The 57,671-nt window shown below is 44.5% G+C and carries 61 protein-coding genes and 1 pseudogene (2 of these 62 only partly in view); 17 read left to right on the forward strand and 45 right to left on the reverse strand.

The window, feature by feature from the left end:
• A protein-coding gene (locus MH117_RS17310) for a glycosyl hydrolase family 18 protein (protein WP_239330533.1) crosses the window boundary here: on the reverse strand, window positions 1–1,283 show its 5' portion. It extends 1,171 nt beyond the left edge of the window; 1,283 of the gene's 2,454 nt are visible here — the first part of the coding sequence; it begins with the start codon at window positions 1,281–1,283; its stop codon lies off the left edge, out of view.
• Window positions 1,284–1,702: 419 nt separating this feature from the next.
• Here MH117_RS17310 and MH117_RS17315 point away from each other — a divergent pair, with 419 nt between their 5' ends.
• Window positions 1,703–3,901 carry an acyltransferase family protein gene (locus MH117_RS17315; RefSeq protein WP_239330536.1) on the forward strand — a complete coding sequence of 733 codons (2,199 nt, stop codon included), beginning with the start codon at window positions 1,703–1,705 and terminating at the stop codon, window positions 3,899–3,901.
• On the opposite strand, the gene MH117_RS17320 is transcribed toward MH117_RS17315, so the two are convergent.
• Window positions 3,902–4,039, reverse strand: coding sequence for a hypothetical protein (locus MH117_RS17320; protein WP_239330539.1), 138 nt, complete (start codon window positions 4,037–4,039; stop codon window positions 3,902–3,904).
• Window positions 4,040–4,130: 91 nt separating this feature from the next.
• Here MH117_RS17320 and bluB point away from each other — a divergent pair, with 91 nt between their 5' ends.
• The gene (bluB, locus tag MH117_RS17325) at window positions 4,131–4,793 is read left to right on the forward strand and encodes a 5,6-dimethylbenzimidazole synthase (RefSeq protein ID WP_239330719.1); all 663 of its coding nucleotides are present in this window, start codon (window positions 4,131–4,133) and stop codon (window positions 4,791–4,793) included.
• A gap of 156 nt (window positions 4,794–4,949) precedes the next feature.
• On the opposite strand, the gene MH117_RS17330 is transcribed toward bluB, so the two are convergent.
• The 3 genes from MH117_RS17330 to MH117_RS17340 form a co-directional block, all read right to left on the reverse strand.
• Complete coding sequence (locus tag MH117_RS17330; RefSeq protein ID WP_239330541.1) at window positions 4,950–5,954, reverse strand: ABC transporter substrate-binding protein; 1,005 nt, start codon at window positions 5,952–5,954, stop codon at window positions 4,950–4,952.
• 187 nt (window positions 5,955–6,141) lie between these two features.
• Window positions 6,142–7,119 (reverse strand): helix-turn-helix transcriptional regulator, encoded by a 978-nt coding sequence (locus MH117_RS17335; RefSeq protein WP_239330543.1) that lies wholly within the window; start codon window positions 7,117–7,119, stop codon window positions 6,142–6,144.
• Between the two features lie 125 nt (window positions 7,120–7,244).
• A complete protein-coding gene (locus MH117_RS17340) occupies window positions 7,245–8,243 on the reverse strand; it encodes a Gfo/Idh/MocA family protein (protein WP_239330545.1) in 999 nt (332 codons plus the stop codon).
• A 457-nt stretch (window positions 8,244–8,700) separates the two neighbouring features.
• Between MH117_RS17340 and MH117_RS17345 the strand changes: the two genes are divergently transcribed.
• From MH117_RS17345 to abc-f, 3 genes are all read left to right on the forward strand, one after another.
• Window positions 8,701–9,051, forward strand: a complete 351-nt coding sequence (locus tag MH117_RS17345; RefSeq protein WP_239330547.1) for a hypothetical protein — start codon at window positions 8,701–8,703, stop codon at window positions 9,049–9,051.
• A gap of 236 nt (window positions 9,052–9,287) precedes the next feature.
• Entirely contained in the window at window positions 9,288–9,446 is a 159-nt protein-coding gene (locus tag MH117_RS17350) for a hypothetical protein (RefSeq protein WP_239330549.1), read from the forward strand.
• A 107-nt stretch (window positions 9,447–9,553) separates the two neighbouring features.
• Window positions 9,554–11,590, forward strand: a complete 2,037-nt coding sequence (gene abc-f / locus MH117_RS17355) for a ribosomal protection-like ABC-F family protein (protein WP_239330551.1) — start codon at window positions 9,554–9,556, stop codon at window positions 11,588–11,590.
• A gap of 64 nt (window positions 11,591–11,654) precedes the next feature.
• Here the strand turns inward: abc-f and MH117_RS17360 are convergent, their stop codons facing one another.
• From MH117_RS17360 to MH117_RS17390, 5 genes and pseudogenes are all read right to left on the reverse strand, one after another.
• Window positions 11,655–12,587, reverse strand: coding sequence for a macrolide 2'-phosphotransferase (locus MH117_RS17360; RefSeq protein WP_239330553.1), 933 nt, complete (start codon window positions 12,585–12,587; stop codon window positions 11,655–11,657).
• Between the two features lie 684 nt (window positions 12,588–13,271).
• Entirely contained in the window at window positions 13,272–13,682 is a 411-nt protein-coding gene (locus MH117_RS17365; RefSeq protein WP_239330555.1) for a hypothetical protein, read from the reverse strand.
• 158 nt (window positions 13,683–13,840) lie between these two features.
• Window positions 13,841–14,455: a CmcI family methyltransferase gene (locus tag MH117_RS17370; protein ID WP_239330556.1), complete on the reverse strand. Its 615-nt coding sequence runs from the start codon at window positions 14,453–14,455 to the stop codon at window positions 13,841–13,843.
• A gap of 136 nt (window positions 14,456–14,591) precedes the next feature.
• A pseudogene (locus tag MH117_RS26855) lies at window positions 14,592–15,178 on the reverse strand (LuxR C-terminal-related transcriptional regulator); the annotation flags it as partial.
• Between the two features lie 378 nt (window positions 15,179–15,556).
• Window positions 15,557–16,147, reverse strand: a complete 591-nt coding sequence (locus MH117_RS17390; RefSeq protein ID WP_239330560.1) for a TetR/AcrR family transcriptional regulator — start codon at window positions 16,145–16,147, stop codon at window positions 15,557–15,559.
• 82 nt (window positions 16,148–16,229) lie between these two features.
• On the opposite strand from MH117_RS17390, the gene MH117_RS17395 reads away from it, so the two are divergent.
• The 5 genes from MH117_RS17395 (at window position 16,230) to MH117_RS17415 (ending at window position 19,641) form a co-directional block, all read left to right on the forward strand.
• Window positions 16,230–16,775, forward strand: a complete 546-nt coding sequence (locus tag MH117_RS17395; RefSeq protein WP_239330562.1) for a hypothetical protein — start codon at window positions 16,230–16,232, stop codon at window positions 16,773–16,775.
• Between the two features lie 596 nt (window positions 16,776–17,371).
• Window positions 17,372–17,617: an alpha-helical endospore appendage domain-containing protein gene (locus MH117_RS17400; RefSeq protein WP_239330564.1), complete on the forward strand. Its 246-nt coding sequence runs from the start codon at window positions 17,372–17,374 to the stop codon at window positions 17,615–17,617.
• The gene (locus MH117_RS17405; protein WP_239330566.1) at window positions 17,614–18,009 is read left to right on the forward strand and encodes a hypothetical protein; all 396 of its coding nucleotides are present in this window, start codon (window positions 17,614–17,616) and stop codon (window positions 18,007–18,009) included. The genes MH117_RS17400 and MH117_RS17405 overlap by 4 nt, the downstream gene beginning before the upstream one ends.
• Before the next feature lie 295 nt (window positions 18,010–18,304).
• Window positions 18,305–18,895: a sigma-70 family RNA polymerase sigma factor gene (locus MH117_RS17410; protein ID WP_239330568.1), complete on the forward strand. Its 591-nt coding sequence runs from the start codon at window positions 18,305–18,307 to the stop codon at window positions 18,893–18,895.
• Between the two features lie 146 nt (window positions 18,896–19,041).
• Window positions 19,042–19,641, forward strand: coding sequence for a DUF4179 domain-containing protein (locus tag MH117_RS17415; protein WP_481857277.1), 600 nt, complete (start codon window positions 19,042–19,044; stop codon window positions 19,639–19,641).
• A gap of 280 nt (window positions 19,642–19,921) precedes the next feature.
• Here the strand turns inward: MH117_RS17415 and MH117_RS17420 are convergent, their stop codons facing one another.
• The 7 genes from MH117_RS17420 to MH117_RS17450 form a co-directional block, all read right to left on the reverse strand.
• Window positions 19,922–20,890 carry a ring-cleaving dioxygenase gene (locus MH117_RS17420; protein WP_239330574.1) on the reverse strand — a complete coding sequence of 323 codons (969 nt, stop codon included), beginning with the start codon at window positions 20,888–20,890 and terminating at the stop codon, window positions 19,922–19,924.
• A 486-nt stretch (window positions 20,891–21,376) separates the two neighbouring features.
• The gene (locus MH117_RS17425) at window positions 21,377–22,027 is read right to left on the reverse strand and encodes a hypothetical protein (protein ID WP_239330577.1); all 651 of its coding nucleotides are present in this window, start codon (window positions 22,025–22,027) and stop codon (window positions 21,377–21,379) included.
• Window positions 22,028–22,145: 118 nt separating this feature from the next.
• On the reverse strand, window positions 22,146–22,463 hold the full coding sequence (locus tag MH117_RS17430; protein ID WP_239330579.1) for a hypothetical protein: 318 nt from the start codon (window positions 22,461–22,463) through the stop codon (window positions 22,146–22,148).
• A 198-nt stretch (window positions 22,464–22,661) separates the two neighbouring features.
• Window positions 22,662–22,913: a hypothetical protein gene (locus MH117_RS17435; protein WP_239330582.1), complete on the reverse strand. Its 252-nt coding sequence runs from the start codon at window positions 22,911–22,913 to the stop codon at window positions 22,662–22,664.
• A gap of 232 nt (window positions 22,914–23,145) precedes the next feature.
• Entirely contained in the window at window positions 23,146–23,643 is a 498-nt protein-coding gene (locus MH117_RS17440; RefSeq protein WP_239330585.1) for a hypothetical protein, read from the reverse strand.
• A 385-nt stretch (window positions 23,644–24,028) separates the two neighbouring features.
• Window positions 24,029–24,769, reverse strand: coding sequence for an SDR family NAD(P)-dependent oxidoreductase (locus MH117_RS17445; protein WP_239330588.1), 741 nt, complete (start codon window positions 24,767–24,769; stop codon window positions 24,029–24,031).
• 179 nt (window positions 24,770–24,948) lie between these two features.
• Entirely contained in the window at window positions 24,949–25,338 is a 390-nt protein-coding gene (locus tag MH117_RS17450) for a tautomerase family protein (RefSeq protein ID WP_239330591.1), read from the reverse strand.
• A gap of 205 nt (window positions 25,339–25,543) precedes the next feature.
• Here MH117_RS17450 and MH117_RS17455 point away from each other — a divergent pair, with 205 nt between their 5' ends.
• Complete coding sequence (locus tag MH117_RS17455) at window positions 25,544–26,443, forward strand: LysR family transcriptional regulator (protein ID WP_239330594.1); 900 nt, start codon at window positions 25,544–25,546, stop codon at window positions 26,441–26,443.
• Between the two features lie 204 nt (window positions 26,444–26,647).
• Here MH117_RS17455 and MH117_RS26575 read toward each other — a convergent pair whose 3' ends face one another.
• The 5 genes from MH117_RS26575 to MH117_RS17475 form a co-directional block, all read right to left on the reverse strand.
• Window positions 26,648–26,782: a hypothetical protein gene (locus MH117_RS26575; RefSeq protein ID WP_275444695.1), complete on the reverse strand. Its 135-nt coding sequence runs from the start codon at window positions 26,780–26,782 to the stop codon at window positions 26,648–26,650.
• 105 nt (window positions 26,783–26,887) lie between these two features.
• A complete protein-coding gene (locus MH117_RS17460) occupies window positions 26,888–29,140 on the reverse strand; it encodes a penicillin-binding transpeptidase domain-containing protein (RefSeq protein WP_239330597.1) in 2,253 nt (750 codons plus the stop codon).
• A gap of 224 nt (window positions 29,141–29,364) precedes the next feature.
• Window positions 29,365–30,441, reverse strand: coding sequence for a M42 family metallopeptidase (locus tag MH117_RS17465; protein ID WP_239330600.1), 1,077 nt, complete (start codon window positions 30,439–30,441; stop codon window positions 29,365–29,367).
• 221 nt (window positions 30,442–30,662) lie between these two features.
• Complete coding sequence (locus MH117_RS17470) at window positions 30,663–31,433, reverse strand: aminoglycoside adenylyltransferase domain-containing protein (protein WP_239330603.1); 771 nt, start codon at window positions 31,431–31,433, stop codon at window positions 30,663–30,665.
• Window positions 31,434–31,598: 165 nt separating this feature from the next.
• Entirely contained in the window at window positions 31,599–32,132 is a 534-nt protein-coding gene (locus MH117_RS17475) for a dihydrofolate reductase family protein (protein ID WP_239330606.1), read from the reverse strand.
• 74 nt (window positions 32,133–32,206) lie between these two features.
• Between MH117_RS17475 and MH117_RS17480 the strand changes: the two genes are divergently transcribed.
• A complete protein-coding gene (locus MH117_RS17480; RefSeq protein WP_239330608.1) occupies window positions 32,207–33,118 on the forward strand; it encodes a helix-turn-helix transcriptional regulator in 912 nt (303 codons plus the stop codon).
• 161 nt (window positions 33,119–33,279) lie between these two features.
• Here MH117_RS17480 and MH117_RS17485 read toward each other — a convergent pair whose 3' ends face one another.
• From MH117_RS17485 to MH117_RS17495, 3 genes are all read right to left on the reverse strand, one after another.
• The gene (locus MH117_RS17485; protein WP_239330610.1) at window positions 33,280–34,143 is read right to left on the reverse strand and encodes a PA5033 family protein; all 864 of its coding nucleotides are present in this window, start codon (window positions 34,141–34,143) and stop codon (window positions 33,280–33,282) included.
• 304 nt (window positions 34,144–34,447) lie between these two features.
• On the reverse strand, window positions 34,448–35,191 hold the full coding sequence (locus MH117_RS17490) for a spermidine synthase (RefSeq protein WP_239330612.1): 744 nt from the start codon (window positions 35,189–35,191) through the stop codon (window positions 34,448–34,450).
• A 147-nt stretch (window positions 35,192–35,338) separates the two neighbouring features.
• Window positions 35,339–36,913, reverse strand: a complete 1,575-nt coding sequence (locus MH117_RS17495; RefSeq protein ID WP_239330615.1) for a sigma-70 family RNA polymerase sigma factor — start codon at window positions 36,911–36,913, stop codon at window positions 35,339–35,341.
• A gap of 328 nt (window positions 36,914–37,241) precedes the next feature.
• Here MH117_RS17495 and MH117_RS17500 point away from each other — a divergent pair, with 328 nt between their 5' ends.
• A complete protein-coding gene (locus tag MH117_RS17500) occupies window positions 37,242–37,646 on the forward strand; it encodes a GNAT family N-acetyltransferase (protein WP_239330618.1) in 405 nt (134 codons plus the stop codon).
• A 114-nt stretch (window positions 37,647–37,760) separates the two neighbouring features.
• Here the strand turns inward: MH117_RS17500 and MH117_RS17505 are convergent, their stop codons facing one another.
• Window positions 37,761–38,984: an MFS transporter gene (locus MH117_RS17505; protein WP_239330621.1), complete on the reverse strand. Its 1,224-nt coding sequence runs from the start codon at window positions 38,982–38,984 to the stop codon at window positions 37,761–37,763.
• 84 nt (window positions 38,985–39,068) lie between these two features.
• A complete protein-coding gene (locus MH117_RS17510; RefSeq protein ID WP_285106588.1) occupies window positions 39,069–40,214 on the reverse strand; it encodes a serine hydrolase domain-containing protein in 1,146 nt (381 codons plus the stop codon).
• A 193-nt stretch (window positions 40,215–40,407) separates the two neighbouring features.
• Here MH117_RS17510 and MH117_RS17515 point away from each other — a divergent pair, with 193 nt between their 5' ends.
• A complete protein-coding gene (locus MH117_RS17515) occupies window positions 40,408–40,866 on the forward strand; it encodes an Lrp/AsnC family transcriptional regulator (RefSeq protein ID WP_239330627.1) in 459 nt (152 codons plus the stop codon).
• A 169-nt stretch (window positions 40,867–41,035) separates the two neighbouring features.
• On the opposite strand, the gene MH117_RS17520 is transcribed toward MH117_RS17515, so the two are convergent.
• Window positions 41,036–41,374 (reverse strand): winged helix-turn-helix transcriptional regulator, encoded by a 339-nt coding sequence (locus MH117_RS17520; protein ID WP_239330630.1) that lies wholly within the window; start codon window positions 41,372–41,374, stop codon window positions 41,036–41,038.
• Between the two features lie 151 nt (window positions 41,375–41,525).
• Here MH117_RS17520 and MH117_RS17525 point away from each other — a divergent pair, with 151 nt between their 5' ends.
• Together MH117_RS17525 and MH117_RS17530 are read left to right on the forward strand one after the other, a co-directional pair.
• A complete protein-coding gene (locus tag MH117_RS17525; protein ID WP_239330633.1) occupies window positions 41,526–42,074 on the forward strand; it encodes an NAD(P)H-dependent oxidoreductase in 549 nt (182 codons plus the stop codon).
• Window positions 42,075–42,115: 41 nt separating this feature from the next.
• Entirely contained in the window at window positions 42,116–42,829 is a 714-nt protein-coding gene (locus MH117_RS17530) for an SDR family oxidoreductase (RefSeq protein WP_239330636.1), read from the forward strand.
• Here the strand turns inward: MH117_RS17530 and MH117_RS17535 are convergent.
• From MH117_RS17535 to MH117_RS26860, 7 genes are all read right to left on the reverse strand, one after another.
• Window positions 42,826–42,975, reverse strand: a complete 150-nt coding sequence (locus MH117_RS17535) for a hypothetical protein (protein ID WP_239330638.1) — start codon at window positions 42,973–42,975, stop codon at window positions 42,826–42,828. The genes MH117_RS17530 and MH117_RS17535 overlap by 4 nt on opposite strands.
• 155 nt (window positions 42,976–43,130) lie before the next feature.
• Window positions 43,131–43,295, reverse strand: a complete 165-nt coding sequence (locus MH117_RS17540; protein ID WP_239330640.1) for a hypothetical protein — start codon at window positions 43,293–43,295, stop codon at window positions 43,131–43,133.
• A 189-nt stretch (window positions 43,296–43,484) separates the two neighbouring features.
• Window positions 43,485–44,594, reverse strand: coding sequence for a DUF4855 domain-containing protein (locus MH117_RS17545; RefSeq protein ID WP_239330642.1), 1,110 nt, complete (start codon window positions 44,592–44,594; stop codon window positions 43,485–43,487).
• A 163-nt stretch (window positions 44,595–44,757) separates the two neighbouring features.
• Window positions 44,758–46,341 (reverse strand): response regulator transcription factor, encoded by a 1,584-nt coding sequence (locus tag MH117_RS17550; RefSeq protein ID WP_239330644.1) that lies wholly within the window; start codon window positions 46,339–46,341, stop codon window positions 44,758–44,760.
• Window positions 46,338–48,059: a sensor histidine kinase gene (locus MH117_RS17555; protein WP_239330646.1), complete on the reverse strand. Its 1,722-nt coding sequence runs from the start codon at window positions 48,057–48,059 to the stop codon at window positions 46,338–46,340. Before MH117_RS17555 ends, MH117_RS17550 begins: the two co-directional genes overlap by 4 nt.
• A 104-nt stretch (window positions 48,060–48,163) precedes the next feature.
• Window positions 48,164–49,708, reverse strand: a complete 1,545-nt coding sequence (locus tag MH117_RS17560; RefSeq protein WP_239330648.1) for an extracellular solute-binding protein — start codon at window positions 49,706–49,708, stop codon at window positions 48,164–48,166.
• Between the two features lie 338 nt (window positions 49,709–50,046).
• On the reverse strand, window positions 50,047–50,160 hold the full coding sequence (locus MH117_RS26860; RefSeq protein WP_481857278.1) for a winged helix-turn-helix transcriptional regulator: 114 nt from the start codon (window positions 50,158–50,160) through the stop codon (window positions 50,047–50,049).
• A gap of 133 nt (window positions 50,161–50,293) precedes the next feature.
• Between MH117_RS26860 and MH117_RS17565 the strand changes: the two genes are divergently transcribed.
• On the forward strand, window positions 50,294–50,860 hold the full coding sequence (locus tag MH117_RS17565) for a DUF4303 domain-containing protein (RefSeq protein ID WP_239330650.1): 567 nt from the start codon (window positions 50,294–50,296) through the stop codon (window positions 50,858–50,860).
• Between the two features lie 148 nt (window positions 50,861–51,008).
• Here the strand turns inward: MH117_RS17565 and MH117_RS17570 are convergent, their stop codons facing one another.
• From MH117_RS17570 to MH117_RS17615, 10 genes are all read right to left on the reverse strand, one after another.
• Window positions 51,009–51,488, reverse strand: coding sequence for a DMT family transporter (locus tag MH117_RS17570; protein ID WP_239330652.1), 480 nt, complete (start codon window positions 51,486–51,488; stop codon window positions 51,009–51,011).
• Between the two features lie 82 nt (window positions 51,489–51,570).
• Window positions 51,571–52,269 (reverse strand): Crp/Fnr family transcriptional regulator, encoded by a 699-nt coding sequence (locus tag MH117_RS17575; RefSeq protein ID WP_239330655.1) that lies wholly within the window; start codon window positions 52,267–52,269, stop codon window positions 51,571–51,573.
• A 47-nt stretch (window positions 52,270–52,316) separates the two neighbouring features.
• Window positions 52,317–52,742: a DMT family transporter gene (locus MH117_RS17580; protein ID WP_239330658.1), complete on the reverse strand. Its 426-nt coding sequence runs from the start codon at window positions 52,740–52,742 to the stop codon at window positions 52,317–52,319.
• Between the two features lie 302 nt (window positions 52,743–53,044).
• Window positions 53,045–53,923: an NmrA family NAD(P)-binding protein gene (locus MH117_RS17585; protein WP_239330661.1), complete on the reverse strand. Its 879-nt coding sequence runs from the start codon at window positions 53,921–53,923 to the stop codon at window positions 53,045–53,047.
• Entirely contained in the window at window positions 53,920–54,411 is a 492-nt protein-coding gene (locus MH117_RS17590) for a hypothetical protein (protein ID WP_239330663.1), read from the reverse strand. The genes MH117_RS17585 and MH117_RS17590 overlap by 4 nt, the downstream gene beginning before the upstream one ends.
• A gap of 136 nt (window positions 54,412–54,547) precedes the next feature.
• Window positions 54,548–55,075 carry a MarR family winged helix-turn-helix transcriptional regulator gene (locus MH117_RS17595; protein ID WP_239330664.1) on the reverse strand — a complete coding sequence of 176 codons (528 nt, stop codon included), beginning with the start codon at window positions 55,073–55,075 and terminating at the stop codon, window positions 54,548–54,550.
• 155 nt (window positions 55,076–55,230) lie between these two features.
• Window positions 55,231–55,578 carry a DUF1801 domain-containing protein gene (locus tag MH117_RS17600; protein WP_239330665.1) on the reverse strand — a complete coding sequence of 116 codons (348 nt, stop codon included), beginning with the start codon at window positions 55,576–55,578 and terminating at the stop codon, window positions 55,231–55,233.
• A gap of 157 nt (window positions 55,579–55,735) precedes the next feature.
• Window positions 55,736–56,203 carry a hypothetical protein gene (locus MH117_RS17605; protein WP_239330666.1) on the reverse strand — a complete coding sequence of 156 codons (468 nt, stop codon included), beginning with the start codon at window positions 56,201–56,203 and terminating at the stop codon, window positions 55,736–55,738.
• A gap of 31 nt (window positions 56,204–56,234) precedes the next feature.
• Window positions 56,235–56,981 (reverse strand): hypothetical protein, encoded by a 747-nt coding sequence (locus tag MH117_RS17610; protein ID WP_239330668.1) that lies wholly within the window; start codon window positions 56,979–56,981, stop codon window positions 56,235–56,237.
• 15 nt (window positions 56,982–56,996) lie between these two features.
• Window positions 56,997–57,671, reverse strand: the 3' portion of a protein-coding gene (locus MH117_RS17615; RefSeq protein WP_239330669.1) for an SPFH domain-containing protein. It continues 624 nt past the right edge of the window; the window shows 675 of its 1,299 coding nt (coding positions 625–1,299); the start codon falls outside the window, past its right edge; its stop codon occupies window positions 56,997–56,999.

The following is a 57,671-nucleotide window of genomic DNA, read 5'->3' on the forward strand; positions in this document are numbered from 1 at the left end:
CTGATATAGGTGCCCGTGCTGGCTTGGTACAGGTACGGAACCTTCGCGGCATCATTCCAATAACGAGCATATCCATTCTTGTTCATGTAATTCACCTTTAAATCCCCATAATCAAACATTCCCGTTGCTCCCGTCTCAAACGTATCCCAAGTTCCCCTTGGAATATAGTTACCGTTAAAGTCGGGCGTACAGCTCTGGTAAAGACCGTCCTGCCCAGGTCCTGGAGCGCAATTTTTCCAGCCACGCCCATATAACGCTAGCCCGAGTACAATCTTGCCGCTAGGCACACCAGCTTGCTTATACGCATGAATAGCGTAATCTACGTTAAAACCGCTGTTGTTGTCCGGATCACGAGGATCACTGTATAGGGGGGCATTGTTGTTCGTCCGCTTTTCCCAATCCCCATGGAAGTCGTAGGTCATGATATTCATCCAATCTACAAGATTGGCTACTTGAGTAATTTCGGTTGTATTCAAATAAGAAGAATTAGCACGGGTTGCAATGGTCAGGAGATACGCACGTCCGTCGGCAGTCCCTGCCGCATTAAGCTTGTTGCGTGTTTCTTGGAGGAGTGAAGTGAAATTCTGCTTGTCGGCAGGCCTGCTGTTATTGCCGCTTAAGCCCCCTTCAACCGGGTATTCCCAGTCAATATCAATGCCGTCAAATCCATAAGTTCGAATAATAGTTACTGCTGAATTAGCAAAATTCTGGCGTGCCGAGGGGTCAGCCGCTGTATCGGAGAAGCGATTGGACCACGACCATCCGCCAACGGACAACAAGATTTTTAAATGTGGATGAGCTGCTTTCAACTGCTTCAGCTTATAAAAGTTGCCGCACTGCCCTTTCTCGCACAGCTCCCATTCAAGGGGGACACCATCGCTATTATTGACGTCTGCCCAAGGGTCACCGAGTACAATCGCTCCATTCGGAACCGTTCCTTTCTGTGTAGGAACTCCACTGTTTTTACAAGGCCACGTCTGCTTGTTCGGATTATCCGGTGCATTTGACGGGTTACCGTGGATGCCATTCCAACAGATGTCGGCAAATGCATAATTCAGATGCGTCAGCTTACTGGCATCGATGTGCTCAACCTGATAATTTTGATCATAGGTGGCCCAGTCTGTATAATACCCGACAGACTTGTAGCTGGTATCTGCCGCTGCTCCTGCAGCTGATTCTCCTGCCCAAGGCCAAAATAAAGACAACAAGAGGCACAGCGTTAATATTAATGACCACCCCCTTTTCCAACTTATATTGAAGTTGATCCAACCATTTCTGTTCACTATTTCATCCTCCCTTATCCTTAATTGTTAAACCCCTTTCATTTATATTAGTGCTTTTTGATTTTAGAAAAACTTTAGCAAAATTATTTTAGAACCAAAGCAATCAAGCTTTTCGCACCAGCTGTACGCTATCATTTCCATATCTCCCCACAACAACTTCTCCATTCTTGCGCGCGTAAATGATACATAAGGCATTACGTTTTACATAACTAGAAACTATGAATATAACGAAATTGAGTCTTAATTGACACAGCTTTGTAACGATACATATATAAGCTGTTCGATATAGTTATAGAGGTTTACCACAACATGGAGAGGACATCATGAAATGAATTGGGTATGCAACAAGCCTCACACGAGTAAAGATGTATCAGTGTCATTAATTAACCTTGTCAAAACACATATAGGGGGCATTCACTATGCCTGAGCCTCGACAAGGCAGCAGCCGCTATATGCCTGCCCTGGACGGTCTTCGAGCGCTCGCAGTCATTGCCGTTATCGCCTATCACCTGAATCTGGATTGGGCTCAAGGCGGATTTTTAGGTGTTGGTGTATTTTTTGTTTTATCCGGCTACTTGGTTACGGACCTGCTCCTGGCTGGTAAACAGCAACGCGGCAGCCTTGATCTGCATACATTCTGGATACGCAGATTTCGCAGACTTCTTCCTGCGCTCGTTGTCATGTTGGTCCTTTGCGTTGCTTGGCTAACTGTATTTGAGCCTTCGCGACTAGCACCGCTGCGTGGGGATATCTGGTCAACTTTCGTATACGGCAACAACTGGTGGCTTATTTTCCATCATGTATCGTACTTCGAGAGCTTTGGACCGCCTTCGCCTTTCCTTCACTTATGGTCACTGGCCGTAGAGGGACAATTTTATTTGGTATGGCCAATCCTGTTGGTTGTGGGGTTAAAGTTCGCCCCAAAGCGTGGACAGATGGTAACGTGGATTACAATAGCAGCGTCCGCCTCAGCCATCGCGATGGCTTGGCTGTATGAGCCGGGAGCCGATCCAAGCCGTGTCTATTACGGCACAGACACGCGAGTATTCGCGCTGCTGATTGGTGCTGCCCTTGCCATCATCTGGCCCAGTCGCCGACTTAAGGACAATATAACATTTAAGGCGAGATGGATGCTGGATATCGCAGGTGCTGTAGGGCTAACAACGATACTCTATATGATGTGGAGTATTAGTGAATACGACGATTTCCTGTATCGTGGCGGGTTTGTGTTGTTATCGGCAGCCAGCGCACTTGCAATTGCAGCACTTGCTCATCCAGCAAGCCGCTTGAGCAAGCTGTTAGGCTGGAAGCCGCTAAAGTGGATCGGTCTACGATCTTACGGTATTTACCTATGGCATTATCCAGTCATTATGCTGACTAGTCCTGTCGTAAATACGAATGGCTTCGATGCCGTCCGCGCCATTGTGCAGGTGTCTGCAAGCGTGCTGCTCGCCGCCTTGTCATGGCGATATATAGAACGACCAATTCAGAATGGCATCATTTCCACGTTGTGGCAGCAATTCCGGGTGAGCAAATGGTCTTGGCGCCTGCTCTCATGGAAGCAGTGGATGGCTTCTGTCTGCTGTGTCCTGCTGCTTGCGCTCTTCTTTGTCGGGATGAGTGATCTGTCTCAGGTCAAAGCTGCCATTGCTGAGCAGGACAAAAAGGAATCGGCCGATCACGCTGCAATAGTGCAGCCTAAACGTCAGGTGCCAGATGCAATGTCTGGCAAGCACGCACAGGAAGCGCAGATAGAGCATAAGGGCAAGTCAGCTAATACATCCGCGCAGCTCGACAAAACCTCAGCTCTAGGTCATAACTCTGACCCTGCAGGCTCGAATAAAACCAAATCGCCTACTGCAGAGGGTACCAATAGAAATAAACCTGTTAGCGAGCATCCAATTCGATCCGTCCCAAATGGGACTATCGATGAAAAACAACGCTGGTCGGTGAGTGCAATTGGGGATTCGGTGATGCTGGATGTAGCTGCCGATCTGACTAAGCTGCTCCCTGGAACCCTTGTAAATGCTAAGATTGGCAGACAGATGTCTGCTGCTGATGATGTGCTCAGCTCGCTAAAGCACGAAGGGAAGCTCGGTGATTGTGTCATTATCGCCCTAGGCACTAATGGTGTATTTAGTAAGAAACAGCTTGATACGCTGATCGCCTCTCTTGAAGGCGTTGATCAGATCATACTCGTAAATATACGTGTGCCGCGTAAGTGGGAAAGTCAAGTTAACGATTACTTGGCCAATTCTGCGGCGACTCATCCGAACATTACTTTAGTCGATTGGTACAGCGCGAGCGCCAATAAAGACGCCTATTTTGAACCTGACGCGACACATTTACGTCCCAAAGGGGCTAAAGCATACGCCTCGTTACTGGCTCAAGCAGTTAAGTCGGTGTCAAAGCCTGAGGCAGATTACTATTCGTTACAAGAAAATGTCGTATCTGCAGAGGATAATAAGGCACCGAAGGCGACGCTCTCCACTCAAATGGAGTCAGCTACTACCGAAGCAGCGCTAGAAAAACAACAGGCAGTGAAGAATAGCAAATTACTTGTTGAGCAATCCATCATAGGGGCTGTCCATACCATATATGGCAGGCCCTATTTCTAATTATAGAACACCAAGCAGCAGATGCTTCAGGCCAGTACTGTCCAGTAATTGCAGCATTTGCTTTGGCCTAGTCTTCGGCTGCGCTCTATCTAGGTGCTCTTCCCAAGATTTGTGATTGTGCCGTGACGTTCGCAGCACAAGTAACTTGTGCGGTATAATGGATGTATGTTAATTGGATCTGTGTATAAGCTCTACCACATTCACAAGAAGAGGAGTATGACGCATGACGATGAATAGACTGTCTGACCAAGAAAAAGAAGGCGTTTACAAAGCCATATACAACCGCAGAGATATCCGTACTTTCTTAAAGCAGCCCGTGTCTGATGATCTATTGGTGAAACTGCTGGAAGCCGCCCATCACGGACCTTCCGTAGGCTTTATGCAACCTTGGAATTTTATTGTGATTAAGGATGACGAAACAAAAGCAAAGCTGGCCGAAGTTGTGGACCGTGAGCGCCGCGCCTTGGCGATCCACTATGAGGGTACCGATCGCGACACCAAATTTATGGAGATCAAAATCCAGGGTATATTGGAGGCTCCGGTAACCGTATGCATCACCTGCGATCCTTCGCGCGGAGGCGATCACGTGCTTGGTCGCAACTCGATTCCTGAAACTGATATTATGTCCGTCAGTTGCGCCATCCAAAACATGTGGCTGGCCGCTTATGCTGAGGGCTTGGCTATGGGATGGGTCAGCTTCTACAAGAAGCCCGACATTCGCCGCATTTTAAACATCCCGCTTCATATTGATCCAACAGCGCTCATTTCGATCGGTTATACGGAAGATTATCCAGAACGTCCGCTGCTTGAGGCATATAATTGGGAGAAAAGAAGAGAGTTAAATAAATTAATTTACGATACCAAATGGGGACAGCCAACCAGCTTGGAATAAACGCATGTCATTCCATATTGATCAAATGAGTGACCCGTTTAAGACCAAGTGACCCTAATTACGAACCTACAGGGACTGTCTCACCGCGATCCATTCACGTCTCAGCACAGTCCCTGTACAAGGTTCATTACAACTCCACTATTCGAGCTCAGCTAGCTAGGGCTGCGCTCGATGTAATATCTGTCCAGCCACCTGCTCCAATACCGCCTGCTTGCCAAGCGCCGTAAAGGCCTCATTATAATTTTGCCGTGTCGTCAGTCGATACACATATCCACTTTTGACCGCCTTAAGTCCCGTCCAAAGCTTGCTGTCTTCTAATACGTTATGCTCATTATCGGACATTAGGACAATATGATCCGGATTAAGCGTGGACAGCCCTTCAAGGCTTGTCACCTTGCCGCCCCAACCGTCGGGATCAGGTGTGCCTGGCGCTTTAGGCAGCAATAGATCTTCAAATAACAACTCTGCCACTCCTGTGCTGGAATAAATCCGTATTTCTTTTGCCGTCGGTTCAATCACCGCAAACGTCGCTTCCTTTGTCACATTTTTAATCTGGCTGCGAAGCTGCTCCACTCGGTTATCGTATTGTTTGAGCCAGTCACTCATCGCTTGCTCTTTATCCAATGCCTTTGACACAAAAGCAAATCGCTCACGAAAAGCATTAAATCCATAAGGCACCCGTACAGTCGGAGCAATCTTTTGCAATTCCTCGTACAGTTCGCTCTGTGTTGGCCCTGCCAAGATTAGATCTGGATCTGCTGCGGCAATCGCTTCGATATTCACAGGCGTCTGAAACCAGCCGCCGATCTGAACATCTGTACCAAGCTTTTCCTGCAAAATAGGTGTCACCTGCTTAGGATCGCCCATATCTGTGTTGCCCGTTAAGATAGGCTTGTGTCCCAAAATCAGCAGTTCTTCTGTTGAGCCAGAAATGTCAGCGATTCGCTGTGGATGAAGTGGAATTTTAACTTCTCCTTTAGCATCCTGGATCACACGTGTCGAAGTGCTTACCTGTCCACTCGTCCCTCCAGATGCAGCCACGCCGCTCGTTGGATTGTCATTCTGCCCCTTTGCTGACTCCGACTCCGCACCGCAGCCAAGTAGTGAGATCGACAGTATAATTGTCGTCATCCATACAACTCCTGCTCTACCAAACTTCATCCAATACCCCTCCTATGATAACCATTCTCATTTACATAAGTGTCATCTTACGCCTCCTCACCAGATATTTCTAACGGGGAACGGATAACAATACCGTATAGCGGATTTATTTGGCGGATTGTATACACAGCAATAACGCCAGCACATAAATGTGTGGCGTTAAACTGTTGTTATTATAGTCGTCCGTCTATCTGCGCTGACGCAGCACCTCGGAAGGATTAAGCCCGAACTTCCCGCGGAATATGGCTGTGAAATGACTCAAATTGGCGTACCCTACAAATCCCGCCGCTTGTGTTACATTAACATCGCCTTTCCTTAGTAAGTTCATGGCTTGTTCCAATCGCTTATCACGCAAGTAACGATATGCGGACGTTCCAAAGCACTCTTTGAAGCCAAGTTTAAGCTTAAAATCATTCAGTCCAACAATTCGTGCCAGTTCCAGCAGCGAAGGTGGACTTTCCATATGATAGAGCAGCACTTGAGCGGCTTCCTTCACCTTATCCATGTCCCGCTTGCTCAACTTTGCAGCAGCAGTATGCTCCTCACTGTCGAATAGAAAGGTATGCATGTAGTTAGCCAGCAGCTCCAAAGCTTTGCCTTCCAAATACATTCTGCGTACAGCTTTCTCATATGGACATTCAAGCATCTGACGGACGATATGGGCGGCGGCTGTATTTATCGGCAGTTCAAACTTGCGGAAAGATTGTGATCCGATTATCCGATCAAAGTCCATAGTCCGTCCAGCCGTTCCCTCACCCATGAGCCGGTTGAACTCCACAAGAGGGATACCGATAGCTAATGAACGCATAGGTACTCGATTATCGTATTCAAACACTGCATCAAACTGCTTCATAAAGTGTAAATAACAAGTTCCTTCACATATGTCGTGCCGTTCCCCAGACACATTGACCTGTCCTGCTCCCTGTAAACAGATACTCAGCTCCACCATCGCCGCTTCAGATGTTACATATACATCCTGCAATCGGGATAGGCGGTAATCCGAATGTACAATTTCCAACTTCGTATTTGTCGACAGACGTCGAATAACTCCCGCTCCTACAGGATTACAAAGTGTCATGGAACTGTCAGCAAGGTGGAGTTGAGGCTTCAGTTGGAGGCCTCGCCAATATTGCGTATAAATATCATGATATCCTGTACTTGCCATTAACGTGTACCTCTGCTGCCATATTGGATTTCCTTATTTCACATTCCATAATTGAGAACAATTCTCAAAATTATAGCTATTATAAAATAAGGAGCTCCAGCAATCAATGTGCTTCCTAGCTGCAATTATGCCTCTCGTATATCTACCCAATCCGCAGATGCCGGATGGCGCAGTGCCTCCAGCACTACTTGAGCATCATATCCGTCCTGGAAGTCAAATAATGGGGACATATTGCCTTTGATTGCCTGCAGCACATAATGGAATACCGCATGATCTGTCCCTTCATTTATTACACTTACTTGAAGCGGCTGCCCGATCTCACCTTCCAGCAGCTGCGCCCAGTTCTCGATAGCAAGTGTACCGCTTGTCCCGTGGACAATCATTGACACCCGTTCTTCACCTGCAAATCCTGCCATACCGTTGATGGATACAGGTGTCCCGTCAGCCAATCGAAGCTTGGCTTCCACACCGATCTCACAGCAATCTGCTTGTTCTGACAGTTCCAATTCGCTCTGGACATGAGTGACTTTTCCGAATAATTTTTGAATGACATGAATCCAATGCACGCCCACTTCCAGCACAAATCCACCTTGCTTTCGGGATGAGATCCACGAATTGTGCTGCCAACTCCGCGGCCAGCTTGGGAATCGCCAGACAAGCTCAATTTTGCGAATGACGCCAATTTGATCGTTATCCAACTTCTGCTTGAGTGTACGCATTGTCGGTTCATGGGGAAGCGAGAAATGGATGGCATGCACAACGTTCACTTCCTTCGCCTTATCCAGCATACGCTTTGCCTCTTCCAAACTATTAGCAAGAGGCTTTTCACAGAAGACGTGAATCCGCTTCTCCAGTGCAGCCATCACCACGTCGTGATGATAGGCTGGTGGTACTGCCACGTAAAGCAAGTCTAGATCCGATTCCGCTAGCAAAGTTTCGTAATCAGCAAAGTATTCCAACTCAGGATACTGCTCTTGGCACTCTCGCCGAGACTGCTCATTGGACTCACAGATCGCGATTAACGCAATATGCTGGTTGTACTCCACATTTTGAACCAAGCGAATCATATAATGTCCCATATGACCCAATCCCACGATGGCCATTTTAATTTTAGGTACTGTCATCCATTTTCCCTGCCTCTCTTAAATAGACTTCCTGAATCCCAGATAAGGAATACAACTTCTAGATGTTTGAATACAGCCTGTTGTCTTTACTGCTGTGTTTTCCTCAAACAAACGGCTTTCACCCCCTAAATCATACTGTAATTGCATTTGTTAGCGTAGTTAAATATTAACATCCGGCAAGAATCAGAGCTTGAACGGGAATAATATTTGTTATTATTTCTTTCAATTCTAAAATATACCTAAAGTTTCTGCTACAAATAGGTGACAATGTCCCTGTATTTGCTGAAATTCATCTTTATCTGTTGTAAGCTTGCTAAATTATGATAAAATCTTTATCTAATTGTTTACGGTTATACGCTTGAAAGAAAAAATTTATACCATTAAATTATTATTGGGTAAAGAGGGTATTCATAAAGTGAGTCAGTCTGATATGAAAATTGTTAAAATTACAGGGTCCTTGCATAAGGACAAGCTAGACTTCGACATTTCGGAGTGGAAGCTCTTAATCGAAACCAATCGTTACTATGAAATAAAGTCAGAGGAAGGTCCAGTCGTCAAACGTATCTTTAAAGAAAAAATGAATCAAATTATCGAGGAATCCAAACACTATGTAAATGGCTCACTAACCTGCTCGGTATTTTGTACGACAGATCATGTGCAAGACATTATGAAAGAAATCAAGCATAAGCTCATGCAGACGATTCAAACTTATATGCACGATCTGCAACTTAACATCAAGGCGTTGGATGGTTCTGCATTCGGCATCAAGCCTCAAGCTACTGTTAAGCTTGTGGAACAAGAGGACTAGTAAGTCTCTATTGCATAAATTAGATCACTTATATAATCTATCTGCTTTAAAAATAACAGATGATAAACAAGACAACTTGCGCAATTAAGGTGGCGCTTTTTTTTGTGTGCATGCGAATAACGCACAGCACATCTGATGATACGTGAAGAAGTCGGTATTAGTCCCCGAGTTCTTGATTTATTATCCAGTCTATGGTAACGTGTAGCTATATATTTATTAGAGGGAGGTGTGACAGGATGCAATTAAATGTAATGGCTGAGCTATTGAGTGCGCTTCGTTCGCAATTGCTAGGAATTTTCCATGATTCCATTATGAACGGGATACGTGTGTCCATTTCCAGCAATTCGAACCGAATATCACATTTTAGCGAAATGACCATCCTGTCACTGCCTTAACGGACAAATTTTACAATCCGAAGGCCGCGAGGACATGTCCTTGCGGTCTTTTTGTATTATCCTCAAGCAGGCAGCGACAGCTAGGGTCATCAGAGAGGAAGATATAAATGATGATTCAATGCCAACAAATCCAAAAGGGGTTTGGCGCCCAGTCTATTCTGCTGGATGTCACCTGCGAAATAAACGAGTTCGAACGTGTGGGGCTTATCGGCCGCAACGGCTCGGGCAAAACAACACTGCTTCATCTCTTGAATGGCAGCGAAAAGCCTGACGCTGGACAGCTCTCTATTCGTAAAGGTACGAGAATCGGCTATCTGGAGCAAGTTCCTCAATGTGGTGAACACGACACCGTTAGTGACGTGCTGAATCAAGCTTTCCATGAGCCGATGCAGTGGATGGCGAGCATGCGTGAACTGGAGCAGCAGATGGCTGATCCCAGTCAAGGCAGTGGCATGTTAGAGCAGAAGCTGCAGCAATATGGAGAGCTGCAAGAGCGTTTTGAAAGAGCCGGAGGCTATGAAATTGAAGCTCGGATTGGTAAAGTAACAGGCGGTTTGCGTATCCCTGAATCCCAATTCATGCGTCCGTTCCGCTCTTTATCAGGCGGGGAGAAAACCAAGATCGGACTGGCCGCGATGCTGCTTGCATCACCAGAGCTGCTGCTGCTGGACGAACCGACCAATCACCTGGATATGATGGCAATTGACTGGTTGGAGCAGTTTCTCCAATCTTACGCGGGAACTGTTATCATCATCTCGCATGATCGGTATTTTCTTGATCGGGTAGTCACCAAGATCATTGAGCTTGAGGATGGCGAAGCCTTCACTTATCATACTAATTACTCTGGATTCCAGCAGGAAAAGGAAGCTCGTCTTCTTCAACAATTCGCGGATTATCAAGAACAGAAAAAGAAGATCAAACAAATGCAGGAGGCAATTAAGCAGTTGATCGAATGGGGCAACCGTGCCGATGCATCGAAATTTCACCGCCGAGCCGCCTCCATGCAAAAAGCACTTGATCGGATGACCAAGTTAAAACGTCCGATATTAGAGCGGAAGTCTATCGAGCTGAATTTGCAGCAGCGCGATAGATCTGGCGTGCAAGTATTAACGCTGGACGGTGTTGGCAAAGGTTATGAAGACCGTGTGTTATTCAGAAATGCCAGTGAGCTGCTGTGTTATGGCGAACAGGTGGCACTAATTGGAAATAACGGGTCAGGCAAAAGCACGCTGCTCAAATGCATTTTGGGAATGGAGAGTCCCGATGAAGGTGAAATTCGCCTTGGCTCTCGTGTTGATATTGGTTACTTGGCGCAGGAGAGTGCACCCGAAGAGGAGAACGCTACCGTGCTGTCTTACTATCGCACCGAAGTTGGTATAGAAGAAGGCGAAGCGCGAGGCCGCCTTGCCAGCTTCCTCTTCTGCGGCTCAGATGTCTTTAAGAAGGTACGCAATCTGTCTGGCGGTGAATGGAGTCGGCTCCGTTTTGCGCTGCTTATGCATCGGCAGCCGAACCTCCTTGTACTGGATGAGCCGACCAACCACTTGGACATCGATTCGCGAGAAGCATTGGAAGAAGCACTCGAAGATTTCCCAGGAACACTGCTCGCCGTATCACATGACCGCTACTTTATGAATCGGTTAGCGAAGAAAATATGGTCGCTGGAGCAAGGCAAGTTGGTGACTGTGCACGGCAACTACGAGGATTACAAGGCAAAGCATGAACTGAATGTGCACCAGCATTACCCTAGCAGCAGCAATAGTGAGCCGTCAGGTTACAACCGAGTGGAAAACGCACGTACACCGCATTCGCAGCAGCGCACCTATGGGATTAACAATAGCAGTGCTAAAGCTGCCAATGATTCTGCTCGTGCGCGAGAAATGAACAAAAATGACGATATGCCTTCCTATACGGAAACGAAGTCAGTAGGCAGCAATCGCTCCCGTAAGGTGGACGCAACTCAATTAGAGGCGAACATCCACTCCCTGGAGCAGTCGTTGCGTGAGCTGGACGAAGCGATGCTGAACCCCACCCTCGCTTCGGATGCGGGTAAGCTTGCGGCTCTTCACAACGAGCGCGAAATGATGCAAGCTCATCTAGAACCGTTGTATGAGCAGTGGATGCATGCATTAGAGGAACAATAAATGCAAAGGTCGAGCAGCTATATGGCTGCTCGACCTTTGTCCGTTCACAGCATGTTTCCTGAGACTAACTCTCTGACTGTTCCTGATCGTTTACACCTAGCAGCGAACGCGCCATATCCAGCGTCGCCTCATCTCCAGTCAACAAAGCAAATGCCGCCACATCTACTGCATATGCGGCCCACAGCTCGATGATGTGATCACGCATGCGAGGCCAGACGCGACCACCTGCCGCTTCATACTGTGCGATCACTTCTGCAAGCACATCCTCGCCAAACGTAGCCAGACACAACTTGAAGTCAGCTGCAGGATCACCTACTTGCCCCTCCGTCCAATCAATAAACCCGCTTACACGCTCCTCAGCATCTACCAGTATGTGTCCTGCATGCATATCCCCATGGATAAGCGCTGAATGCTGCGGCCAATAAGAGTCATCACCTGTCCAAGCCTGCCAGCGCTGCCATAACTCATTCGAGACGCCAATCTTCTGCTTGATCTCCTGCATACGCTTGATCAGCGAAGTTCGCACCTCTTCAGGGCTTAGTACCCGGATACCTCGCGCAGCAGCTTCCTGATGATCGATACTGTGCACAGCTGCCAGCGACTGAGCTAGCGATTCGATAAATGCTGGTTTTAACGCCTCCGGATTGATGTGCCACACATATTGACGCGCTTCCGGATCTATGGTGCCTGCGGGGGTCCCCTCTAGCATTGGGTAAGCTATAAGTTCAGCTGTATGAATACGCCATTGCGGCACAGCAATTGGCAAATGGCGACTCACTAATGCCAGTACGTCCCCTTCATAGCCAGCACGTTCCAACACATCTTCACGGCGCGGCACTCTTAGTACCCACGCCTTGCCGGATTCATCATTTGCAAAGCCGACGAGAAAATCCATTCCAGATTCATTTATGTTGATCGTATGAGCATCCAACTTTAAGCCATGCTTCTCTGCAAGCTGCAGCAAATTCGTTATTTTATCGGGATTCATCGACGTCATAAGTTCACTCTCCTCTAAATTCATACCTGTTTATGGTCCAAAAACAACACAAAAAGCACAAACACTTCTGTCTGTGCGCAGGTATACCGGAATAAAGTCATTCATTTCATGACTGAAACCATGAAGTTAGAGCAAATAGAACACAGCTGCGCCACATACACAGCCACGCCGCAAGTTCCATGCTCGACTCTCCTAGCTTTTCTCAACGTTGAAGACCTATCCATTTATGATAAGAATTCATGTCAATAGACATACCTATCCCGATATCCTGCACACGGCAGAATTATAAGCACTATGCAATTAATTGCGAATAGCGTTCAATCGGAATCTGTAAAATGCCATTACATGAACCCTCCGTTCCTAAAAATTACAAATAGCTTACCACGAATGGCTGGATTGCACAATTTATATTTCTGCATTCAGGACGGCGGTATCCACAATCACAGCTTCTCCTGCACATAGCAATTTCTGCATTCACCTCTTGTTGAAGAATGGAACCCTTACTCTATAATTTCCGACCATTACTTCGGCCTAGGGCAAACAATTGGGCATAAATTATCGTTTCGAAACGTAAGTTGTAGGTAGCAGTCTCACATTCACATACGCAAATAAGGTGCCGTACTCTCAGGTACAGCACCACTCTGAATATTTTCGATGACTAGTAGAGCAGGCATTGACTCATATTCATTTGATATCCTGTGTTTCACCGTTTGTACTGATAATCTTGTCTATTCTGGCTTCTAGTTTCTGCTTATTAGCTATCACCTTGGGTGTTAACTGATGCTGCGTGCACAAAAGGATGTACTCATCGTATCGTGCTTGTGTTGGACGGTTATCAAGGAAGCGCCTCACTTCTTCCGTCAAATCCATCATAAATTGTGGATCGCTGAGTTTCCCTTTTATTTCCGCGTAATATGCCGTTTGCTTGGTCGGTTTGCTGTATTCGTAGAACAACTTCACCTTTGTAGTGATTCGCTCCACTTCTGCTTCCGTGTAAGGCTTATAAATTGTGCCTTGTACTTCCTTAACGTACTTGTTTATGGACACCCCCAGGCTAGGTCTGGCCTGATGAGATAATGTGTGAATGGTTGACATCAATGATCGAACCTCTTTCCATGTAAAAGTAAAATAACAGTACTTATCTATAGTATACCCTCTATTAGTAAAACGGATAGACCATTCGCAAATCAAAAAAGAAGAAGGCTTTACCAGCCCCCTTCTCATTCACCTGCTGCCTATCAACAATTGATATCTTACTTCACTCGCAGCAAATAACCATTTGGGTTAAACGTTAGATGAAATTTATGCTTGTTCATATCGATAATAAATTCACCGTGATCAGGCAGGAATCGTCCTACCGCTTCCATCGGTCCAGGCAACAGCTCAGGAATAACAGGGTGACCTACAATTGTATCTTCCACAATGATATAACTTCCTACCGTAACCAGTTGATGATACAGCATTAATTCCTTATAGACATGCTGCTCCGTGTGATCGGAATCTAAAATGACCAATACGACATCCCCTGGATTAATGAATGGTTTAACACGATTTAATGTATCAACCGAAGCCGAATCTCCGGTTAGATAAGTAATGCGGTCATGCTTGGGCCGTTCGACTTCTACAATATCTACGGTAACGATTCGCCCTTTGTTCATGAGATCACACATATGGGCCAAGTACAGTGCGCTCCCACCCTGATTGGTTCCGCACTCCACAATAACGTCTGGTTTTACGCTAAAGAGAATCTCCTGATACAGAAACAAATCCAATGGACATTTATATACGGGATGCCCCATCCAATAAGTATCCATCCATGCGTGGCTATTATAGTAATGTAAATAGAACGGTGTCATAAAATCAAACATGCCTGCGCCCCCTTCGCGCTGTCGTGGTTTCCCAAGACGAACCTTCCATCCCAAGATTCTACATTAAATGCTTCAATAGAATAGCTTGTTCGGACTGATCCACTATGGCAGGGTCAAAATCCGCTCTTCTATACGCCTAGACAATACCTGCTTCCAAGGCTTTATGTATTGCTTCTTCCCGATTACGTACGCCAAGCTTAAGGTACAGGGCCGACGCGTAGTTTCTTACCGTTCCATCGGACAGATATAAAGCGGACGCAATACTCTTATACCGCATACCTTTGGACAATAGCTTTAATATCTCCACTTCTCGCGGGGTCAGATCGTAACCTGGCACTTACGTTGCAGGCGCAGTAATTGAGTCTAATGGAGTCTCCGTCCCTTGACTGGAGTGAATCTGATTCACCTGTTTGTTTGCAAAGTCTTGATCCAGGACCATCCCGCCCCGATATACAAGACGAATCGTATCTGCCAACTCACGTGGTTCACCTGATTTGAGTAAATAACCATCTGCCCCGCTCCGCATGATTTCCACTGCCAGATTAGTGTCTGGGAATGCAGTCAAAATTAAATGCGCGTACCCGGCCACTGTTGTTTAATCATGCGGTTAGCCACCAACCCATCCTTATTCGGCATATCCATGTCCATCAGTACGACATAAGGCTCCAACTCTCGGCATCGCTCAATCACCTGTTCCCCATCTTCTGCAAGGCCTGCTACTTGCAGATCTGGATGCTCCCGCATGTTGATCCTGATACGGCGGTGAAATCGGGTGGCTCTGTCCATTACCGTGCCAAACAGCCTTTGTTCAGGCAGGAAGCCAGTGCGCAGCTGGATAAAGCCTTCAGGTAGCACACTGCTGTTGCCGCTTTACTTAAAATAGCATCCCGTATACGTTAATTTGTCTCCTCCTGTGCAGGGTGTACTAGTTTTGTATCATAAGAACAGAAGCTTGAAAAATACCCCACTCAAGAGATACGAGCCATAATAAACAACAACAAAGCCGTCAGATCCACTTATCAATGTGGATCTGACGGCTTTATAGCTGTTTGCATGATGCAATAGCAACCCCTTCTATACTTGGGTGCTTATATATCCGGATCATTTGCACAGAGATCGCAGATGTGCAGCGATCACCGACCTGATCATCTCCGGGTTCAGACGGCTGGGCATCACTACAGCATGCACCGCCAAACCGTCGATAACGGCATACAAGCGCTCCGTTTCAATCTCAAGGTCTAACCCCTCACGCAACAAGTCTGACTTGCTCAAGGCTTCCATTACACTTGAGATTACCCGTCTGAGCTCATCGTATACCTCGCTGCACAGCGCATGAAGAGTCGGATCTACCAGCGCTTTGGCTGTAAAGCCAAACCATACCTCCATTTCCGCGCTTCGTTCTTCATCCATAGGCAGAATTTCGCAGAGCAGCTGCTGAATATCCGCCATCAATTCCCCTGTATATTGGATGCTGCTGATCCTGGTCTTAACCCGCTGGGAGACAAGCCGCATCGAGAAAGCCAACAGCTCAGACTGGGTGGAGAAATAATGACGCATCGAGCCTGCGGATATGCCCGCTTCCAACGCAATGTTACGCACCGATGCGCGTTCCAGTCCATCTCGCAGGATGACTCTCCAAGTAGCTTCCGCTAATTTTTCTTTTTGTTTGTTATGATCTACAATTTTAGGCATGCTCTCAGTATAACAGATGTTGTCTTTTTAATACACTCGTGCTAAATTAAAAAATACAGTTGTGTTAAAAAGGAGTGGAACTATGATTGGTTGGCTCATACTGGCTTGTGAAATCGGATTTTGGGTATTTATTTTGTTAGGTTTGTTCGTCAGATATAAATTAAAGCAGCCCACATTAGGTGCTGTTTTACTGCTGTGCACGCCAATCATTGATGTATTATTAATCGTATTTACGGTCATTGATCTTCGTAACGGTGCTGAGGCCAATGTGTTCCACAGCTTGGCTGCGGTGTACGTCGGAGCAACAATTGCCTTCGGCAAGAGTATGGTACAATGGGCGGACAATCGCTTCATCCACTTATTCGGTGAAGGATTCCAGCGCCCGGCTCAACCGTCCAGACAACCCCACCCCTCACGTGCCAAGAAAGAACGGCTTGGCTGGTATCGACACGTGCTAGCATGGGCGATTGGTACCGCCTTATTGGGCAGCATCATATGGATCGTTGACCGCCCAACTGCAACGGATACGATGCTCGGAACGGCGCGCTCCTGGACGATCATCCTGTTGATTGACTTTATTTGGAGCTTCAGTTATACGCTATGGCCCAAAGAAAAGCTGCAGCAATAATCCCTTGCTTATTTGACTTCGATGATGATGAAGGTATTGATGAACCGGTACCTGTCGGTGGAGTATTTACACAGCCGCATTCATGGGGCCTGATAGTCCTCAGCCACAACCTTGGGGTGGTCCCGTCTCACATAATCCTGGATCTCACAATCCTGCTATTGGATACGTCCCTGCACAGGGATATATTATGTGGGCTTGAATTCCTATCTTTGTGCCATATAAGAGGTAATGTTGTAATATGTGTTTATTCCAAGAACATCCTAAAGGGTGTTCTTTTTTGTTAAATTTTGTTGAATGTAAATAGCGACCCGCACTTTCCTTACAGGGCGTTGAGTTGCTGCGATTCTTGAGTACGAAAAATCGCAGCAACCTCCGCGAAATAAGTTTTAGACAATCTCATGACTTTGAATCATTAAAAAATGGAAAACCAAAAATAGAGTATTAGACTGAAAGATTACTTTATTTTCTTTCGTCAAAGTTTCCAATGTCCTTTTGACAGTGTACATTAATGGATTTTCATTTATAACAGTAACTCATCATGTTTCTACACATATGTTGCTTTGAGTGAACAAATTTATGATAGGAGAGTTTGAATTATGTCACAAGCAAATCTGCCCAATATTACCCCCAGTATTACCATTACGAGAGATGACGCTTTAAATTTGATTTTGTCATCTATTGCAATCGAAGAACTTGGACTAGGACACATCATAAATGCAGAGGCAGAAAAGATCCAATATGCTATAGGTACTTTACCGGGTTTAACTGTCCCTACAACGATAAGTGATCTGCTGGTGGGCCAACTGGAACTGTTTCCAGTGCATTTGGCAGCTTCTATATGACCGAGACAGGCTCACTAAATCTTACGTCAACGCCTATCGTTGTACCACTTGATTTGCCATCCGCTGTATCCGACAATATCAGCTACGCAAATGCCAATGCTATTACCATTTTAGAGTCCGGAACCTACCGGGTAGATATTACTATGAGTGGAAGGTCTTTAAACACCACAACTATTACTCTTGTGCTTGCTATTAATAATGTACCACAGGGCAACACTATACAGTCGCTTGAATTTTCTACGTTCGAACTGAATACTTTTGTATTCTCCAACTTCTTGTCGTTGACTTCAGGAGATCAATTGAGTCTTCTTATTTCTTCCGAGCCTGACACCTTGTTTTCTACACCACAGCTTGGTCAAACAGGAGGTTTAGTCGTACAGCGGGTTAATTAATGGATTAGGCTTACTGTTGTGACTGCATGTAAAATTTAGCTAATTCCTATCACACTATAGATTTTATATATTAGGCATAAGCACCGCTTTGACGGATCGATCTTTACAGGTCAACCAGTCTCGCAGGTGCTTTTTGTGCTGGTTGTTGGAAAATGATTATGGCTAATACAACATAAGATGATGAGCCACGTTTTTACCTTTATGGAGTCATCCTTTAAAATAAATGATTAAAAAAATGAACCATTTGAATCTAGCGAGCCAATACATCGTGTATACAAATTCAGGGGGCCCTCAAATGACTGATCAGCAACTCCATATATGGCTGGATCGCTTAATAGACGGTGATCTATCCGCTTTTGACTTTATTTATAGCCAGACCAAGCATAAGGTTTATGGTACTGTGGCAGCTCTAGTATCAAATAAGGAAGACGTTAATGATATCGTCAGCGAGATATACTGCCAACTGTGGAAGGCTCTGCCGAGCTATGATCGCTCGCGGCCCTTTCTGTTCTGGCTTAACGGCATCGTTATTAAGCAAGTACACAATTGGCGAAGACAAATCTGGAGAAGATTCCGCCTGTTTGAAAGGAACAACCGGTTAAGCGAACGTTTGCCTATAGAAATGCCAGATGAACCGTTGCTTGCCCACGAGATACAGTTGGAGATCAGGAACATCCTTTTATCACTGCCATTTAAGCAGCGCATAGTCATTATTTATCGCTATGACTACGAATATACGTACGAGCAGATTGCAGAGCTGCTTGAGATCCTAGTCGGCACAGCAAAATCAAGAACCCATCTGGCGTTAAAACAAATACGCAAACGGTATAACCATCAGCTAGAACAGGAGGGAATGTCCAGCCATGTCTATCTCAAAGAAAATTAAGCAAAGTCTTTCCGGATCAATGGAGCAGATTCATATACCTCAGGAGCTTGACGAGCGTATAAGGCAGTCCTTTATTCAGCATCATCAACAAAAGGAGAGTAAATAAATGAAAAAAAATTATAGCACTTTGCTTAGCAGAGGTTATTATCCCGACAGGGGCTTACGCATTCAGCGGTTCGTACTTTGCGAAGGAGAACGCTAACCTTAATGGATTGGTGAATCATGGTGTTAAAGAAGCCTTATCCAAAGGATTGTCCATACCGATCAACGAGAAGGTCACCGATCAAGGTCTTACAATCCATTTTAAAGAAATGTACGTGGAAGACACCAAAATACTTATCCATTACCGTATTGAGCAGAAGGACGGCAGCTTGATTCCATATGAGTTTGATACAACGGGATTAAACGTACTGTCAGATGGCAAAAAGGATGGCCAGCAGGTAGAAAATCCAACTTATCAAGAGGCTCAGTATGAAGGGTTTAGCGTGTTGAATTTCCTAGGCAGCGACCATGACAATCTGCCTTTCTATTTGATAGATGCGAACGGGGCTGAGATCAACACGGGTATAGCGGATCAGGATAAGCCTGAAGGGGTACTCGCCTTTGTTACCAACGGCCATAGTCTGCCCCAATCGATCAGCATGAAAGTAGATGTGAATCGGATCGGCAAAACGAAAGGCAGTTGGAAAGGAACGATTGCCATCGATCAAGGGAAAGCAAAGCAAGCGACGGAAGTTGCAAAGTAATTGGCGCTATCGCTTCAATCGTGCAGCATAGTTCACGTAGACGTCATATTAAGGCGAGCTGTGTGACTCTCGTGAATGCACCTCTTGTATGTATGCTTGCGTGCGATAATGCGCTTTGTATGTACAAAAATAAGGCTGAAGAGCAAGGTAATTGTATACATGTAAGTATGAACAGAAACAGGAGGATATCCGACGAAGGGATACCCTCTTGTTTCATTGTTAACTTAAGCTAACCTTTCACTATGACTGTTTGCTCTTCACTTTTTTCGTGCCGTTTTATTTATCTCGTAACCAATGGTTTTAACTTCGCTTCGATCTGTTCTCGTTTCTCCTCCAGAAACGGTGGCAGTGCCAGCTTCTCTCCCAGATGCAGCATATCCTCGTCAACATCAAATCCCGGGCCATCCGTCGACAGCTCAAACAAAATACCATTTGGCTCGCGGAAATATAACGCACCGAAGTAATAACGATCTACAAAGCCTGAGCTTGGCAAGCGCATTTCTTGAATACGGTCTACCCATTTACGCAGTTCCGCCTCATTCTCCACCCGAAAAGCAACGTGGTGAACGCCGCCTCGTCCAAGACGCTCTTCAGAGAGGTCTGTTCGCGGCTCGATATGAACCTCTGCTCCCGTGCCACCCTCCCCAGTCTCATACACCTGAGTGTCTGGCTGGCCTTCTACAAGTGCAGGATAAGTTCCCTTGAGCCGGAACCCCATAATCTCGGTAAGCACATAGGCGGTCGCTTCTGGTTCCCGCACCGTAAGCTGCACCGGACCTAATCCAACAATACCATACTCTTGCGGGATGGAACTGCCTGCCCAAGGTATTCCGCCAGCTACCCCCGTATTCTTCTCGTCAGAGACGAGAATGAGACGCATACCTTCTCGATCTCGAAGCGCAAGCGTCGCTCGACCAAACCGCTGCTTAATCTCTTCATGCTCAACTTCAAACTGCTCCAGACGCTGCTTCCAGTATGCCAAAGCTTGGTCACTGGCAACACGAAGTGAAGTCCCTGAGATGCTATCTACCCCGTCCCGGTTTCTCCCAGCGTTCGGAATCTCAAAAAACGTGAGTTCCGTACCCGGATTTGCCTGATCATCACCATAGAATAGATGATAGACGGACGTATCGTCCTGATTGACAGTCTTTTTAACCAGGCGCATACCCATGACTTGCGTGTAAAATTCAAAGTTTGCTGCTGCATTTGCCGTTAATGCCGATACGTGATGAAGTCCCTTTAATTCCATGATGGATCATCCTCCTGATTATATGTTGGCCTAAACTTATGATTTGAATAATGAATAAAGGAATACTTAGCAGTTTTTAATAATTATCTTGATTTAAAGATATATGTTTTCGAGATAAATGTCAACTCATTTCAAACTGCCCATTCTTAAGTGATCTAGTAGATAAGACTGGTTACAACCCTTATGAGTTGCTTGGGTGAGAACTGGATATATTGCAATGCAGAACAGAAGATCTGCGTAAAGTACTGCTTAATAAGGTGGTTGCGCAGAAGATGCACTAGTCGGCGGGTACAGTACAGAATTATATTTCTTCAATTTACTTGATATTGTAGGCGTAGGGCTGTGAAGAAGCTGTGGGAAAAGCACGCGTGGAACGAAATGTGTAATCCAATAAAAAACTCATGATTGTATTGCGTCATATGATGAATTCTTCTCGACCCAGCACACGTCAGAATAAATCATGAGTTATTGATTTTAGGTTAAAGCCTATTTCCTCAATAGCTGTGAAGCACATAGATACAGTCTGTTTTTGTGTTTATAGTTCTGATCCCCAGTGTTTGGCGGGACAAATAAGTACAGCGTTTCGTACTCAACTGCATTTTGCAACAATGCCTCTTGTAACATGGCATACTTCTTGTATTCCAACAGCTTCTTCACATCATCCGTGGATAAATACTTGCCGTTGGCGATCTTCGCTCTCACTCTACTTGCAAATGTCTCTTTTATCATTGCCTTGGTATGGATATGCTCAAGTATGTCGAGGTCACCTTCGTGTATTCGGTTTTCTTTTAGCAAGGATATTAGCAAGCTTTCTAGTGCAACATAAGATGTCCGATCATACTCACGACTAATTTGCTGAAGCAATCTACGGTCCATTCGATGTTGTGCTGCTACCTTAGATAGAACTAAAAAGTACCTGTACGTCAAATGCTCCTTGGCTTCCGTAGGCAAGAGCAGTTCATCAAGCAAAGGATACAACCCATTTAGAGCTGCTTCAGTCAAATCACTATATAATCGAGATTTCTCCTCATGAGACAGATGGAATAGTGCAGCGTTAACAATTTGAACGACGTCACTAGCAATTGCCTGCCTGTAGAATAATTCATGAAGGAGCAGCAATGTCTCTTGGTATCGCAAATTTTGACCTCCAATCTTAATCAATGAGATGACATGAGGTCCGTTTCATCGCTCCAGGGTTAACAGGAAAGCAACATATGAACAAACCTGCGTTTGGGTTGTTTTACAAGGATTTTATTTATAATGAAATACGTCTTTTTACGAAATTAATAGCATCTTCTATGTATGTTCTAAGCATGAGCAGCTCCATTGTTCTATTTTGATATAGAGGATAATCCCAATCATAGTTTTCTACGACTACCACGATAAAGCTGCCTCGCTCCGTGTCAAACTCAGGAAGCCAACCTACATCCAAAATAAATCGTTCATCTTCAAAGGCCACTTGCAAAATATCATGCTTTAATGACCATATCTGTTCTGCTAAGGGAAGTTGTGGGTCAAAATGAAATTCATTGTACGTTATCTTACCGGGTGTAAAATCAATAGCTGTTAGCACTAATTATCTCTCTTTCTTTTCAAGTTTGATATAACTGAATGGGGAAGCTAGGTACACTTCAGTTTTAAGTGCCTATATTCATTCAGCTATTAACTTCGCTTGTATGCCAGACATGAGATACCAACAATCTGTTTATTACAATAAGGTAAACATTACTGTTTAAAGTCGATAGGATTGAGAAGGAAACTCACACGTGGTTCAAGTAGATATATCTTTAGTTTCTTCTTCAATAATTACTATATTTAGACGGCTATTTTCCCAATCATAAATCTTGCCGAACATCACCTCCATGCCACATCTTGTGCAGTTAAATAGATATCTTGACTGTTCTGACTCTTCTTCGCCCTTGCTAAGGTCACAAATTGTAATTCTAATTATGGAGTGGTCCCAGTCCGTATATCCACAGCAGTTACAGACAAGATCCTTACCCCAAATTCTAATTATAGCCATGTCTACCTCCTACAGATTTTTTAATTGATTCAACTAAAGGGTGAGCAAATAAACCATTTGGAGCATGTATATCACATGTAATTAAACACTGTTACTTTTATAAGAATTACCTGCTATTGTCCAACCTCCTCCATATTGTTCTCGTAAATACGAAAATACGCCGCTTTGTCTATCGGTTTACTAAATCAACTTTCTGCACCATTTAATGCTTCTCTTTTTATGATAAACGCAGTCATGCTGGCGCTAAAGACGTTTTGAAATAGTTTATTTCATTCTTTGTCAAATCAAGCAAATCAATTCTCAATAACTTTTTGTCTATTCCTATGTGAAATGATATTCTTTCGCTTTTTAATATAATATCTGTATCATCTTCAAACATTAAGATAGATATCCCATTATTCATGATTTTAATTGAAAAATCCTGTATATAATCGCAAGTGTCTTTCCCTGTTAATTCAAAGCTCGGTACACCTCTTTCATCATAATTATTTAACAAATTACCTTCGCAAATAGATATGGTATTTGAAGTGACAAGTGTCATGCTACTGATACGACCAGACAGAGAGTCTATCCCAATTTCAAGTAGAGACTTCTTTAAATCTCCTGTTCTCCAATAAATTTTCGTACCCTTAATAGTAGAATAATTCCATTCAATATTAAAAGGAACATAATCATCAAATTCTATAGTCTCTTTGAAACCCTCATTTTCAATTCCATTCACTTTTAACATTTAAGATCCCCTTTTACTAAATAATACGTGCTTAATAACGAGAAGTTCACCGACATCCTAGCCTATGAGAAAATTAGCTCACATCCATTATTTTATCGTATATTATCCCCGTTCTCGTAGCATAATTGTGCTCATCCCCACATCGGCAATAGTCATGATTTCTGACAGGTTCGTTCCGGTTATTGTGAACTATGATCTGAAAATACATATCTCCATAGTTGGATGTTATTGATCTGGCCTGAATTGTTTGACCTACAAAGCGAAAACAAGATGACTTCGCCTCATACAGGTAAATATCAAAGATAAAAAAATGGAAAAGGAACCCTCCTTGATCCTTGCCAGCTTCAAGTCCCCTCATTATCTTAACGTGCCTAAACACCGCTAATCACAACGTTTGTCCACTGTCTATCGTTATCACCTGACCTGTCAGCGCTTCCTGTTCTAAGGTTGCGCAGACCAGCTTGGCGACATCCTCCGGAGTTGAGATACGCCGCAGCAGCAGTTGTGGAATGAGCCGCTGCATCTGTGCTTCCCTTCCTTCCCACCAGCGGGTGGCTACTGCCCCAGGCGCAATACTGCACACTCTAATGTCCGGAGCTAGCGCCCGAGCCAATGACTTGGTCAGCCCATGCACTGCTGCTTTGGATACCGCATAAGGCAGCGACGAGCCCGAGCCAGTCAGCCCCGCTATACTGCCAATGTTTACAATAGCCCCCTGTCCACTGGCCTTCATTAAGGGAGCAACGGCTCGCGCGCAGTGGAACATCCCCTTCACATTTACATCATAAAGCTCATCCCAGATGTCATCAGTAGCCGCCTCCAGGTCATCCATCGGGATGTGACGTGTAATACTCGCATTGTTCACAAGCAGATCTACCGTGCCGCAGCACTCAACAACCTTCCGGACCATCGCTCGTACTTCTTCATCCTTGGACACATCTGCTTGAAATGCATATGCTTGTCCGCCATTGCGCTCGATTAAACGAACCGTATCCAACGCAGCTGCTTCCGAGCGTGAATAATTGACAATGACAATTGCCCCCCGCTCAGCCAGCGTCAAACTTGTTGCTCGTCCTATTCCGGTACCTCCACCCGTTATCAGGGCAACTTTATCTCTTAACTCCATTTTTATCGCTCCAATCTCCCGGTCACATATTTATCTATTTTTATGATCCAATCTAGCTTTGTCTCCAAATTCAAATCAGTCTGATTATCATGCACGGATAGAATACAATAGCGTACAAACACCGATAACATACCTTTCCGATTCAGTTGTGTTGCGAGGTTTCCACTTCTCCTCAGCCGTTATTTTTCAGGAGCTAACTGCGCAATTCCATTGCCGAACGACCAATTCTCTACCGTATTCTCCAGCAAAATAATCATCACATCCGCTGGCCTTATTCCTGTTCGCTCCTGTAACAGCTCCGCCATCCGTGCATACAAAGCCTTTTTCTTCGCCAGAGAACGTCCCTCTTTTAACGTAATCTGTATATACAGCAGTTCATTCGTTCGGCAGATATTCATGTACTGAGGGTCATAGTTGAATTCATGTGCTTCATGCTGCGTGATCACTTGAAAATAATCGTCCATAGGTACATCAATCGTTTCGGTTAATGCAAGGTGAACGGCCTGACTGATTATAAGTAACTCTTCCGCTTCTTTACCTTTGATGAGATCAATACGGACAAACGGCATTTGATTCCCCTCCTACTATACGATGCAGCATTACTCCAGCACGAGTTGTGCTGTTTCTTTACACTGCTCTATTTGTTGTGCTCCTGTACGCTCCCCTGATCGTTGTGCTTCTGTTGATGATGTTATTGTATAACCGCACATCAATTTTGTATAATTGAATTAAATGAACTACAAATTCAATTTATTTGAACTAAGGAGGTCAAAGATGGATCTCAAATCATTAAACACATTTCATAAAATTGTCTCCTTAGGTGGCTTTAATCGTGCGGCCGAGGAACTGAACTACGCCCAGTCCACTGTGACGATGCAAATGCAAAAGCTCGAAGCCGAGTTGGGTGTCCAGTTGATCGAACGCGGCAGGATCTTTCAATTAACGGAGGCGGGCCGCTTATTTCATGAGCAAAGCGCACATATTGTACGGGATGTGGAGCATCTGCAAGCCAACATGTCAGACATGCTGTTAGGTGAGGCTGGCAGCATTCGGTTAGGAGCGGTGGAGCCGATTGCAAGTTATCAACTGCCTGATATCCTATACTCTTTTCTGGAGACCTATCCGAGGATTAAGTTATCCGTGGATATTGCCAACTCACCTGTCTTAGCCGAACGTATCTTAAAAGGGGAGCTGGATATGGCCATCTGTTCGGCTCCAGCTATCGGCAGTGATTTATACTTCGAGCCGATATTTACAGAGAATCTGGTATACCTCATACCCGAGGATCATCCTTTGGCTGCGCAAACGTCCATCTCTTTTGGTGATATACGGAACCATCGCATCCTGCTAACCTCCAAAACATGCTCCTATCGTCAGCGAATCGAGCTTGCGCTGCGTGAGATGTGCGGCCATCAGGTAGACACACTGGATATTAGCAGCATGTCCGCCCTTAAATCTTACGTGGAGAGTGGACTTGGTATTGCTTTGGTGCCTGAGAGCATGGCAAAGGCAGACGGCTCACGATCTGTCACACGAAAGATGAACGACTACCCGATCACAGTTCCCTTTGGTATCCTATGCAAGACAGCAGACTATCCGCTGAAGCTTGCATGTGCCAAGCTTCGTTATCATTTGAAGCAAGCGTTTGATAATCGTCATTCCAACTCGTCTTAACCCCAACCCACGATCATCAAATTAATTGTCTATATCCAACCATCTGTAATAATTGATCATCTCGATGTGAAGCATGGTTGCATAGAATAGCAGTATAGAATGACAGTATGCATACTCCATACCAAAAAGGGCCGCCTCTATGGCGACCCTTTTTATTTGAAACATTATATAAATACTACGTTATTTTATGACGTTTATTATTTATTAATCATCCGCATCATCATAATCATATGTATTTGACGTCGGTACCTTCTTACGATTTTTATTCGTTTTCTTGGCTTCGTTTTTGCGCCTTTGCTCCTCTTTCTCACGCGCCGCAGCTTGCTGTGCCCGTCGCACTGCTGCACCCGCTTTCTGTTTTTCTTTCTACGCTGATCTAATCTGGTGAGCTTTTTCTCTTCTTCATTCCATCTATTCTTCAAATTGAACCATAACATAAAAGCTTTAACGCGATAGTGGCATCTTGGATTGAATACCTCTTGGCTCCAGTACAAATGACGCATTACGTCCGCTGTCCTTCGATTGCTCCGTCTGACTTACCACATACCCTTCGCCTTCCATCTTGCATTGATAATCCAACACCGAGCAAACTTGCAGCACATCGCGGAGCGACTTGCCCTTCATCGTCGGGAGTCTGATATCTGCTGCTTGTTCCGTTAATAAATAGATGGTATCTCCCTTATAACTTTCACCCGACTGCGGATGCTGGGATACAATACTTGATCCTACCCCCAGCACTTGCGTGTTCGCACCTAGCTTGTTTAGCTCCTTGATCGCTGGTTCTACGCCCTTACTTGTAAGACTTGGCACAATCCAATTCGAACTGCGACTAGGCTTCACTGGTATCTGTATATGTATAGATGCTGTCTGCTGTTTTTTATCTGCTAGAGATGGTACCGCTGTTTGAAGCTCGTGAGGTTGTTGAGACAACTCCGGTGCTATCCGCAAATACTGCAATGACTTCAACATCATCTCCCTAAACATGAGCGAAGTAATCCTACTGCCTTCTCCCTCAGTATGTTGGGGATTATCAATGATTGTATAGAGCAGCAGCTTGGGCTCATCGACAGGCGCATATCCAATAAAGGAAAACATGTCCTTATCTCCTTCATATCTACCTTCGCTTGCTTTAATCGTCGTCCCCGTCTTTCCAGCGATCCGGTACCCTTCGATGTATGCATGCTTGCCTGTCCCCAGCTTCTGATCAGACACCACCTGCTCCAAGTAATGGCCTACCTGTGCGGCGGTCTTCTGGGAGGTCACGTCTCGTACAACCACTGGCGGGACATGGTTCACCCCTTTGTTCGATGGATCAGTCATCTGATGCAGCAGATTAGTCTTCATCAGCCTGCCACCATTGGCAACCGCGGAGATGCCCGCTGCCTGCTGGATTGGGGTAATCCACACTTTGCCGTGGCCGTAAGAAGCGGCTGCATAATCAGCTGGGTATTGGTATACAATCGGCTTAACCAGCTCGCCTGGGAGCTGGTTCCCGGTCCCTTGACCATATCCAAATTGATGAATATAGGTAGATAACTTGTCACCACCTAGTTTGACAAATGCGACGTTGCTGGACCGCTTTAGCCCTTCCAAATACGTAATCGTTCCCCAACCCTCTGGATTAATGTCCTTAATCGTTTCCCCACCTGCCGTAATTTTGCCGGAGAGGAACCGATCCTCTGGCTGAAATATACCTTCCTGCACAGCCGCAGCAAGTGTAATAATTTTAAACGTAGAGCCCGGCTCATAATTGGACTTAATGGCATGATTATAAAAAGCGCCCATGTCTGATGTTTCCCAATAACGATTCGGATCGTAATCAGGCATATTCGCCATCCCCAGTACATCCCCTGTATGGGGGTCCATCGCAATGGTCGTCATACTCTGTGGTCTATACTTTTGGTAAGCCGCTCGCATCGACTCCATAATTATCGTTTGAATACGAGCATCGATCGTCAAATAAATATCCTTGCCGTCTAATTTCGGGCGATACACTTCAGTGGACGAGGGCAGCTTCACGCCTGTTCTGTCCTTATCATACTGCAGCCAACCGTCTGTTCCATGCAGTTCACTGTCATAGAACTCCTCTACTCCGCTAACCGCTTTACCTTCCATATTGATGTAACCAAGGACATGGGAAGCCAAGCGCCCCTTAGGATAGAAGCGCTTCACTTCATCAATTAAATAGATGCCAACCTCCCTCTTCCCCGTCTTCTTCCCCAGTTCGGAGGCTAGCGCCTTAACACGATCACCCAGAGCTTGGTCGATCTTATAACCTTCAATTCTGACTTCCCGCTGTTCATAATAGCTGCCTTTTTTATTTTGGGCTGACACGAGCTTATACAATTCGGATTCAGATTTGTGTAACAGTTCAGACAAGCCAGACACAATCTCTCGCTCGATATCAATTCCCTGTTCCCGTATCGTTGCATCCGCCTTGAGCTGTTGAATAAGCTTCGGATTAACAACTACCGTGTAAGCCGGTATATCGACAGCCAGGATGACGCCATTACGATCCAAAATAGTTCCTCTCTTAGCCTTTAATGCTGTCTCTGTTGACCATGTCTGTCTCGCTTTATCCATCCAGAACTCATCGTTAATAACTTGGTACCATAATATTCTTGAAATTAGAATAATAAATCCCAAAATACATAATCCCATTAACAATAGGGATCTCGCTTTAATTCTACGTTCCATAACCCACTCCAACCCAATTATTTTGGTAAATTTGTAAATATATATTCACCTATTCGAGTGAACTGCGCCAATCACCTGCCGATAATGGTTATCCTTTCTTTTATAGACACAATTTACGTCTTAAATATTTCATTATTTTTCCATACTAAAAAGGCAGTTCATAATGAACTGCCCAACCTCTGTATATTTTCTACTATTAAATGCTTTGGATATGCCCTCTGCTGCTAACGCCCAATCAGCTCGTTCACTTTGTCCCAATTTAACTTCTTAATCACAGTAGTTAACAAAGTAGCTGCTTGATCAAAGTCCGCTTTTGACATAATCGAATTGTGGCTGTGAATATATCGGGTTGCAAAGCCTACTACAAGTGACGGACAGCCAATTCCATTCGTATGGAACTTGTCCGCATCCGTTCCCCCGCCAGCAAGCGCATCTACCTGCACGTTGATGCCAATCTCTTCTGCCGTGTCCATCACAAGATCGCGCAATCCTGTGTGAGGAATCATCGTCGCGTCAAACAACAGCACAAGCGGCCCATCTCCAACATTACACGTCATATGCTGTGATTCGCTGCCCGGCGTGTCATACGCAATGCCTACATCTAACGCAAACGCAATATCCGGCTCAACCAGCTTGGCTACTGGTCCTGCTCCTCGGCAGCCAACTTCCTCTTGTACCGTCGCTCCGGCGTAAACGATGTTCGGATGCTCTTCATCCTGCAAGCGCTTCAGCACTTCTACTGCGAGGGCACAACCTGCTCGATTGTCCAGCGCTTTGCCGACCCACAGCTCGCCATCGCGCATCGTCGTGAATTCACTAACCGGAACGATCCAATCGCCCGGACGAACCCCCATCGCTTTGGCATCTGCCTCATCTTTTGCCCCGATATCGATGTACATGTCCTTCAGCTTCATCACTTTCTCGCGCTCAGCCGGCTCCAGTACATGCGGTGCTTTCGAACCGATAATACCAAGGAGATCGCCTTTGCGCGTCTTCACAGTCACTCGCTGGGACAATACATTATGCGGCCACCAGCCGCCCAATTGGATAAAACGTAAGAAGCCTTTAGGTGTAATTTGCGTGACCATAAAACCTATTTCATCTAAATGTCCGGCCAAAAGTACTTTAGGACCTTGCTCCTGTCCCGTCTTTTTGCCAACTAAGCTGCCTAGACGATCCTTAAGCAGCTCTTCGCTAAGTGGTGACAAATATTCCTGCATCTTGTTATGTACTGCGCCTTCGTGTCCAGGAACCCCGTCAACCTCTGTTAGGGTTTTCATTCGAAGTGTCATTTCATCCATCGTAATTGCTCCTTTTGCAAGATATATTACCTCTTTCGGCACAGGTTAACCAAATACCTGCTTGAAGAGAGAACGATAACATTCATAATAAAACATCCTATTAGCCTCTAAACGTCTTCAACTTCCATTCTTGCTTAGCCCTCATGTATAGAAAAGGCCATTGTATGATCTTATACTATAGAGAGTACTCCAACCCAATCAACGTCAGCTTATATGCCAGGTTAGTCTGCGGGCAGAAACCCACGAATCTTACTCATCATGTAATCTCTATACTCTCGCAGCACATCTACATCGTACTTTGCATCGGCACTCGTACCTTCATTATAGTGCTCAAGACACTGCTGAACTAATAAACGATACGGATGTGGCAGCGCACTAACACCCCATTCGCCTCCCTCTCGTTTTGAAGCGATGGTTCCCTCTGACAGATACATCACGATACGGCACAAATTAAGTGTAAAGTATACCGGATTATCCAAAATCCCTTGACTTACTTCTTCCATATCATATAGGATCGCTTCTACATAAAAGGAACGATCAATTGGCTCATAGAGCTCTGATAGAGGCGTGCCATATAATGCAATTCCCCGATAATAGGTTACGGTAATATGCGCCGCTAAGTCCTTGTCTTCATATCCTCCGCACAAATAGCTCTCATCCGTTATATATCGCTCGCGGTGAGAGTCCGAATAATGTAATTCAAAAGGAGTCGGATACACAAATGACTTGAGATAATCTTCCAAAATTACACTAAATTCGATCCCGCGTGTACTGCCTATTTCCTCATGCAGCGTTAAAGCGATGTTGACGATTCGTCTTTTGGACGCTTCGGATAGACTCTGTTTTACAACAACCAGAAAATCAATATCGCTGCTGTCTGGATGGTAACACCCCATCGCTAATGAACCGTGTAAATAGATGCCTACTAGGTTATCCGTAAGTTCTTCCTGAAATAAAGCTGCTATTCGATCCAAGTTATATTGAATGTCCATATGCCACCTCCTATGGAAAATTATAATAAGCAGTCTATATGGATACAAGATAAGAAACAACACGACAAGCAAAAAGGGACTTTCGATAACGAAAATCCCTTCTCCTCCTATAATTAGATGCAGCTTGGTATGACTATAATAATCAAGCAGGGCATTGAGTTTGTTCTACTGCCCGTTTGCTGAATAGCTTAGACTAACCATCTGGCCTATCTTCTGCATCTGCATTAAACGGAAGGTGCTAGGCACAGTTCCTTGTGGGAATAAGGGAATGCCGTCTCCAAGAACTTTAGGTATGATCGTAATGCAGAGCTCGTCTAGTAGTTTTGCTTCCAGAAAAGCAGTAACAAGCTGCCCTCCCCCTACCAGCCAAACATCCCCTTCTGATCCGGCTTTTAACCTTGGTATTAAAGTTTCTAGCGTTTCATCTGTAAATGTCACGTGCGGAGCAGGGGGCTGTGTAGTTCTGGACAGGACATAACAAGGCTTGTCGGCATAGGGAAAATCATCGGCTAGCTTTAGCACTTCATCGTACGTGAGTCGCCCCATTACAATAGTTCCAACTGTGCGGTAAAACTCACCATAGCCGCCGTCTCCTCCGTCCATCTCGATGTCATTAAGCCAATCGACAGACCCATCCGGTCTTGCAATGTATCCATCCAAGCTCATGGCAATGTAAAGCACTACTTTATTCTTTTTCATATTTTAATCGCTCCCTTCTATACATTATGATACATTTAAACTACGACAAATAATGACGTAATTAGGTGATGTAAATGAATAATCGAAGATTAATGATCATGCGGTTATTAGATTCCAGGAAAAAATGTACGGCCCGTGAACTAGCTGAACGTTTCCAAGTCTCAATACGTACCATTCAGCGTGATCTGGATTATTTACAACAGATCGGAGTTCCTCTCTATACCGAGGTAGGGGTAAATGGGGGGTACCGTGTTCTGCCGAACAGAATATTGCCGCCTCTTCAACTTAATCAGCAGGAAGCGCTTGGTCTGTATATGATGTTTGAATACTTGGAACAGGTACCCGATTTCCCATATGGATCGATCCGTGCACAGTTAGCAGAGCATTATTTTGTAAGCTTACCTAGTGACGTACAAGATATGATTATTCGTATGAGGCAGCACATTACGTTCCTTCAGCATCACTCTGTACAACAAGAAACTGAACCCATAACAACCCAAATATTAGGTGCTGCAGTAGAAAAGACAGCTATTGAGTTTATGTATGCAGCGCGCAGCGGGATGAAGTTGGTTCGTGTGTATCCCCTTGGCATTTATTATGAGAATGGATATTGGTATATGCCTGCTAAAAAACAGGAACGAATATTGCTTTATCGGGTAGATCGAATGAAGCAGTTGAACGTATTCGATCAATCTAATAATGGACTGCCAACACTTAAAGAGTGGTTGATCTCAAATGATGAAAGGGAGAGTGTCGAAGTGGTACTGCGTTTTACTGATTTTGGAGAAAGGCTTGCTGTTTCAGATCCTCTATTTACTCACGTTCAGCACAAGGAGTGGCGTGGACAAGTTTCTCCAGATGAGTTCCCATTTGTGGCACGGAGACTGCTCTCCTATGGCCCCGAAGTGAAGGTCATAACCCCTCCACAGTTACAAACATTGATAGTGGAGATGTTGGAGCTTAATTTAGGCCAGTATAAATATTAAGGAAAAAACCATCTCATTATTTCAGATCCACATTAAACCATCCTATCTACTTTTTTTGGATTTTAAACAAAAAACGCCGATTGCACATCAGCGTTTTTTGTTCCATTAATTATATTATGCTGCACAGTTCGAAGCTCAAACTGATCAACCTCGACCATAGCTTACATATTACTAATAGATCCTGTTCTATCGTTTATGACTTTCACTTTGTTGTTTACGTTTATGATAATTTCCTGCCCAGGCTGGCCGTCCAGATTCGCGAACTCTTTAACCGTCCAAGCAAAGGAATCTATTCTGTAATCGCGAGTTGCACCACTTCGATCATCTACAATTCGAATTCTGTCTACAAGGTTCAGAATTACTTCTGCCCCAGGCTGACCGTTTGTATCCACAGCATCGATAATCGCCCAAGTTCCATTGTTCGTCTCAAATTGTTTTGTGGCTCCTGTAAGATCACTAATAATGATCAGCTTAGAGCCTGCATTCAACACAAATTCGTCCCCTGGCTGACCATTCGTATCTGCTATCTTCGCTAATGCCCATGTCACATTAGGCATCTTATAGTCCCGAACTGAGCTGGTTCTATCTGTAATGACACGTACAGCGTCGCCAATATTCAACACTACCTCTGCACCCGGCTGATTATTGGTTTCCGCTGTATTAACAACAGCCCAACTCCGATTCCCGGCAACTGGGTACTTCGTTGTACGATTGTCACGATCATGAATGATGACCGCATCCCCTCCGGCTTTTACGATAATTTCTTTACCTGGCAAGCCATCCGTATCCTCTACCTTAGCAACCGCCCACACCGTATTACCAAATGTGTAGGTACGAGTCCCTCCCCTATGATCACCAATCTCAAGTTGTCCCCCGTTCCGATAGACCATCTGCATCGTTCCGTCACCACGTAAATCGTACGTGCCTAAGTACGTACCTGAGGCGGCATTGGCTTGAGAGGAAGTCCATGGAGTCATCCCTAACAGCATAACAGCGCTTACAAGAATAGAAAGAGTCTTCTTCATGTGCATCACCTTTCCTTCGCTTGTATTGGTTGGCCACACGGTGTAATACATTGGCGCTCTTCTATATCCATTATATGACATTAATTAACCATTGGTCTATATGTCATTTTAATATAATAGCGTGTTTCCCTTGCATTTCCTTTGTATTTCACCGTTTCGTAAAAATCAAAAAAGCTATTTATGCCATAGAAAAACAACCGTCCCCTCTCTATAAAGGGAAACGGTCGCGTGATTAACACCATGATTCTTCCCGGATACAGTGATTCAACATCCTTTACTCACTTACGAAGAAGGAGGGGGGATATTATATTTTGTCTCTTATGATATGTCCTTGATCAAACTCTATCTCTACAAATCCCGCCATAGAATGCGGCAGATAGTCAATCTTATGATCGCTGCCTATCACTATAATGTTTCGCATCTCATTCTCGCCCCCACCTGGCAGTAAGAATGCTTTCGTGAAGGCATACGTTTCACACAAAGTTGTATGCATCGCCTCCATATATTTATCCTTCTTCGCTTTTCCCATCAGATTCATAATGAGCGCACCACTGGACTGGAGCTTCTCTTTGGTTAAATTAAAAAATTGCAAGGTGGTTAGATGATGCGGTGTTCCCTCTTTGGTGAAAGCATCCAAAACAATGTAATCATACGAATGGGGTGCTTGCTTGCCCAGAATGGAGCGACCATCCCCAATGACAACATTGGTCTGATTGTAATTAAAATAATCCCGACTGATTTGCAAGACCTTCTCATCCAATTCCACAACCGTAACTTGTTTGTCAGCCCAATAGCTAGGAATGGTCCCGATTCCATGTCCGATCATAAACAAGCTTTCAAATGACGGATGGTTATACTCCATCAAATGGATAATTGCTCGTGGGTATTCCAGCACGATTCGTTTGGGATCTTTAAGGTCTATTGCGCCTTGAACGGCATGATCCGAAAATTGCATGAATCTGAATTTACCCATTTCACCATATAATTGATTCGCTTCACACACGGTAATCTCTTGATACAAACTGAGTTGTTTTGTTAATTGATGCAAATTAAACAATCTCCTTAATCTGATAATAACAGGCATTATGTTACACGCCAGTCATCCTACTTATCTATAGTTAGAACCGGCAATCGTCTTCTACTGTTCCAATTCAATTGGTGAATAGGAGCTGCGATAGATGTGCTTCGGCCAACCTCAGTCACCTGTCCAGCTCGTTACCAACCTACCCTGCTTCTCATCCCAGCGCCAACGACTATCTGACCCGAGCAAATGTACGCCTCCATACCATTCATCTATTCCATTTATGCGTACACGATCCTTTTTCCCCGCCAGCACTTCCTTACCCAGTTCGGTTAACTTCACTTGACAATGTTGAAAGGATGGCGGATTGTTCCTATAATCTGGAAGACCAGCTCCCCCTTCGATATACAGCAGCGGTTGTGCTCTTTGCGACAAGCCTGCCAAGTGCCGCCAATATTGCAGATCCCCCAATCCAAGCCCATGAAGTGTGTTCCCTATTCGCTGGAACAGATCCATGGGAGAGCTTACACCGCTGCGGACCAACTCCAGTGTCGTCTGCTCGACGATGCCAAGGCCGTTAAAGGTGGATGGCAGCCGTGATAAATGAAGTCGAAATGCATCACGCACAAAGGGCAGCGCTGCCGTCTGCTCCCCTTTAAGCAGTGCGTATAACTGATCTGGTTCAGATGAACAATACGCCTCCCATACCTTCGTGCCTGTCTCCAACTCTGCTTGGCCAATAGCTTGCCAAGTACCAGATAAGGTTTTCATTTGATCAGCAGACAGCTGTCCCAACCCCCTAAAGAGCTGAATACCGGGATATGCTCCAATACATAATAAGCTGAGCTTGGTATTTCCGAGCGGTCTTTTGGCAAACCAATGCAGCAAGTAGCACAGCATCGTCTGGTCAAATAAATCATGCTCAAACCAGAGCACGATCTCATCATACTTGTGATAGTTGGCCAATTGGTTCTCCTGTGCCTCACTTCCGCGGATGAATTCCAATCTGGGAATTCCCAGCGCTTGTTCTAAATAGCCCGCGCGCACTGAGCGATTCGGATATGTCGTGGGATCCACAAATACAGGACCTTCCGGATACACCTCCCTCCAGACTAGAATATCTCCCTGTACGACGCCTTGGCGCAGCGTTTCTGCAACGTGATCTCCATTCACAATATGAAGCATTCGGGTTCCTCCTTCGTAAAGATGATGAAATACGGACACAAAATCAGCTATGGGCAGCGTTCCTTTTAGTTTGCTGCGCGCATCAAACAATCTCTTCTTGAGCGTAGCTGCAGGTGTATTCAAATAAACGGATATTTCCTGTAACGAATAACCATGAAAATAAAATAACTGAACGGCAATACGCATGTTAGATGATAACTGCGCTACACCTGCATACAATTGCTGCAGCATTGCTCTTTGTTCTGCGATATCTGCTACGTCCGGCACCTGCTCCGCCACTTGAATGTTGTCATCAATCGGTACTTGGAGCCGCTTTTTTCGGCATTGACGATGGCATTGACGGATCACGATTGTCTTAAACCATCCGGGAAAAGCAGCCGGTTCTCGTAATTTATCTAAATGAAGGTATGCTTCCGTAAACGCTTCTTGTACCGCATCCTCCGCCAAGTACGAATCACGCAGCTTATCATAAGCAATGGCATAAGCCATGGCGGAATAATGCGACATGACATGCTCAAATGCTGCCCTGTTTCCTTGTCGCGCCTCATCAATCCACTGCAACACGTCCTTTGTCGCCTCCTTTCGTTCGTCCTCTATAATAGTGCCACCTTTGGCACAAAAGGTTACACGAGTATTTCAAGTTATTTCATTTCAAATGGTTGAACCTCTCATCATAATCGAACGCTAGATATAACAGGAGATACCTAGTCTTAACTGTTCCAATCAACTAGCCTCCCTAAAATAATAAACAGAAATAGAAGGAATTTGGGAAATGAAATTGAATACCTCATAGTATTACGTATCATACATTTGGAGGTCCTATCTTTGTTACTTTACTTTTGATATGTATCAACTGCCTAATGACCCCATATTTATTAGGAGCTGATATGTGATGAGATATGAGAATTCACTCGATGGTATTTCTACTGATATGTTAAAGGGCTTTTTCGTGGATTGGCCTAATCCTCCCAGTCCGCAAACCCATCTTAGATTGTTAAAGAACAGCAGCCACGCCATTATTGCCATTGATGATCATACAGATCAAGTTGTTGGATTTATTACGGCGATAAGCGATGGAGTTTTATCTGCTTACATTCCATTCCTTGAAGTTATACCCGAGTACAAAAATAAAGGCATAGGTACGGAATTAGTCACTCGAATGCTAAAAGAACTGGATGACATATATATGATTGATCTATGTTGTGACGATGACGTAGTCCCTTATTATGACAAGGTAGGAATGACAAGGACAAATGGTATGATTGTAAGGAATTACAACAGGCAAGCTGGAAATTAGAAACATATAAGCCAAAAACGCTTGGAAATCTTCCAAGCGTTTTTAATACAACTAATGAACATAAATTCAACTGAGATATCAACTTGGATATGATGTGATCTGAACTATTAAACATTAGACTGCGCCGTCTTTGACAAGACGATCAGCAGTTATTTTTTTGGCGTCAAAGCATACAATCTTAATCACAATACAGGCGAGCGCCAGTCCAATAAAGATGAATCCACTCCAGATCGCCCCCCTCACCCCTGCCATAGCAATAAACCATCCACCTGCAGTTGAACCGATCGACACGCCCAAATTAATAAAAGCAATATACAATCCTGTGGCAAACTCCGGTGCTTCCTGTGCCTCTGAGGTCAACCAGATCTGTGTTACAATCAGAGAGCTTGTATGGGCAGCACCCCAGAATAGCATGATCAAAATAACGAGAATCAAAGCAGAACTAGCTGCATAAAGGAATAGGAATGCCCCCGCCAGTGCAATCGGATGGAGAACTACCGTCCGCACCCGATTTAAGCCGATCCATTTACCTGCTAACAAATTACCCGCAACACCCCCGACACCAAATACAACCAGCATAACACTCAGTTCTTCCCCACTCATCCCAAATACCTGCTCTAAGTATTCAGCAGCATAACTGTACACCGAAAACATCGCAGCAAATATAAAGGTAGCTGCACCTATGTTTAACCAAAGCGGTACTTTGCGGAGAATGCTAAGCTGCTTGCCATAAGATACTTTCTCGCTCATAGGCGATTGTGGAAGCATAAGCGCAATTCCGATGCCAGCAGCAAGGTTCACTACGGCGCAAAATATAAAGGAGGCTTCAAACGAAACCTGCACGGCCATATATGTCGTGATTGGCACACCTAGCACCATGCCCATACTCGTACCAACAAAAGCTTTGGCCGAGGCTCGTGCAGCCTGCCCCTTCGGATACAGCGATACCGCTGCTACAAATGCCAGTGAGAAATACACGGGATGGAACATGGCAGGAACGATCCGAAGCACCATTAATGTCCCAAAATGAGTGGCAAAAGCTGAGCATAGACTGCTTGCTGCAAATATTAGCAAAGAAAGGATCATTATCTTTTTGCGATTAAACGAAGAAAGAAGAAGCACCATAGCTGGCCCAAAGAGAGCTATGACGAATGCAAACAGGCCAACAAGCATACCCGCTTCTGAAGTACTGACATGGTATCTTTCCGTAACAAATGGAATAACGCCCACAATGCCAAATTCAATTGTATACAGACCAAACAAACCAAGGGCAATAAAAAACAATGGATTTGCAAATCTATTGTTCGAATCCAATTCTCGTATCTTTCGTGCTGCCACTATAGGCCACTCCTTCCACATACGGTCTGCACACAGCGCCTAAACCGATTAATATCGCATGCAGGTTCTTGTCTGTTCCATACGTTATCCACTTATACCGTCATACACGGCTTGGCATAAATCAATCGTGAATTGTCCTGACATGCCTTCTAAAGCCGTATTAGTAAATGCCACTACGCTTAGCTTGCGCTGAGGATCGACGAACCACGAATGTCCATAAGTGCCACCCATGCGCCAGGTGCCTGGTGATTCCGGTGTATTTGCTGCGACGGGGTCCTTCAGCACCGTGATGCCGAGTCCGAAGCCGCGACCTGGCCAATAGGCCATTGGCAAGTCACCGATCTGGTTCTTCGTCAGTTCCCGCACAAGCGCTTCCGGCAGCAGCGGCGCTCCGCCCTGACGCAGCGTTTCCAGCAGGCGCATAAAATCACCTGCGCTGCCTACCATGCCAGCACCGCCAGATGGGAAGGCGGTGTGATCAAGCGCACGGCGAGGATCAAGCCGGAAGCCGGCCGTACCCTCGAGGAAAGCAATACGATCCGCGTCGCCTAGCCGTCTAGGCTCCGGAACGTCATTGGCATATGCGACAGCCAGCCGGGCCGGGTCGCTTGCCACAAAGCCTGTATCGCGTAAACCAAGAGGATCGGTTACTAATGTGCGCACGGCTTCGCCAAGCGAAAGCCCTGTCACTTTCTCTATCACAGCACCGAGTACATCTGTTGCAATGGAATACTTCCATTCTGTTCCTGGTGTGTAGAGGAGTGGAGTCGAGGCAATACGATACAAATTTTCCTCCAGTGTCCACTCAACAAGATCCATCCCATCTGAGACCTCTGCATGATGATATGAACCGTTCTCTTCTTGAAAGAAACGATAGGTCAATCCCGCAGTGTGCGTCATCAACTGACGAATCGTAATAGCCGGAATAGTACCGTCCTGCAGCTTCGGCTGAAACAGAGGCAGCCAGTGATCCACATGATCGTCGAGTTTCAGTTGGCCTTGTGCCACCAGAACAAGAGCCGCCGTTGATACGATCGGCTTAGAAACCGAGGCAAGCCGGAACAATGCATTTTCCTCCATTGGGCGCTTGCGCTCGCGATCTGCCAGCCCCGCAGCTCTGCTATATACAAGCGCACCATCTATTGCCACTTGAATGACGGTACCGATCAAACGTTTGTCCGTAATGGTACGATCGGTTACTTCATCGATTAACCTTGCTAAATTGTGCATAGTTTTTGGTGTTTTATTCAACATCCTTCATCCTCTCTCCATCATTAAAGCGTTGACCGCTTTACGATCATGAGTTAATTATATAAATGTTGTTCGCTTGCTTACATAAGCCGACTAAGTTAAATTAACCTTGTAACATTAAAAATCAAGTTAGTTTTATGTATATTGCTTAAATATAAAGGAGCCGATCACGATGGACCACGTTGATAAACAAATCCTCTCTCATCTGCAAAGCCAAGCTAGAATGTCCATGACCGAACTTGGCAAAAATGTGGGATTATCTCAGCCGGCAGTTACGGAACGAGTGAGAAGAATGGAAGAGCGAGGCATCATTACCGAGTACCGTACAATCGTGTCTCCGGAAAAAATCGGGAAACATGCTGCTGCTTACATGCTGGTTCGAACGCGAGAATGCCATCCCTTCCTTGACTTTTGCCGCTCAAACCCTGATGTGGTCGAATGTTACCGCATAAGTGGTGAGCATAATTACTTGTTAAAGGTCATAAGCAGCTCTACGCAATCCCTGGAGGAATTCGGCAATCAATGTGACAAGTATGGAACATATACGATTCTTATCGTGATGTCTGCTCCGATTGATCACAAGTTTTTAATTCCTACGATTCCAGACAACAGTTTCAATTTGCTGGACTAGTATCCTCGTTATGCAGTAGGCAGCACAAAAAGGAATCCGGCATTGGAGCCGGATTCCTGCGACAGCTAGTTGGATATTCAATTATTTCTATCTTACTTTTTAGACTATTAATAAGATAAACGTTTAACGCACATAAATTTGATGGACGCTGTCTTCCTTTCAACAGTTATTACAAATCTAGTCCAAATCGCTTTAACTCAATAAAAATCCCTTCTAAGCGCTTGCCTTTCTCCGTTAATGTGTACTCCACACGCGGCGGAACTTCTGGAAACACTTCTCTTATAACTACCCCATGCTCCTCTAATTCTTTTAGACGCAATGAGAGTGTCTTCGGGCTGATTCCATCCATGGATCTGAGTAGATCGCTAAATCGCATCGTTCCCTCTATAAGCAAATCACGGATAATTAAAAATGTCCATTTTGTTCCAATCACATCAAGTGTTTTAGCAATCGGGCATTGCTGACCGGGCGTCCCTTTAGTCAAAGTAACTTGTCCTTCGTCACTCATCAGAGTTCCTCATTTCTTTTGCAACTTCATTTATCCAAGTGTAACACAATAGTATCTTAATGGAAACTATATGATATAAATATCACTACTTCCCAAAGTATATTAACTACCCATATACTATACTCACCCACTACACAAGGAGCTGATCCAGTTGAGAAATATACTTATTATTAACGGTCATCAGAAATATCGCTCATCAGAAGGCAAGTTAAACCGTACCTTGTTTGAACACATGGCAAGTTTCTTAAGCAAACACAATCAGGTGCAAACGACTGTGATTCAGGAAGGTTACCATATCGACGAGGAACAGCAGAAGTTTCTATGGGCTGATGTCGTCATTTATCAAACCCCAATCTATTGGTTCAGTGTCCCAGGCCTATTAAAAACATACATGGATGAGGTATATGCTTACGGTTCATTCTTCAAAGGTGCGGATCAATACGGCAGAGGCGGCATGTTAACGGATAAAAAATATATGCTGTCCACAACCTGGAATGCTCCTGAGGCAGCATTTAACGATTCTGCTCAATTCTTTAATGGAAGCAGTCTGGATGAAGCGTTAAGCCATCTGCATCGTATTCATAGCTTTCTTGGCATGTCACCTGTCGAGAGCTTCACTTGTTTTGACGTCATCAAAAACCCTCAAATTGATACGTTTATTACTAATCTTAAACAGCATTTGCAAGCGACACTCGGATAACTAATGAACCGATAACTATATAACATTTAGGAGGAATTAACATGTTACAAGGTCAAAAAGTAGTCATCATCGGCGGCAGCTCCGGTATCGGATATGAAACAGCTAAGCAAGTTATCGCTCAAGGTGGAGAAGTGATTATCGCCAGCCGTTCCGATCAAAAATTAAAAGCGGCTCAAGCTCAATTAGGCCCTCAAGCAACAGCCTTAACTGTTGATACAACACATGAGGAACAAGTACAAGCTTTCTTTAATCAAGTAGGCCATTTCGACCACCTTGTGGTAACCGCGGCAGAAACATCAGGCGGTCCGTTCCTTCATACGGATACCTCTCAGTCCAGACAACTGTTTGAAAATAAATTCTGGGGTCAATATTACGCAGCTAAATATGCTGCACCTCACATTCGCCCTGACGGTTCGATTACCTTGTTCTCTGGTGTAGTCGCCTACAAATCAATGGTGGGCTCCTCAGCACTTGGTGCTGTTAATGCTGCCGTGTCAAATCTGGGCCAGACCCTGGCTTTAGAATTGGCTCCACTTCGGGTCAATGTTGTATCTCCGGGTATCATTGATACGCCTGCACGCAGCAAAATGTCGGAAGAAGCTCGCAGTCAATTTTATGCGACGCTTGGCAGTAAGCTGCCCGTGAACCGTGTCGGCCGTGCGGAAGACGTTGCACAAAGTGTACTTTATCTGCTGCAAAATAGCTTTGTAACGGGCACCGTGCTTCATGTCGAAGGCGGCCATATCTTGATCTAAGCCAGCCGGACTGGGAAAAACACACTTCTAAAAATGCTAACAGCCGTTAATCCCAGAGGGATTAGCGGCTGTTGGTTAAGATCCCGAATAGCAAATTGCTGTGCGTAATAAAGAATCTCTTCCGGGTTATGCACTACATCGATCATTACTCCTTATCTTTCTTTCACAGGGTCGCTTTTATAATTATTGAAGTACCACTCTTCTACCCTATTGTTATGATCACACTTTCTTAGAAAGTCCATAATGAAAGAAACATCTAAGCGTTAGATATAGGGGGTATAGAACACCATCAAATTTCACCCTAATTGGTGTGAAGCAACCTCAATATTTTTTTATGTTTGGAATCGTACTCGAATTGTTCCTCGTCATCTTCCGCCTCTTGACATTTCTTTTCGATCGCATCGATAAGTGAGCACATATCCAAACTAGCTGCTTCTGGCACTGAAGCAAATTCCAATGCAGTCACCCATAATGGTACTGTAGTCCTGTCTCTATATATTCTTTGACACTCCCATCACAATTCCTTTAATGAAGAAAACACTGCATGCGCGGAGATGCTAGAATCAGAACAACATTTGCGTTGTTCACACCACTTGAAGTACACAAAAAAAAAGCAAGCCCCATATAACAGGAGCTCACTTTTTCACAAATAAAATTAGTTATAAAAATTGTTTATTTCATCAATAGTTGCTTTGAAACGATCATTAGTTTGTACGGCATTTCCATTTCGATCAACCGTACCTTTGGCACCTAAATAGAAGCTAAAATATTTATCATCGTCTTCTAAACGCTTAAATTTATCGGTCGTATCCTGATATCTTTTCTTGTAGCTGGAAGACTCAAAATACTTGCGGTCAATCTCCATTTGAATCCCAACCGTCGTATAACCTAGATGTTTCTTGGCAACTAATTCACCATTGTATCCATAGATCTTATCCGCCTTTACACTGTCATAGATCGGATCTAAATTTTCAGGTGCACTTTCGAAATAATGATGTGGTTGGATGTACACGCGGTCAAAAATTTCCGTCTCATCAACCATATAAGCAATCGTCTCTACAACCCTTGTGTTGTTGTCTCCATAACCGAAATAAGGCGCCCACACCAATGATCTTGCGCCTTTCATCTCAGCACTGTCATTGATGTATTTTGCAATCTTCTCCAGTAGTTTTACTTGCGGCTGGTTTTTAATTTGGGAGTAACGGTAGTCTTTACTACCGAAGTAATAGATTGCTTCATTGGGATAATAGAAACCCGCTACCGTGCCCCAATTTGATCCCAGTTTGTTTTTCATTTCATTCATATAGTCCACATATTTGTCGAATAACCGATCTACCTCAGTGTCACGTATGTTCTTGTCATGTACAGGAAGCGGAAGAACAGCTCGGTAGGAACTATTAGCGTCTGTAATCGTATCAACGGTTTGATCCACGTACTTAATCAATTTACGATCCTCATAGTTGTCTATCGTATTTTGAAAGCCACTGCTAATAATAAATCGTTTGACCGTATCAAATCGAGTGAGATCATTGGTATCATACGGCGCATAATACGTATTATTATCAAAATAACCACTATACAAAAATGCAGCATTTTTAGCGGAAAGAGAACTACTAGCCCGGCTCTCCATTTCCTCACGTTCTTCTTTGGCTGCATGGGCTTCTATGCCACCAAACAAGCCTGAAAACAAACTAAGTGTCAACATCACTGTCAGCATCATGGAAAACCATGTCTTACCTGATCGATTTGAAATTCTTGTATTCATAGCTTCGACTCCTTTGTAAAATAATGATTTGCGATTCACCGATGTCTGTATGGATGAAAGGCATACATTAAGCTTACTAGGATTAGCCCAAGCGTAATACTAGACACGAATGACATCATTCGGTGATATGATGACAGAATCTTACTCTATTCATGCTTTTCCCCTATTGCTTGATACGACTAGGCGTGACACCCCAATATTTGCGGAAAATTTTTGTGAAGTAACTGACGTCTCGATACCCAATCATCGAGGCCGCATCATATACTTTAGCTCCGTCCATCAATGCAGATTTGGCCCGCTCCATCTTTCGCTCCAATACGTATACTGAAAAAGAAACCCCTGTTTCTTGCTTAAATAACCGACTTAAGTAAGAAGAATTGACATAGAATCGGTCAGCAACAGTATGCAGCGTATACTCTTGCTCTAGATCAGAATCCAGCAAGTCCATTATGTCCTGTACCGTTTTGTGAACAGCCTTTTTGCCGTGGCACAACGAATAGGATACAATCTGGTTTACCGAATGCTGCAGTACCTGGTACATTTGTTCAGGAGTAGTCAACAGCTTCAAGTCATGAAGATACTTAAAGTCTGAACCCACTACTTCCTGTACGGACCAGCCGTGCCTGCGTATAAATAAGGTCAGTATCCCTGTAATATACATGAGCTGCTCCATGATCACCTCATAAGATGCCTTTGACGCATGTAAATTCGCCCACATATCGGCTATCGCTTGCATTGCTAACTCCCCATCTGCCGCATTCAAGGCCATCTCAAGGCGCTTATCCGCTTGTTGGGACGCGCTTGCTTCAGCACCTGCATGAATATCTGGTTCAACGTAAGGGATCGCAATGCCTCCTCCATAAAGAATTCGATGCTGCAATGCCTTGGAAGCTTGAACGTATAAGGGGTACAATTCATGAAGGCCCCCAACTTGAGCACTAATCCCCGCGCTGACAGAAACCTGCAGACACTGGGTGATGTGGCTAAGCAGCTTCTCAATCGTGGTATGAACATACAATAACTCTTGGCGCACGTCCTCGTTTCCCTCGATTTTGGCTATTGCGACAATACAATCCTGCTTATCTTTGCACAAGTAATATGTGGTAGCCGGCAGCATCTCTTTAATGAGATACATAAACTGGTCTGAAGACATCCGTTCACCTGGCTCATGTCGCTCCATCAGGTCTATATCCAGAATGATTAACGCATAATGGGCATTTACATCAATATCCAGCTTTAACGATTCCTTAAACACTGCTATCTCTTCTTGAATGTAATGGCCGTATGTCAGGTTCTCATAGAAATGCTGGTTTAATACAGGCAAGAATTGCGTCCATCTCTGCTCCAGCCATACACGGTTGCTTCGTTCTATGAATTCGTTGTGCACGCGATGTGCCGCATCCATCACAGCCTGTAGAATGGACATTTCGCCTGCTGGTTTCAGCAAATATTTAAATACCCCCAACTCAATTGCGGTCTGGGCATAATTAAAGTTGTCATGGCCGCTTAATATAATGAGCTTGATATGAGGATATTGACAACCGACCAGACGCGCCAGGGCAAGTCCATCCATTCCAGGCATCTGGATGTCCATCAACATTATATCTGGCTGCTTTCGCTTGATTTGCAGCAGAGCCTCCTCTCCGTTACGTGCCGTCCCTATCATGTCGATACTGTGCTTGTCCCACGACATGCGGGCTAAATTATCCAATAATCGAATCTCGTCCTCCACAATAAGCAGCTTCATATAACGCGCTCCTGATCAAATGAATATTCGTGGCTAGCTGATATGGACGTCTTGCCTGCAGGATTAAGGGGAAGCATCATCGTCACCTTGGTGCCCATCCCCCACTCGCTAGTACATATAAGCCGTGCCTCTTTGCCATAATACATTTTCATGCGTGAGCATACATTACGAAGTCCGTATAAACCCGTATCGGATGCTTTCAAATAAGATAATGGGCTGACCTCATCCGCAATCTCTTGTAAAGCTTGATGGATATGTTGAAGTCTATCTGCTTGTATGCCACTCCCGTTGTCATGCACGGACAGGATCAGGAGTCCCCCCTGAACATAGCCGGACACGATCAACATCCCTCCGCTTCTCTTTTTCTCGAGTCCATGTATAACGGCATTTTCAACTAAGGGCTGCAGGAGCAGCTTTAATACAGGAATCGACTTGCATGCTTCTTGAACCTCGTACTTCACTTGGAAACTGTCCAAGAATCTCGCCTGCTGTATCCGAATATAATAATTGAGATGCTCTATCGTTTCAGCAACTGTAAACGTATCTTTGCCTTTATGCAGACTTAGTCTGAAAAATTGAGACAAATTCAGCACCATCTCGCTGATTTCCTCTGCCTCGTAATTTTGCGCCGTCCAGTATATGGAATCCAATGTGTTATACAAGAAATGTGGATTAATCTGCGATTGCAGAAATGAAAGCTCCGTTTGTACGATCCGCAGCTGCTGCTCGTAATGATCTTGAATGAGATGCTTTTGATGTGAGGCCATTCGATTATATGCATGCATGAGGTATCCAAACTCATCTTTTCTCCTGGTCCTCAATCGAATATCGTAATGGCCCCCAATAAGACTTTTCATGGCATCCGTTAGCTGCCATAAAGGAGCAGCGATGCGATTGTAGATCCCCCACGAAATAAACAAAGCCAGCAGCAGACTGCTTATAATAATTAAGTACGTATACTGACGCATCGTCTTTGTTTCCTCGTAAATCTCCTCGTAGGGCAGCATCACTTCTAAACTCCATGCATACTGTGGGGAATCAACACTCACTTTCAGCCTCTCCAGCTCTGTGATCGCGTTATCCTTCTGAATCTTATCTGGAGCTGCAGCTATTGTATGGCCCTCTCTATTTCTTAATACAACGCTAGTATGTTGAGACGTTAGCAAAGGCTTAAGAATCGCGGCAAGCTTATTTTTGTGCAGGGTCATTATGATTAGGCTTGGTGCCTCCCCGCTCTGAGACAGATCTAATAATCGTGAAAAGGAAAGGGTATCTGCTGCAATTAATTGGTCAGCTGACCATCTGTTTTCTTTCTTATGTTCAGGCATCAAAACGGTTGTTCGTTGACTAGATTGCGCCACTAGTCTTGCTATCCACGCCTGCTCCGCTGCTTCATCTACGCGCCGTCCACCGAACTTTGTCGAAATAATCGTATTTGTCTCTGCATGGTATATCGTAATTTGGGAGACCACTTGACTTACAGCCGTAATATTGCCAAGCTCTCTAAGAAGTTCGCTATATTTTACAATTGTTAGCGGTGACAATTCCGTCTCTTGAATCGCCATCATGTCTAGTACTTTCGCATTTGTAGCAATCAGATTCGATAACACATCCACATGCTGTACGGTCAGCTCCAAATTGTTCATTACCGACTCGAGCTTGTGCATATTCTGCTCGTTTGCTTGCTTAACAATAATGTGATTGGCCCGATTATTCACGTATAGACTTACCATAACTAGAGGGAGGAGAACGAGAAGGAAATAAGCGGTGAGGCGTACATGTGAGTTCTGAAGAAACTTATCATATGCATAGGCGAACATCTTCATTGCTGAACCCTCTGCGGCACGGTTTTATACCAAGCATTTACCTCTTTTGTAATTTGGCTGCCGCCGTACATCCTCCATCGCCCTACATAAGCATCAAAAGATTCGATTGGCTCCACTCCAACAATGATGTTAATAAAATCATACTGCATTTCATTTAATGCATTCCATTTTTTCTGCATGGTAGGCGTCGAGGGGCCCCAGAACAGATCACGAACAGCATGCTTTTCCACCCTTTGAATATTATCGTAAAGCTGATAATGCTTACCGTAAGAGTCCAGACGCATTTTTTGCAGCTTTGGATCGTGGACATTTACTAACGAAGAATAGATGCCCCTATATAGATGCTTGTCATGCTCTTTAAAATTGGTTATGATCTCACCGTTCTTTCGAGTCCATACTTGATGCTCGAACCCTAATATTAGGGTCTCTCTTCCCTTGCCTGCGATAAAATTCAGCAGCCGAATGACATCAGCCGAATGGTCACTTCCACGTGTAATGACTTGGTAGCCATGAACGAGTCTTGATCCTTCCACCCCCTGTTTACCATTCTTACCGACCGGATAATCCAGTGAAACCCAGCGCGCTTTCGGGTCCTTTTTAATATTATTGGCGATCGCTCCGCGTGTATCATACCAGGCACCAGCGAACAACCCGATTTTACCGTGTTCAATGTTCGCCAACATCGTCTGTCTTGTGTGGAGCGGGAAGTAAGGATCGATCCATTTCTCTTGGTACAGCTCCTTAAAAAAAGACAGTGCTTCTTTCATCTCAGGTAGTGTGTTGGCAAATACAAGTTCGCCATTTCTTTCCGTCCACTGGTTCAGTTGGATGCCAAATGCACCAAACAATGGAGAAGTGTACTGCAAGCCAGCCAACATGGATAACCCGTAAGTATCATGCTTGCCATTGCCATCCGGATCATTAGTCGTAAACGCCTTAATGACCCGCTTATAATCATTAAGCGTTACGGGACGTGGCAGCTTCAACTTGTCCAGCCAATCTTGCCTTACATACATAAGTTCATTTCCATTCACGAGATAACTGCTGGGGATTGCATAAATGTGCCCGTCAAATGTAACCTGGTCCCAAGCCTCTTGCGGGATAACACGCTTTAAATCAGGTCCGTATTTTTCAATCCAATCCTCAAGCGGCATTAACTTATTTTGCTGGACGTAAGTAGATAGCCGAACTTTAGAATAAATACTAAGCATATCCGGAAGATTCGTATCTGATGAAATTAAGGTGTGAAGCGTATCCTCATAACTTGTTACAGGTGGCATATAAACATCGATGTTTAACCCCGTTTGCTCTTCGATATAGGTCAAATAGGGATTATGATTTTCATCCAAACCGTCTGGATAAGTAAAGCTTAGACTATTAATAACAATAGAAACGGGATGCTGACCATGCGAAGTTTTGTTAGAGGGAACTCCCGTAAAGATCGGGGCAAACTTAGGGAAAAATGCAACAAATAAACCGATAAACACAACCAGGTAAATACTGATAAATAGGTAGTTTGTCTCTCTACGAATCCGTACCACCGTAAAGATCACCCTTCCATTTTTGTACAGAATTAATTACAACCGCCTCCTTATGGTTCTTATATGTGCCATCTTGGGTTGAACTTTATGAATCAATTCCTCTATAATCTGATTCCTAAAAAATTAGGATAGGCAGACTTTTGTCCTATCAGACATACTATCAAAGTATAATACATTTTAGTAAGCGCATACAATATTGTTTGACCTTTGTTCAAATCTGCTTTACGTTTGCCCATACAAACTAAAAAAGAGATACTCTGCGTCTTGGCAGGCAGTCTCTTCTTGGCCGTATCTTATAATATTCAACATGCTCATAAAGATTAAGCTTGACCAACCTCTCAATTATCATGAGCTGACGTTTGAAACAACATTTCCCATTCCTGCAGCTGCTCAATAATCCCGCTTAGCTTCTCTCCCCTTTCTGTTAACTCATATTCTACCCGAGGTGGAATCCGGGTTAGGCATAGTGATTTATGATACCGGCCATCTCCTTGAGCGCTACTAGTGAAATGATGATACTATAATACTATGATTTAGGTGATCAAATGATTTATATATGCTCATAACTTTGAAGGGGGATTCCCAATGAAATCCGATTTCGATTTTGTCTTGCTTAAGCAAGAGATTAAAGATGCAGCGGTGCAGGCCTTCAGTGAGATTTACAACAATAACCCGCACAATCCCATCATCAGCTTTGCGCTATACAGCGATGAAGGTGCCATGACAGTGTGTCCGTCCATGAATACGATCCAGCATTTGAATCATGCAGTTAAAGAAGAACCGGACCAGGCACTCTATTACAAGTACGAGCCTGCGGAATGGGCATTTGAAGCACAGGGAGCAGATCAAGCATTTGAAAGCATCTGCACAAAACTAAGGAACTATATTCTAAATGCAGAAGAATCTGATGATGATAATGACGCCAGCTTCGTTTCGTTCAGAGATACTTTATATGATACATGTATCGAAGTGCTAGAAGAATTGGTCCGTGCCAACTTCTTTTCTAATATTTCCAAGAACGACATTATCGTCCTATTCTCAGTTACAGACTATGAGTTTGATCGAAACTCTTCTTTAAAAATGATCAGCCGGCTAAACTCAGCCCCTGTCATAAAAGAGTACACCGCATGGTTGGAGGAATGGTGCGACTAGCACCTTTCCCCTCCTGTGCTGTGATCCACCCGAATGGAGCCATTTTTTAATATGATACTCACCATTACATCTCTCTAGTCGGATTTCGTTTGCTTAACTTTGATGCTCCATGAACGATTAGATAAGAACAGCTGATGTTCGTCCTGTTTTATGAGCTATTAGAGATCATTTTAGCTGCACGATAACTAAGCGTATTCCCGCCTACTTTAAATACAACAATCCCCCCCACAATAACCAGAACTCCAATTAACTTATTAAAAGTAAAAGGAACCTTCTCTAAACCTAGCCAACCAAACGAGTCCCATAACAAAGCAGTTCCTAATTGTGAGGTCATCATAATGGAAACAGCATACGTAGGCCCAAGCCGCTTTATCCCTTGTACCAGACAAGTCACAACGCCAACTCCGATAATGCCGCTGAACCAGTACCATAATTGCATATGGTCCAGTATAAATAGCTGTTGCCCTTCAAAGATAAGTCCCATCGTCATCGAGGCCAGGAACCCCATCCCTAACACCAGCGTTGTCGTTGTCCAAGTGCCCGCTTTTTCATTTACTTTGCTATTAAAAATATTTTGCAAGCCCACTAACGTACCTGCCATACATGCTAATAACAAGCCTATTATCATAAAAAAACCTCTCATCTGCTATGGTGTGATCTCATCAGTTTATCTGATCTACGCCTTACGGACGTACTTCTTAAAAGCAAGCTTATTCATAAATATTATGATTAGCGAGTGCGCTTAATCCTCCTCGATCTTTGACTACGATTGTTCCTTTATGGCGTTCGATCAGACCTTCCTCGCAAAATTTGTGAATTATCCGATTCAGATGCCTGTAACTCGTCCCAATCAAATTAGCCGCATCCTTCAAACTGATAGGACTGATTTGCCCTGTTAATAATGGATCTGATTCATCAAAGGAAACAGACAATAAATAGCTGGCAATCCGAACTTCCACGGGATACATCAAATTAAAGCTTAAAGAATTGGATTTGATACAAAATTTCCGTGTAATGATCTCGAGTAACAGACGAAGCAGCGGTGCGTTGTCTTTTCCATATTTGCTAAGCCACCGCTGGTGAACCACAATAATATGGACTGGAGATACCGCCTCAACCGTATTTACAATGTCAGTTCCTCGTACATATTCAATATCCCCAATCACCTCTAATGGCTTCTTAAAGGAGAGGATAAGTGCTTTTCCTTCCGCTGAAGTCGTGTACACTTTTACTTTCCCTTTTACAAGCATGTATAGGTGTTGAGCTGGATCTCCTTGTGAACAGATCAATTCCCCTTGATGATAGCTGTACAGGGATAAGTTAGGTTCAACCTCTTCATTAAATATGGAATCAATCTGATAAGCCTGCAAGTAATGATGCAGCAGCTCACGATCCTTTATTTCTTTCACACACGACCTCCCCTTTCTCTCATCCGAGCTATTTACCGCTTATCGATTTATAATTTTAGTATGACAACACCAGCGATCATCATCCCGATCCCGATAAACTGTGGCAGTCGCATCTTTTGTTTTACGACACCAAACCATCCAGTACTATCCACAATAAAAGTTAAGCTTAATTGAGCAATCAAGAGCGCTGATATCATTAGGGTAACACCAATCTGATGGATAGCCGTGACATTGCTGAAAATAATAATCGCTGCGAAGGCCCCGCCTGACATATATAACGGCTTCACTTGCTTGAATTGGTGCCAACTTCCATCTCGGACAAACAGCAAGATAAGTAATGCTACCACAAAGCCCGTAAATTGAGTAATTGTTGCCGCTTGCCAAGTACCGATATCTTGGCTAATCCGCGAATTAGCTACTCCCTGCAGTGTAATAAAAGCACCTGCCAACAATCCAAATACAATTCCTTTCATGTTCCTTGCTCCTCCAATTGGATTTATTTCTTATTAAAAGATAAATCCAAGTATTTGGGAAAGGACATATGTCCTGAATTTCGTTTAAGCATACGCATTCATGATAAATTTGTATTGTTCATAAAATTCTACTTATTCTCGCATTACCCAATAGTACGATTATTTCCGTAAAAAAACTCTAGCATCGCTTTAACAGCAATGCTAGAGTTCAGAAGATTAAACTATAGTAGTTGAGCACAGTAAAGCCTGATCTTTGAAAATAATTGAACTATTAGAGCCGATGATTCCCTATTAAGTCGCACCTACCGGAAATGTTCCACATGTTCTTGAAGAAATGCATCCAGCGTACGCGGATCTCTGCCTATTATTTTCTTCACCGCACTTGTGGGCTTTTCCGGCAGCGCCACAGACATCGCTTGAATTTCGACCACATGGTTGGCAAGCCAAGGCGGCAACTGACCCAGTTCGATTAGATCCGTGCGGTGTTTTTCAGGCGAAAGGTTCATGTAACGAATAGGGCGGTCAAGCAGAGCCGTCAATCGGTCCGCAACTTCGGGGTAGCTGAACACCTCCGAACCAGTGAGCGTGTGAATTTGTCCTGCCCACTCTTTTTTTGTTAATACTTGGGCAGCAACGTCGGCAATATCTCGACAATCAATAAAGTTGCAGGCTGCATTCCCCATTGATCCAAAGAACATATTGGCAGCCTTTACTGTAGATGCCTGCCTTAATAAGTTTTGCATAAATGCATAGGGCCGCAGTATCGTATGCGTAATACCTGATTCGTACAAGACCCATTCAATTTCTTGATGCCACCTTGCTACCTCCACCGGTGCGCTGAGATCATACGCCGGGCTTGATATTTTCACAATATGATTGATTCCCATCTCTTTGGCGATACGTATAACTGAAGTCTCCAATTCAATCTGCTTTGGGCTGTTGGACATGGCAAGGAATAACTGACTGCCCCCTGCAAAAGCGCTTCGCATCGATTGTGGATCAGAGGCATCCATAGCAGCTACCTCAATCAAAGACTGATCCAGCTCCTCAGCCAACTTTCCGAGACGGGCTACAAGCTTCTCAGGTTCTCTGCTTAGAGCTCGTACAGGAACTCCGAACTGTGTTAAACGACGTAACAATGCGTTTCCTATTGTCCCTGTTGCACCAACGATAATAATCATTTTTGTTTCTCTCCTTTAGATGATTTTGTGCGGACTGTGGAATGCCATCGCCAAGTTACACTCACACACGCTATCGTAGTAGATAACGGGAAATCAATGCCAACTCGGCTAAACCAGACTATGTAGCTGTTCGGCCACCACAAGTCATGCAGCATGGTTGTTACTTCAGCTGCAACTAACCCAAATCCGGCGCCAAACAATGCAAAAGCTCCAACTGCCACAACATGCGGTGCCTTTACAAGCCACCGTTTATGGATACCTCGGTTTTGCAGCCAAAAGCCAACCATCAAAGCTACGAATGCGGACATCCCCCCAATAGAAGACAATGCTCCTATCTGGAGCCCTTTGTCACCGGTGATCAACCCGCCGATGCCTGCCATAATCGCAGGGGCAGCATAAGCCATAATCACTTCGCGCCATAACACAAACTGCTGAGAGGAGCCTGCTTCCACTCTCCTGTTATTTTCTGAAAAGCTTGGGTAAGACATTCGTAATCTTCTCCTTCCTTGTCCATGATGATTCAGCTTCAATATAATTAGGAACCTAACTATATAGGGGTAAAAAGGAGCTAGATTCACTAGCCCATTTTACACTTACTGATGTGCGGTAATGGAATTATCGCCCTTAATCGGTCAGCGACGAGATCCCATGTGTAACCCTGCCTAACAGATCTAGAAACACACTGCGCTCCTCTACGCTTAGCAAGCCAACCATCGCTTCCATCCTGGCAAAGTGCTCTTGTGCCATGTCTTGCAGCTTCTTCGCTCCCTGCTCTGTCAAAACAACCGAACGTTGACGACCATCAACAGAACTGGCTCGACGGGATACAAGTCCGTCCCGCTCCAAAATATCGATAAGCCCCGTTACAGTAGCCCTTGTAACGCCAAGATGCTCCGCTAATTGCGAAGGCAGCTCCTCCCCTGCGTTATCCTCAAGGTCCGCCAGCAAACGATATCTGCCCGTCGATAAACCAAATTTGGAGAAATGGACTTCTGCCGCATGTCCGAGCTTTGTTCCCGCTGTCATTAGTCTGGCCGCCACAAGTACAGCCTGTGCGTCTACGTCCAAATCGTAACGTTCGATCTGACGCTTTAATTGGACAAGCGAAGGAATTGCTTCATACTCATTTGGAATATTATGTTCACTAGTCATATATATAATATGGTACCTAACTACTTCGTTGTCAACCCTTATTTTCCCTTTACATACGAAAAAAATTAGATTATTCATAATAGATAACCTAAAAAGGGTGCTTCAATGTTAAACTGAAGCACCCTTTTCCAGGAATCAGATTAGCATACAAGCAGCTAGAGTGTCTCAGCCGCCTGTCTTACTAAGCTTAGCAATTGATCCATATCTACTTCATTCCCTTGCCTGATTTTGATCGTTTTTCGCTCTGGAGGCCCCTCAAACAATCCTTCTGGGAGAATGAGCCCCGTTACATTAAAAATGGTAAAGCTCACTGCATCTTTCGACGTCGAGATTACAGCCGCGTATTTCCCATTTTTCAGAAAATGAGGCTTTTTATATTGGATACGTTCCAATGCATCTGGTAATGCTTGATGAACAACATCGCGGAGCCGAACTGCTAACTCCCTTTGCCAAGGTTCTTTAATTGCTGCTATAAAATCGACTACTTCCGGATTCTGGGTCATTGTTCATGCTCCTTTTTAGTTTATGTAATTTTTCCCTATTTCACCTACTAATAAAAAATATCTTTAGTATTGTTGAGGCTCGATTAGACTTTTAGAACAGAGTGATATTGATCTGAAAATAATGACCACACATTTCCTATGTCTATTAGTTGTCACTTTATACTTGCGTATCTGCAACCATAGAACCACAGTACTCGCAAATAGCGGTTGTGTTCGGTAGTGTCAAGCTGTTTTGAGCACCGCAGCTAGAACAGACAATCATTTTCATAGGTTGTGTAGCACTTGCTTCTGTCACGTCTGCCGCTGAACTTACTCGCTGTGCTTTACCATCATCTGAGTCTACACGTTCACCCCTTTCCGATTGAATTGAACTCCCGGTTGCTTCCGTAAACGATTCATTTTGCTGAATGGCGCGACGCGCTTCCGACTTCCTGTCCAGCTTCGCACCTGCCCCGACCAGCAGCGCACCCGGCATAAAAAATAAAATAAAAAACAGAATAAGCAGATCAATCCTGGCATTCTGCTCTGACCAAGTTGAAAATACGGCCAGCAGCACCCCTCCATAAAACAACAGGAGTAATCCTCCGAATACACGCATCAGATTACTAATTCTGAAGATTTTCATTAGCCTTTTCAATTTCGATTCTCCCCCGACTCTATTTTAGTATCATCAGTTGATCGTTGCGGAGCTGAATCGAGTTCGATAACTCCTGAATCATACCGCGCAGTTCATCTGCGGAATAAAGAGTATGCTGATCACGCACAGCTGAGCGCACTCCCTCTTCCAAACGAACGGCTTTTTCCATCAGGTGTGCCTCCTCCAGTACCATAGTTGAATGAGAGATTGGATCACTATATTGGGCTTGCTCATCCAACTTATTAACCAATGCCAATAGTTGATCCCGTTCCGGATGCTCCCAGCGCTCAAGCTCCAATCGTGCCCCATGCACAACCATTTGTAGTTTCTTCATTGAATGCTGACGCTTTCGCTCATCTTTCTCCAGACGGCCAACAAAAGTTTGGATCATGCCTAGCAACAAGGCCAATATAAACGCTACAGCAAAGGTAACCAAATGAATCCAAAAATAAACTTTAGAGGGTACGTCTAGGATCAGCCAAAACAATATAATATGAACTAAGACAGCCACGTTATAGAAAAATAATATCATACCAATAGACAAATAATTCGGGAATGCAGCCTTGAAATCAGGTCCACTGCTTAGCAGCTTGAAGGTGAACGTACAGCTAACCAATTCTGCCGTTACTAGTGAAACTAGTGACAACCACCATGATAAGTCACGAAAATCGACCTTACTGAAGGCCACAAACAACGTAATTGTGACTGATATAAGGGTCAAAAAAATAACCGATGTTATCCATTTGACGCTCGTATTACGTTTCAACACCTCGCATCCTCTCTACGTGAGCTTATGGCCGCACTCCACACAAAATTTTTGCCCCTGCTCCACATCATGACTGCATTGGCTGCACGTCAGTGCTGTCTCTCTTCCACAATGTGGACAGAACTTGACATTGGCAGCAATCACCTCTCCGCAATGTCTGCATGGGGTGGGCATTGGTTGCCCACATTTCGTACAATGCGAGCAATTGGGCTCGTTATCCGCACCACATTTTGAACATGGATTATAAGGATCACCGCAGTTGGGGCAGAACTTTGTATGTCGCGGCATCCAATCGTCGCAAGACTGGCATTTCACCACGTCAGGTAACTCTGATCCGTCTTTTGCTACTAGCGGAGATCCGCAACCCGTACAGAAAGCGGCATCCTGCTCGTTTTTCCGTTGACACTTGGGACACAATTTTTCGTCAGCCATGACCTTAAGCTCACTAGACAGCCGAGACATCGCGCCTCCAATCGTACCACCTACCCCGTATCCCATGCTAAGCCCAATCCCCGCTCCCATCAGATCAGACTGTATACTGCCTTCGTTCTTTGCCGCATGGCTGAGTGTATCAAACGTCCGCTCCTGTTGATAGGTGAACCCGATAATATTCATCTCAGCCCTTTTTGCTAACGCTTCCTGTAATCGCTTCGTAGCTGGATCATCTTCTGGTGTATTGATGGAGTCAAC

The sequence above is a fragment of the Paenibacillus sp. ACRRX genome, assembly GCF_022346885.1.
Taxonomy (GTDB): Bacteria; Bacillota; Bacilli; order Paenibacillales; family Paenibacillaceae; genus Paenibacillus_B.

Excerpts from the sequence above, each read along its gene's own strand:
- MH117_RS17315 (WP_239330536.1), top strand. The coding sequence starts at position 1,703 with ATGCCTGAGCCTCGACAAGGCAGCAGCCGCTATATGCCTGCCCTGGAC.
- bluB (WP_239330719.1), top strand. The coding sequence starts at position 4,131 with ATGAATAGACTGTCTGACCAAGAAAAAGAAGGCGTTTACAAAGCCATA.
- MH117_RS17330 (WP_239330541.1), bottom strand. The coding sequence starts at position 5,954 with ATGAAGTTTGGTAGAGCAGGAGTTGTATGGATGACGACAATTATACTG.
- MH117_RS17335 (WP_239330543.1), bottom strand. The coding sequence starts at position 7,119 with ATGGCAAGTACAGGATATCATGATATTTATACGCAATATTGGCGAGGC.
- MH117_RS17340 (WP_239330545.1), bottom strand. The coding sequence starts at position 8,243 with ATGACAGTACCTAAAATTAAAATGGCCATCGTGGGATTGGGTCATATG.
- MH117_RS17350 (WP_239330549.1), top strand. The coding sequence starts at position 9,288 with ATGCAATTAAATGTAATGGCTGAGCTATTGAGTGCGCTTCGTTCGCAA.
- abc-f (WP_239330551.1), top strand. The coding sequence starts at position 9,554 with ATGATGATTCAATGCCAACAAATCCAAAAGGGGTTTGGCGCCCAGTCT.
- MH117_RS17360 (WP_239330553.1), bottom strand. The coding sequence starts at position 12,587 with ATGACGTCGATGAATCCCGATAAAATAACGAATTTGCTGCAGCTTGCA.
- MH117_RS17365 (WP_239330555.1), bottom strand. The coding sequence starts at position 13,682 with ATGTCAACCATTCACACATTATCTCATCAGGCCAGACCTAGCCTGGGG.
- MH117_RS17370 (WP_239330556.1), bottom strand. The coding sequence starts at position 14,455 with ATGTTTGATTTTATGACACCGTTCTATTTACATTACTATAATAGCCAC.
- MH117_RS17390 (WP_239330560.1), bottom strand. The coding sequence starts at position 16,147 with ATGCCTAAAATTGTAGATCATAACAAACAAAAAGAAAAATTAGCGGAA.
- MH117_RS17395 (WP_239330562.1), top strand. The coding sequence starts at position 16,230 with ATGATTGGTTGGCTCATACTGGCTTGTGAAATCGGATTTTGGGTATTT.
- MH117_RS17400 (WP_239330564.1), top strand. The coding sequence starts at position 17,372 with ATGTCACAAGCAAATCTGCCCAATATTACCCCCAGTATTACCATTACG.
- MH117_RS17405 (WP_239330566.1), top strand. The coding sequence starts at position 17,614 with ATGACCGAGACAGGCTCACTAAATCTTACGTCAACGCCTATCGTTGTA.
- MH117_RS17410 (WP_239330568.1), top strand. The coding sequence starts at position 18,305 with ATGACTGATCAGCAACTCCATATATGGCTGGATCGCTTAATAGACGGT.
- MH117_RS17420 (WP_239330574.1), bottom strand. The coding sequence starts at position 20,890 with ATGGAATTAAAGGGACTTCATCACGTATCGGCATTAACGGCAAATGCA.
- MH117_RS17435 (WP_239330582.1), bottom strand. The coding sequence starts at position 22,913 with ATGGCTATAATTAGAATTTGGGGTAAGGATCTTGTCTGTAACTGCTGT.
- MH117_RS17440 (WP_239330585.1), bottom strand. The coding sequence starts at position 23,643 with ATGTTAAAAGTGAATGGAATTGAAAATGAGGGTTTCAAAGAGACTATA.
- MH117_RS17445 (WP_239330588.1), bottom strand. The coding sequence starts at position 24,769 with ATGGAGTTAAGAGATAAAGTTGCCCTGATAACGGGTGGAGGTACCGGA.
- MH117_RS17450 (WP_239330591.1), bottom strand. The coding sequence starts at position 25,338 with ATGCCGTTTGTCCGTATTGATCTCATCAAAGGTAAAGAAGCGGAAGAG.
- MH117_RS17455 (WP_239330594.1), top strand. The coding sequence starts at position 25,544 with ATGGATCTCAAATCATTAAACACATTTCATAAAATTGTCTCCTTAGGT.
- MH117_RS17460 (WP_239330597.1), bottom strand. The coding sequence starts at position 29,140 with ATGGAACGTAGAATTAAAGCGAGATCCCTATTGTTAATGGGATTATGT.
- MH117_RS17465 (WP_239330600.1), bottom strand. The coding sequence starts at position 30,441 with ATGGATGAAATGACACTTCGAATGAAAACCCTAACAGAGGTTGACGGG.
- MH117_RS17470 (WP_239330603.1), bottom strand. The coding sequence starts at position 31,433 with ATGGACATTCAATATAACTTGGATCGAATAGCAGCTTTATTTCAGGAA.
- MH117_RS17475 (WP_239330606.1), bottom strand. The coding sequence starts at position 32,132 with ATGAAAAAGAATAAAGTAGTGCTTTACATTGCCATGAGCTTGGATGGA.
- MH117_RS17480 (WP_239330608.1), top strand. The coding sequence starts at position 32,207 with ATGAATAATCGAAGATTAATGATCATGCGGTTATTAGATTCCAGGAAA.
- MH117_RS17485 (WP_239330610.1), bottom strand. The coding sequence starts at position 34,143 with ATGAAGAAGACTCTTTCTATTCTTGTAAGCGCTGTTATGCTGTTAGGG.
- MH117_RS17500 (WP_239330618.1), top strand. The coding sequence starts at position 37,242 with ATGAGATATGAGAATTCACTCGATGGTATTTCTACTGATATGTTAAAG.
- MH117_RS17510 (WP_285106588.1), bottom strand. The coding sequence starts at position 40,214 with ATGCACAATTTAGCAAGGTTAATCGATGAAGTAACCGATCGTACCATT.
- MH117_RS17515 (WP_239330627.1), top strand. The coding sequence starts at position 40,408 with ATGGACCACGTTGATAAACAAATCCTCTCTCATCTGCAAAGCCAAGCT.
- MH117_RS17520 (WP_239330630.1), bottom strand. The coding sequence starts at position 41,374 with ATGAGTGACGAAGGACAAGTTACTTTGACTAAAGGGACGCCCGGTCAG.
- MH117_RS17530 (WP_239330636.1), top strand. The coding sequence starts at position 42,116 with ATGTTACAAGGTCAAAAAGTAGTCATCATCGGCGGCAGCTCCGGTATC.
- MH117_RS17535 (WP_239330638.1), bottom strand. The coding sequence starts at position 42,975 with ATGATCGATGTAGTGCATAACCCGGAAGAGATTCTTTATTACGCACAG.
- MH117_RS17545 (WP_239330642.1), bottom strand. The coding sequence starts at position 44,594 with ATGAATACAAGAATTTCAAATCGATCAGGTAAGACATGGTTTTCCATG.
- MH117_RS17550 (WP_239330644.1), bottom strand. The coding sequence starts at position 46,341 with ATGAAGCTGCTTATTGTGGAGGACGAGATTCGATTATTGGATAATTTA.
- MH117_RS17565 (WP_239330650.1), top strand. The coding sequence starts at position 50,294 with ATGAAATCCGATTTCGATTTTGTCTTGCTTAAGCAAGAGATTAAAGAT.
- MH117_RS17570 (WP_239330652.1), bottom strand. The coding sequence starts at position 51,488 with ATGATAATAGGCTTGTTATTAGCATGTATGGCAGGTACGTTAGTGGGC.
- MH117_RS17580 (WP_239330658.1), bottom strand. The coding sequence starts at position 52,742 with ATGAAAGGAATTGTATTTGGATTGTTGGCAGGTGCTTTTATTACACTG.
- MH117_RS17585 (WP_239330661.1), bottom strand. The coding sequence starts at position 53,923 with ATGATTATTATCGTTGGTGCAACAGGGACAATAGGAAACGCATTGTTA.
- MH117_RS17590 (WP_239330663.1), bottom strand. The coding sequence starts at position 54,411 with ATGTCTTACCCAAGCTTTTCAGAAAATAACAGGAGAGTGGAAGCAGGC.
- MH117_RS17595 (WP_239330664.1), bottom strand. The coding sequence starts at position 55,075 with ATGACTAGTGAACATAATATTCCAAATGAGTATGAAGCAATTCCTTCG.
- MH117_RS17600 (WP_239330665.1), bottom strand. The coding sequence starts at position 55,578 with ATGACCCAGAATCCGGAAGTAGTCGATTTTATAGCAGCAATTAAAGAA.
- MH117_RS17605 (WP_239330666.1), bottom strand. The coding sequence starts at position 56,203 with ATGAAAATCTTCAGAATTAGTAATCTGATGCGTGTATTCGGAGGATTA.